The following is a 42,527-nucleotide window of genomic DNA, read 5'->3' on the forward strand; positions in this document are numbered from 1 at the left end:
TTCTATTCCAATGTATTGACGATTCATTTTGTGAGCTGTAGATGCTGTTGTTCCACTTCCTAAATGATAGTCTAAAATAATATCCTTTTCTGTTGTTGCTAACTCAATAATCCTTTTAATAAAACCTTCGGGTTTGGGATTTGAAAAAACACGGTCATTAAATAAACTTTTTAAATGCTGAGTTCCGTTAGTAGTTGTTTCCAGATCATCCCAAATTGTTTTCGCAACTTTACCACGTTCCATAGCTTCTGATAAAAACCGTTTTCTTTGAGGCCCTGCATTACCGTCAACACCAAAAACAATTCTATTATCAATTAATAATTCCTGAAATCTTGTAAAGTCATTCTTCCAACTACTACCTTCATTCGGTTTATATATAACTCCTGTATTGGGGTTTTTAATTTCATATTGCTGATTAGGTCGCCAACCTCCAACTTGAAAAGGATCAGCTTTCCAAGCTCCTCTTACATCATTATCCGGATTGGAAAAACCTTCTCCATCTTCTTGTAACCTAAAGTCCATTCGATTTTTTACATAATAATTCTTGTCTTTAAAGTAAACTAAAGTATGAGTATGCGAGTTTGATATAATTGCCGTATTTGTTACAGATTTCGTAGAGTTCCAAATTATATCAGATAAAAAATTTTCATCTCCAAATACTTCATCACAAAGAATTTTTGCATAGTGAGCTTCTCTATCATCTAAACTTATAAAAATTACTCCATTAGACTTTAGTAATAGTTTTGCAACATTTAACCGATTTTTCATAAAAGTCAACCAAGTAGAATGATTAAAACTATCATTATATTTAAAACCATCGTTACCCGTATTGTAAGGCGGATCAATATAAATCAGCTTCAATTTTCCTGCGAATTCTTTCTTTAGAGAATGCAATGCGAGAAGATTGTTTCCTTTAATAATCAGATTATCTGTAATAGTTCCTTTTTCATCCCTTTGAAATTGATCAAAACTCTTTTCACCATCTCTATCGAAATGTTTGGCATTAGTAAAAACTTTCGGATCGAGTAATTCGGTAATTTCGTCCTGCGCTAAAGTTTCATTAAAGAAAATCTCTTCTCTTTTATCTTCTTCACGGCTTTGTCCGCCTTCCAAAATACAGTCTTTAAATGGCCAGACCAAAGCTACCTCGTTGCGTTGTTTCAGATATTTGTCATCAATAGACAAACCAACTTTATTCTTAAATTGAGTATAACTGTCATTGAGATAGTTTTTCTGTTCAAGAAATTGAATGAAAAGATTTTGTTTAAATACCAAAACATCTTTTACCTTGATGAAAAATTTTTCTTTCAAATCGGAATCATCTAATAATAATTCGATTAGTTCTTCATCAAGATTTTGTGCTTTGTTGAGTACTACCCATTTTTTCACTTCTCCATTATCGGAAACGTAATTAGGCTCTTTTTTAATTTGATTTTCAAGTGTTTGATATAATTTCATGCTATTAAAGTTTAATAGCCAAATTTATTTGCAAACTGAAGATTTTCATTACGGGAAACCATAATTCAAATAAATATTGAACGGAATTTTAATAAAAAACAAAATCACCTACCTTTGCAAAATGGAATTAGAATCAATATATCAAAAACTGCAGATTCAGGATATGAATCAGATGCAGAAATCTACATACAAGACCACTGAAAACAATACTGATGTTGTTTTGCTTTCTCCTACAGGCTCAGGAAAAACACTTGCTTTTTTGTTTCCCGTTCTTCGAAACCTGAAAAAAGATGTTTCCGGAATTCAGGCTTTGATTTTGGTTCCGGCTAGAGAATTGGCGTTGCAAATTGAGCAGGTTTTCAAATCTATGGGAACGGATTTTAAAGTTTCTGTTTGTTATGGAGGTCATGATAAAAAAATTGAAGTTAATAATTTAATTGAAGCTCCGGCTGTTTTGATCGGAACTCCGGGAAGGGTTACGTATCATTTAAGAAATAACAATTTTGATCCGAAAACGATCAAAACTTTGGTTTTGGACGAATTTGATAAAGCGTTGGAACTTGGTTTTCATGAAGATATGGAATTCATTTCTAATTCTCTGAGAGGTCTTTCTCAAAGAATTTTAACTTCTGCAACAGCGATGGATGAAATTCCGGAGTTTACAGGATTGAAGAATGAAAAACTCGTTGATTTCTTGAAATTAGGTGATGCAAAACCGGATATTCAGTTGCGAAAAGTAATGACGATTTCTGAGGAAAAATTAGACACTCTGTTTAATTTGATCTGTAAAATCGGGAATAAAAGAACCTTGATTTTCTGTAATCACCGTGAGGCTGTAGACCGTATTTCCGACCTTTTGGCTGACAAAGGAATCGACAGAGAAACCTTCCATGGCGGAATGGAACAGGACGAAAGAGAACGCGCTTTACTGAAATTCAGAAACGATTCTGCGAGAATTTTAATTACAACTGACTTGGCTTCGAGAGGTTTAGACGTTCCGGAAGTTGAATCAATTGTTCATTATCAATTGCCTCATAAAGAAGATGCTTTCATTCACAGAAACGGTCGTACCGCAAGAATGAATGCTAAAGGTTTTGCTTATCTGATCATGACTGCGGAAGAAAATTTTCCATTCATTAAAAATGATACGCCTGAAGAAAGTGTTGCAGGATTTAGTACTTTTCCAGAAAAAACTCCTTTCCAAACGATTTACATAAGCGCCGGAAAAAAAGATAAAGTGAATAAAGTGGATATCGTTGGATATCTGATCAAAAAAGGACAACTTAGAAAAGAAGATATTGGCTTGATTGAAGTAAAAGATACGACTTCTTATGTTGCCGTTTCTAGAAATAAAGTTAAGACATTGTTGGATACATTGATTGCTGAAAAACTGAAAGGTAAGAAGATTAAGATTGAGGTTGCTTATTAAACACGAATTACACAAATATTTTTTCACAAATAACACCATAATTATATCAATAGGAACGGGCTTTAGCCCGTTTTTTTATGAATGATATTCAAATCTGGCTTTAGCCAAGACTTAAATAATAATGTTTTGTGTCATTTGTGAAAAAATATTTGTGTAATTCGTGTTTCAATAAATTTTAAAATTATCTAACACCCTTCACCTTTGTCGGTAAAGTATACACCGATTTTGAAGCTGTGATGAATAAAATCTCGTTATTCTTTCCTCCGAAAGTAACATTTGAAGTCCATTCTTCATCAATCGGAATTTGATAGATCTTTCTTCCATTACGATCGAAAATCGTTACACCCTTTCCTGTTAAATAAAGATTTCCGTGTTTGTCGAGTGTCATTCCGTCTGAACCCATTTCGCAGAATAATCTTTTCTCAGATAATTTTCCTTCACCTAAAATGTCGTAAACATAGGTTTTTCCGGCATCAATATCCGAAACGTAAAGCTTTTTATACTTTTCACTTCCTACAATTCCGTTGGGTTGTGTGAATGTTTCTAGTTTCGTTATTTTTCCTTCTTTATTTCTGTAATACAAACTTTTGTGTGGAATTTCCTGTTTGAAATTTACCCAATAATCTCTTTTATACAAAGGATCGGTGAAGTACATTCCGCCAAATTCGTCGTTCCATACATCGTTGGGTCCATTCAGTCTTTTTCCTTCAAAACCTTTTGATAAAATTTGTACTTTTTTATCTTTTGATATCTTCCAGATTTCACCGTTGTCATCCGAACAAGTGATCAAATTATCATCCTTATCGAAATGTGTTCCGTTGGCTCTACCCGATTTATCTAAGAAAACAATTACCTGGTTGGTCTTCCAGTCCCAATAATAGATTTTATCATTGGGTTGGTCTGTAAAATATACATTCCCCTCTTTATCCGAAGATGGGCCTTCCGTAAAACTGAATTTATCGGAAACCCTTTCCGGCTTTACACCATCATAAAACATGTTACTATAATTTACTGATTTACAATTTACTAATGCGAAAACCAAACCAATCAAGCTGATTCTAAAGATATTTTTCATTCTCCATTTTTTAACGGTTACAATTTACGATATCAACGATAAGATTCAAAGTTTATTTTCTCATTTTGATAAATTAAAAATTCTGATATTTAAAATAAATCAGAACCAGATTTTTTACTTCAAATAGACCAGTTTATATTAAATTTGTGTTGATCCATTTAATTAAAGACTAATTATGCTTCCTTACAAAAATCTTATCATTATTGACAAAAACAGTGAAGTTCCGATTTACAAACAAATCTCACTACAGTTTATTGATTTGATTCAGGAAGGAAAATTATTGCCCGGAAGCAAACTTCCAAGTACACGTTCTCTCGCGCAAGACTTGCATCTTCACAGAAAAACAATCATGGCTGTTTATGAAACATTAGTTTCGGAAGACTGGATCGACAGCCAACCGCGCAAGGGATATATCGTCTCACCCAATTTACCCGTTGTAAGGCCGAGATCATATCATAAAAAAATAAGTCCATTTTCCACAAAAGGGAAATTTGATTTTGACCGACGGGAAATTATTCACTTCACATTTAATACTGATTCTAAAAATAATATCATCATTGATGACGGCTTCCCAGATACTTCCCTACTGCCTTTCACTACGATCAATAAAGAATTCAGAAGGTCATTAGATAAAGTGATCATAAAAGATAATTCAAAATATGCTTTAGATTCTGCTGGTTTTAAAAATTCTCTGCAGACTTTCCTGAATCAAACGCGTGGAATAGATTTTAGTTTTGAAAATCTTTTCATTACAAGAGGCGGTCAAATGGCCATTTATCTCGCAGCTTCACTTATCATAAAACCCGGAGATAAAGTTGTGGTAACGGAACCAAGTTATTTTATCGCTGATGCACTTTTTGAAAAACTGGGAGCAGATATTATTCGCGTTCCTGTCGATGATCAGGGAATGCGTACTGATATTTTGGAGGATATTCTAAAAAAACAGAGTATAAAATTAATCTACGTAATTCCGCATCACCATCACCCAACTACAGTTACGATGAGTGTTGAAAGGAGAAATCATCTTTTAGAGCTTATCAATATTTACAATCCTGCGGTGATAGAAGATGATTACGATTATGATTTTCAATTTAAATATGATCCTTACCTGCCTTTAGCCAGCGGAGATCACAACGGAAATATCATCTACATCGGTTCTCTTACAAAAGTTTTGGGAACTCCTTTTCGACTCGGCTATATGATCGCCACAGAAGAGTTTTTAGCCGCCGTTTCAAAATTGAGAATTCTGATTGATCTGAAAGGAGATTTAATCATCGAACAAACCGTTGCAGCGATGATCAATAGCGGAGATCTTGCCAGACATATCCAGAAAACCAACAAAATTTATTCTCAAAGATGCGATCTTTTATGCAACTTGTTAAATGAAGAGCTTAACGATTATATTAATTATTCTAAACCTTCGGGAGGCTTGGCTTTATGGCTTAGTTTCAAACCTGAATATGAATTATCAAAAATAATCAAGCATACACATGAAAACGGTTTAAGCGTTAAAAGTAATTTCTATTGTACCGGAAAAAATGCTCATTACAATTCTTTCCGTTTTGGGTTTGCTTCTATGGAGGAAAAGAAAATTACGGATGCTGTTCATATCCTTAAAAATTCTGTGAAAAAGATGTATTAATTTTTGTTTTAAAATCAAGTTCAAATCTGGACTATTTAAATAAAATCAACTGGTCCTCAGTTCAGGTTTTTGTGATATCTAATTTTGCACTGTTCTTAATGAAGAATGGAACAAAAAGATATTTTTTAACAATAAAATTGAAAACATGAACAAAAGAATTAATCTCTTCCAAAATTTCACAGAAAATTCTAAACTGATGATCGAAATGGATAAAAATATCCTAAAATCAGGAATTCCGCCTTTGTATATTGAATTGATAAAAATCCGTGCTTCACAAATCAATGGTTGCGCTTACTGTATCGACAAACATATTGCAGATGCCCTGAAAATGGGTGAAGATCAGCGAAAAATCAATGTTTTGGGAGCTTGGCATGAAGCAAAAGACTGGTTCACCGAAGAGGAAACAATTGTCATCCGATTAACAGAAGAAGTTACGCTGATCACTCAAAACGGAATAAGCGACGAGGTTTTCGAAAAAGGAGTAGCATTATTCGGAGAAGAAAAATTTTCTAATCTAATTATGGCTGCGATAAGCATCAATTCATGGAACAGAGTCGGTGTCGGGCTGCATTTACATCCAACAAAATAATTCAAAACTTATCACAATGGAAATAAGAACCATCACAACAGAAGCAGACATTATGATCTGTAAAGATATCATTCTTGCATTCAGAAATAATTTAAAAGAGGAAAATCTCGTAGAAGAAGTTATTTATTTAATTAAAAATGAATCATTTAAGATAAAATACCTTTATGACGATAAAAACCATAAAGCAGCAGCTTTTATCGGTTATCGAAATATGCGTATGTTAAGAACAGGACCCACCATTTACATTGATGATCTTTATACAGATCCCGACTACAGAAGCCAGGGATGTGGAGCAACATTGCTTGGCAAGGTAAAGCAGGAAGCCATCGAAACAGGAATGAAATCAGTGCATTTAGACAGTGGTTTTGCACTCCATCCGGCTCATCGTTTGTACCTCAATAGCGGTTATGTATTGGCTTGCCATCATTTTGCGCAGTTGATTTCGTAAACTTTAAATATCATTCTCATATATTGCAATGCCAATTTTCTTTAAGAGCTTTTGAAGAGGTTAAAAAGGAAAATTGGCTTTTTTTATTACAATTTACTGATCGAATTCTTAATTTTTTCGGTCGCAGTCTGCAAAGCATTATTTAAAACCTCACTTCCATAAGAGGAACCGTTCAAAACAAATTCTTCAACCTCATCAATTCCTAAAATATTAAAAACAGTTTTAAGATATTCGCTCTGGAAATTCATAAAAGCAAAATTTTCACCTTTTTCATATCCTTCATTTCCGCGTACCAACAATAGATATACTTTTTTCCCTTTCAACAGACCATTGTAAGGTTTTTCTGTATCTCCTTTATTCACCGTAACTGTTTCATTTACTCTCACAATCTGGTCAACATACGCTTTCAATGAGCTCGGAATAGACCAATTGTACATCGGAGTTCCCAACACAATAATATCTGACTGTTTCAGCTCATCAACTAATGCATCGCTGATCTTTAATTCCTGAATTTCTTCTTCAGAACGAAGATCTTTTGGTTTAAAAGCAGCCGAAATCCATGTTTCAGAGATATGTGGAATATTTCCCTGACCGATTTCCCGATGGCAGATCTCATCATCAATATTCTTCTCTTTCCAAAGGTCAACAAACAATCCTGTTAAATGACGGCTCAAAGATCTTTCTTTTCTGGAACTGGCATTAATCACCAATACTTTTTTCATAAATATATTATTTAAAATTTTCAGATACAAAATTATCCTTTGGAGAAATGATTATCATGAACCAGTTAATTTTATTTAAATAGCCCAGATCAAAATGTCCGAATAATCCTATTTTGTAAGTAGATGGTATTAGTTATTAATTGACTTTATTCAGAGCTTTGCAGTAGTCTAATCAAAAGATATTTTCTTCTTTATCTGATACGTAAAATGAGAAATTAATCAAGTTTGATATGACGTTTTCAAATTAAAACAATCTAAGCGATGAGCATACAATCCGGCGATATTAAAACTTCAGATATTGAAAATGAAGCTTTTAGAAATTCGGTAGGTACGATGGATGAAACCGGAAGCCGAAAATGGGTCTTTCCAAGAAAACCAAAAGGAAAATACACCAATTACAGAAATTATGTGAGCTATTTCCTATTAGCTTTATTCTTTGGATTACCTTTTGTAAAGATCAATAACAATCCTTTTTTACTAATTAATGTTATCGACAGAAGATTTTTCATTTTTGGACAACCGTTTTATCTTCAGGATTTCTTTATTCTGGCATTAGGAGCAGTTACTTCCGTCATTTTTGTCATGTTATTTACAGTAGTTTTTGGAAGAATATTCTGCGGCTGGCTTTGTCCGCAAACCATTTTCATGGAAAGTGTTTTCAGAAAAATCGATTATTGGATTGAAGGCGACAGAAATAAACAAATGAAACTCGACAGACAGGAATGGGATGCCGAAAAAATCAGAAAAAGAGTTACGAAATGGTCAATTTTCGCTTTGATCTCAGTAATTATTTCACATTTCATGTTCATGTATATCGTGGGTTATGAAGAGGTTTTTAAAATTATGACAGAAGGTCCAATTGAACATTCTTTAAATTTTATAGGAATGATAGGCTTTGCGCTGACTTTTTATCTTGTTTTTGCTTGGCTTCGGGAACAGGTTTGTACTTTGGTTTGTCCGTACGGAAGACTTCAGGGAGTATTGATCGATAAACAAACCGTAAACGTTTATTACGATTTTAAAAGAGGAGAAAACCGTTCAAAATGGAGAAACGGAGAAGACAGAAAAACAGAAGGCAAAGGCGATTGCATCGATTGCCAACAATGTGTAGTGGTCTGTCCAACGGGAATCGACATCAGAAACGGACAGCAATTAGAATGCATCAACTGTACAGCTTGTATCGATGCCTGCGATGAGGTCATGGAAAAGGTTGGACTTCCAAAAGGATTGGTGCGGTATGCAACCGAAGCTGAAATTGAAAATCAGGAGAAATTCAAATTTACATCAAGAATGAAGGTTACGACTGCGTTTCTTGTTATACTGATCGGTTTCCTTGGATTTTTGATGTACGACCGTGGTTCTATGGAAGCTAAATTTATCAAACCTGCAGGATCAACTTTTTTCATTAAAAACGGAAAAATAACGAATACTTTTATTTATACTCTACTCAACAAAACGAATGAGAAAAAGACTTTAACGATAAAAGTTATGAATCCTAAAAATGCTGAAATAACATTCTTTGGTAATGAAAAAATCATCTTAAAAGGTGATGAAATTTTAAAAGGAAACATCAACATCACTTTTCCGGAAGAAGATATTAAATTTTCAAAACAAAACATGACCATCGGTGTATTCGATGAAAACGGAAAAATGCTGGATTCTTTTGATACTAATTTTGAAGGACCGTTTAAACTTCTTTTGTAGATAGAGAGTTGAGGGTTTTAGAGTTGGAGGGATTTAGGGAATTAGAGTTTTACAACTTGACAATTTTTTGAATTAAATAATCTTGTATTTTATTTAAACCAAAAACTATCAACCTTCAACCAAAAACAAACAACCAATTTAAGCCTTATATTTCTTAATAAATTGCGTGGGAGTCATTCCGGAGCCTTTTCGGAAGACTCTCACAAAATAAGAATATTCTTCATAACCGAGACGAAAAGCTATTTCAACCAAGCTCTCATCAAGGTACATCAGCATTCTTTTTGCTTCCAAAATTACCCTTTCGGTGATGACTTCTGTTGCTGTTTTTTGAACTACGGTTTGTGTAATTCTGTTTAAATGCTTTGGTGAAATTTCCATTACAGAAGCATAGTACGCGGTTGATTTTTGAGTTGTAAAATATTGTTCAACCAAATTCTCAAAATCCTGATAATGTTTAAAATAAGAAACACTTGTCGGCGAACTTATTTCATCAAAATTTTTAGAAAACTGCCTTGTTGTATTGATATAAATCTGAGACATAAGAGAAAGAATTAAATCATCTTTCATCATATTCTGAGCGTAATATTCCTCTCCTATTTCTTTGAATAAATTAATTATTTTCAATAAATCTTTCGATTCAAACTGAAACTTTCTTGGAAAAGTTGGCGAACTAAAAAATGGAAAACTTCTTAATTTCCTGTTCACATAATGCATGTCATAATATTCCTGCGAGCAGAAGAAAATATAGCCATCTGTATCTTCCGAAAGCTCCCAACTGTGAACCTGTCCTGGTGACAAAAAGAAAATACTTCCCTCAGAAACTTTATATTTCTGAAAATCTATTTCGTGAATTCCTTTTCCTTTGGTAAAAAGTACGGTGACATAAAAATCGTGACGGTGCGGTTTCTCAATATGTTTATGACTGGAAACCAAATGATCTTTCATTGTATTAAAATAAAAATCCGAAGCATTCTTCCCAGACTGAAAAAGATCGATATGTAAGACTGAGATAGAATTCATCTTAATTTTATTTGATATCAAAAATAAAGAAAAAATTTGCAGTTCCTAAATGACTTTATACATGATTTATACTACAAAAATGAACATTTTGTGTTACGTATTTGTAACAAGGTTTAAAAAATATTTATCTTTGAGTTTTAGGATTTGTAAAATGAAGATAAATTTATCAGATAAACTGTATTATTCTATAGGAGAAGTAGCGAAAGCTTTTGATGTAAACACTTCATTAATACGTTATTGGGAGCAAGAATTCCCTATCATTAAACCTAAAAAAAATAAAAAAGGAAACCGATATTTCACTCCTGAAGACATTAAAAATCTACAGATCATCTATCATTTGGTAAAAGAAAAAGGCTATACGCTGGACGGAGCTCGAATTGCCTTAACAACCAATTCCAAAATCTCTGAAACAGTGACAATTATTGATCGATTAGAGTTTGTAAAAGCAGAATTATTAAAGTTGAAAGAATCTTTGGCAGATAATCCGGAATAGTTTTCTTTAAAATATTTACAAAAATTCTCTTTCAGATTTAAATTGACAATCTTACTCATCAAATTACTTTACAAAAAATAGTATTTCCAGTTCAGTCATTGCTTTGTACTTAAATTTCTTATTAAGTTTACGGCAGGATGAAAAAAAACTATTACCAAAGACTGGCATTCATGGGAATGCTGTTGATTATTCTGTTCACATTTCAAAAATATACAAGTAAGGAAAAAGAAGATTTTTCTGATGTAAAATTTGTTTCTGAAAATGCTATTCCTTTGAGTTTATCTGAATTTGAACCGAATGATCTTGATAAAAAACAATGGCAAAATCTAGGCTTTACTGAAAAGCAAATTGCCACTATTTTAAATTATAAAAAGATTGTTGGAGGAAGGTTTACGTCAAAAGAGCAATTCAAAAAATGCTATGCTGTTTCGCCGGAAAAATTTGCAGAGCTGGAATCGTATATTTTACTTCCTGAAACCAATAAAGAAGCTAAATCTTCTCAATTCAAAAGCTTTGAGAAGAAAAGCATCAGTATTTCAGGGAAATTTAACCCGGATCATTATTCTGCGAGTGATTGGGTGAAAATGGGTTTCAGTGAAAGACAGGCGGAAGCTATTTTAAAGTATAAAAGTTATTTGGGAGGAAGTTTTGTCAGCAAAGAAAAGTTTAAAGAATGCTTTATCATTAATGATGAAAATTACGAAAAACTTGAACCTTATTTGATACTTCCTGCAAAAACTCCTGAAAATTTTAAAAATTTTGCTAAAAACTTTACTTCCGGAAAAACTAAAATTCAGTATCATTCTTTTGATCCTAATACTTTGAATATTGATGGTTGGAAAGCCTTTGGATTTTCTGAAAAACAAGCCAATACAATTGTTAATTATCGTGATAGAAACTTAAGAGGTAGTTTTAAAAGTTTAGAAGACATTCAAAAATGTTTTGTGATCTCAGCTGAAAAGTTTGAAGAATTAAGACCTTACATTAAGCTTAATCCATCAAGTTTAGCAAAAGTGGATGAAAAGAAATTGGAGATCAAACAAGAAAAAACAGATTTCTCAAAAACAGATCTGAATTCAATTACTTTTAAACAGCTTTTAGAGTTTGGAATGGATGAAAGAGCTGCGGGATCAATAATAGGATTTAGGAAAAAGTTGGGTGGTTTTGTGAATAAAGATCAGATTCTGACAACTTATAATATTGATAAAGATTTAACCCAAAAACTGCTTGCAATTGCTCCGTTAAATACTTCAAATGTCCCAAAATATACGTTAGTCGATGCTCCAGAAGAATGGCTTAAAAATCATCCTTATTTTAAATATTCTGCGGATAAAATTATTTTCTACAGAATTAGCGAACGTGATGAAAAGAAAATCTGGAAATTATTGAAAATAAAACCGGAATATGAGGCGAAAATGAAACTGTATTCGAAGTAGTAAATGCTTTATTCGTAAACGCTTCGACTTCGCTCAGAATAACATTTCTAATACTAACTGCATTATTTTAACAGTGAATTTTTAGCGATGTCATGCTGAGCGAAGTCGAAGTATCTTTAAATTTATAACTAGTCAATTGTTTTGCTAGAATCTTCAAGCAAATCATTTAAAGTAGAAAGTTCAGTATCCGTCAAATCTCTCCATTTTCCAACGGGAAGATCTAGTTTTATATTCATAATACGAATTCTTTTTAGCTTTTTTACTTCGTAGCCAAGATATTCGCACATTCTACGGATTTGTCTGTTTAAGCCTTGTGTAAGAACGATTCTGAAGGTCATGTCATCTATTTTTTCAACTTCACATTTTTTTGTGACTGTATCCAAAATAGGAACTCCATTTCGCATTTTATCTAAAAATTTTGGATTGGTAGGCTTGTCTACTCGTACCAAATATTCTTTTTCGTGATTGTTTCTGGCTCTCAGAATTTTATTAACAATATCACCGTCGTTGGTTAAAAGAATCAACCCTTCACTTGGTTTATCTAATCTTCCAATCGGGAAAATCCTTTTCGGATGGTTAATATATTCTATAATATTATCTATTTCGCGCTTGGTATCTGTTGTACAAACGATGCCTACAGGTTTATTGAAAGCAATGTAAATAGGCTCATCCTCAGATTCACGTATTGGTTTGCCATCAACTTCCACGATATCTTCATCAGAAACTTTAGTTCCCATTTCAGGAACCTTTCCGTTGATCGTAATTCTGCCTTCTTCCAAAAGCTTATCTGCAGCTCTTCTTGAGCAGTATCCGGCTTCCGATAAATATTTATTGATACGTGTTTTCTCCTGCATAGGTTAGTTTTTAATTATTATCAAATCTAAAATCATTATCTAAAAACTGAGTCGTTGCGTCTTCAATTTTATAGTCACCAATTTTTGTACGTCTTAATTGTGTTAAATAAGCACCAACACCCAATTCCTGCCCGATATCGTGAGCCAGACTTCGGATATAAGTTCCTTTTGAACAGCCTACTGTAAAGCTTACCAAAGGAAGATCTATTTTGATGTCTTCAATATAAAGAATTGTAGTTTTTCTGGATTTCATTTCTACTTCCTCTCCTGCTCTAGCTAAATCATACGCTCTTTTTCCATCAATTTTTATTGCTGAAAAAACAGGTGGCGTCTGATCTATTTCACCTAAAAATTTCATTACAGCTTCATTGATCTGCTCTTCTGAAATATGCGAATAATCCTGTTCAAGGATTTCAGGTTTTTCGGTGTCGTAAGATTCTGTTTGTACTCCAATTTTAATTTCAGTCCAATATTCTTTGGGAGCATCCTGTATTTCAGGGATTTTCTTGGTGAATTTTCCGCAACAAACGATAAGCAATCCAGTTGCTCTTGGATCTAATGTTCCGGCATGACCAATTTTAAATTTCTTGGGAAGATTAAACTCTCTTTTGAGTTTATATTTCATTTTATTAACGGCCTGAAAAGAAGTCCAATCCAGAGGTTTGTCTAATAAAAATACGTGTCCTGATTGCAGTTCTTCAGCTGTCATGAATGATGAATAATATATAATTGGTAATCAGTAATTTTTTAACCTGATTATTTAAAAAAGTAAAAATAAATCAATAAAGCCAATCCAACAAAAATACGGTACCATCCCCAAGGTTTGAAACCATATTTATTTAAAACTCCGATGAAAGCTTTAATAGCGATTAATGCGACAATAAATGCGACAATATTTCCAATCACGAAGATCATAATATGGTCGTTTGAAGACATGATCATCTCATATCCTTTTTGAGGATTAGGTGTTTCTTTACCCCATGTTTTAACAAAAACAGAATAAACCGTAACCGCCAACATCGTAGGAACTGCCAAAAAGAATGAGAATTCTGCAGCAGCTTTTCTCGTTAACCCCTGAGTCATTCCTCCAATAATTGAAGCAGCACTTCTACTCGTTCCAGGCATCATCGCAAGACATTGCCAGAATCCAATTGTGATTGCTTTTTTTACGGTAATTCCCTTTTCATCATCGATGGTTGGATTTTTAAACCATTTATCTGCAAACAATAAAACAACTCCACCAAGTACCAGAACTGATGAAATTGCAATCTGATTTCCAAGGATAGCTTCAATTTTATCATCAAATAAATATCCTAAAGCCAATGCAGGAACAACTGCATAAGCCAACTTAAAATAAAACTTGATATTATTGAAATCAAAGAATTTTTTCCAATATGCCACTACAACAGACAAGATCGCTCCAAACTGAATGGAAACCTGAAACATTTTTAAAAATTCATCTTCCTGCATGCCCATTAAATTGGCTGCAAAACCCATATGTGCGGTAGAAGAGATTGGCAAATATTCTGTCAGCCCTTCAATAATGGCAATAACGATTGCTTTGATTAAATCCATAGTTTATATAAAAATTTAAAGATTAAGAGATATTGAAATCTAGAATCCTCTAAATCTCGCAATTTCTTAATCTTTAAAATAAAAATTAATTATTTTCTTTTTAAAATCGCGTACACTTCAATGACGAATCCTATTACAATGAATAGAGGTGCAATTCTTATTCTTCGAATAGAAAAAATATCTTCATTCCAAGAATTAGGATCTAGCTTTCCGTCAATAGTATTGGCGTCTGGTCCCATCATTAATAAAAATCCGACAACAATAAATGCTAAACCAATAAGCATCCATTTAAAGTTTTGCTGTCCGAAATAGAACGTGTTTTCCTTAGTAGTTTCAGTTTCTTTACCGAAATCTGCAGCAGAAAATTTATTTGTTTGTTTGCCCATTTTTAAGAATAATATAAATCGTCAACGTTAGATTTCAAGAATCTCCATGTTGCGATGATTGTACTTAGAACCGTAATAAGAACTCCAACTCCCAATACAAGCACGATCAACCAAAAATACTGCTGATTATCCTGTACGAATGATGAACCGATCTGGCTCGTGAAATAATACCAAACACCACATAAAGCGGCAAGCCCGATAAAAGATCCGATAGCTCCTAAAACAACAGCTTCAATGATAAAAGGCTTTAAGATAAATCTTCTTTTTGCCCCTACCAACTGCATGGTTTTGATAATAAATCTTTTTGAAAATATTTTCAGACGGATAGAATTATTAATTAAAACTACCGCTAGAATCAAAAATAAAAGAGAAAAACCAAAAATCCATTTTAAAATTCTACTAAGGTTGTTGTATACATCTACCATTAAGGTACTGTCGTTTTTCACGTCTACAATTCCTTGAACAGATTTGATGATTTTTATAGCTTCATCAATTTTTGCAGGGTCTACATATTCAGGTTTCAGGGCAATTTCTATTGAAGAAGGGAAAATATTCTCCTCGAAAAGCGCATCGCTATCGATTCCCATACTTTTTTTAGCTTCAATTGCAGCTGCAGCTCTTGAAATGTAGGTCGCCTTTTTTACAGGTGCCAAAGTCTGTACTTTCTTTAAAGTTTCTTCTTCAAATTTTGCAATTTTTACAGAGTCTTTCGCGTCATAGTTTTCATCAAAGTAGGCATTGACAACCAATTGTTCCTTGATATAGTCGGAATATTTCTGGGCATTGATCAAAATAAGTCCCATTAATCCTAACAAAAATAACACTAAGGCAATACTTATTACGACTGTAATATTGCTCGATCGAAGTCTCTTCTTATTAAATTCATCTACAGATTTAGCCATTAATATTAAAATTTTTGGCTAAATTAGAAAAAAACTTCCGAAATTTGGGACGAAATAGAGAAAATCATTGTTAATAAAATCATAAAAAAACTTGAGTGTAAAAGCAAAAAAACATCTTGGTCAACACTTTTTGACAGATGAAAATATCGCAAGAAAAATCGTAGAAGGTCTTAGTTTTGAGAACTATAAGAATATTATGGAAATAGGCCCGGGAACGGGAGTCCTTACCAAATACCTTCTCGAAAAAGAGCAAAACCTTTATCTTGCAGAAATAGATACCGAATCTATAGAGTACCTGAAAAACACCTATCCTAAGATTACAGAAGAGATCTTTGTAGGAGATTTCCTGAAACAGGATTTCAATTTTATTAATAACGATCAAATTGCTATTATTGGAAACTTCCCTTATAATATTTCTTCACAGATCCTGTTCAAAATCATAGATCATTATGAATTGATCCCGGAAATGGTAGGAATGTTCCAAAAAGAAGTGGCAGAAAGAACAGCATCTGTGCCAAGAACGAAGGAGTACGGAATTCTATCTGTTTTGGTTCAGGCGTACTATGACGTCACTTATCTGTTTACAGTGCACGAAAACGTCTTCAATCCACCTCCAAAGGTAAAGTCGGGAGTTATTAAATTAACCCGAAACCCAAAAGAAGGATTGGCAGGAAATGAAGTTCTTTTCAAGCAAATCGTAAAGGCAGGATTTAATCAAAGGAGAAAAAAATTATCCAACTCATTAAAAGTATTGGAAATTCCTGAAGAATTGAAAACGCATGAATTTATGGATAAAAGAGCTGAAGAATTAAGCGTTAGTGACTTTATCAATTTCACCAAACTCTGGAAAGAAAACCGATAAAATTTTAAACATAAAAAAGCCTTTCAAATTAAATTGAAAGGCTTTTTTTGATATTTGCATTATCTATTTATTATTCTCTATTCTTTAGTAAGATCCAACCAGACCAGTTCATCTGAGCTTTTGATTTTGGATAATCAAAGTTGAACTTGTACCAGTAAGTAGCCGTCGGCAATCTTTTACCTGCTACCGTACCGTTCCAGATAGGATTTTGTTTTGAGAATCTGAACATCTCAACTCCGTATCTGTCGTAGATAGAACCTGTGAAGTTTTTGAACTCTCCAAGTGACGTAAGATCCAGCACATCGTTCACACCATCTTGGTTAGGCGTAATAATGTTTGAAATCTGCAATGTAAAGAACTCAAGCGCTCCCACACAATGCGTACCTACTACCCTCACCTGAATGTTATATGTCGTATTACTCTGTAATCCTGAAAATACATTCGATTGCTGCCAATTAATTCCTCCATCAATAGAATATTCTAAAACTCCCTGAATATTATTAATTGGTGGGTTTTCAGCAGTAATCGTTAACGTTCCATTTCCATAATTGATATTAGAAACGAAAGGTGAAGCTGCTCCCATCACTTTCACAGGGAAGATTTTCTTACAAATTCCGTTATCAATCTCAACTGTGTAAATTCCCCACTCGTCTACTGAAATAGTCTGCGTTGTTGCTCCCGTACTCCATAAATACTTGTAATTAGGACCTGCTCCTGCATCTAAGATCACTCTGTCTCCAAGACACATTTCTACATCTTTCAATGGAGTTACGATCTCAGGAACGACTTCCACAGTTACGGTTGCCGGCTGTAGAGATTTACATCCTTTAACTCCGATAGCATATACTGTAAATGTTGTTGTATTAAATAAGGTAACAGTCTGAGTTGGTCCTGTACCTAAGAAATTATTCCATAAGTAAGTATTACCTCCTGTAGCTGTTAAATTCACTGATTCTCCCGGACATATTTTAATTCTGGTAGATACCAAAGTTGCTTTTGGCGTAACTTCTTTTAATAATTTGAGTTCAATCATTTTACTACAGAATCCTCCGTTTGAAACAACTACATAGAGAATCTGACCGTCAGTTCCATTATAGTTTAATGGAGTTGTAATAAAATTATTGTTTTGAGCGATTGCATCTGCCTGATTTTGATAAAAACGGAATATCGCACCCGGAGTTGTACTTATTGCCGGCATGATAGTCGACAAATCGAAAGTTGTAATATCCGGAGTGGTACACAGAAGTAAAGTTGCATTCTGAGCAGTCGGCGTCGTTCCTCCATGAATTTGAATTGATGCTTTCCCCGGACAAGGATTGCCCGGAACACTTACCTCAATTGTATAGGTTCCCGGCTGAATCGCTGTAATCGTGTTTGTTGTAGCACCATTAACAGCTACTCCGTTAAAGAACCACTGATATAATAAGTTTGGATCATTCACAGAAGCTGTAATCACTTGCGGTACACCATCACAAACATTAATATCTGAAGGTAAAGTAGCTCCCGAAGGGTCTAATAGATCTACTCCAATTTTAAAAGATCCACCTTCTAAAAATACCGCTGAATCAAAAGCTGTATCTCCTGCATCTGCAATTACCATTTTAAAATGATATTGTTGTCCTGCAACTACAGTTGCTGTAGCAGTAAGAGGAACTGTTCTACCATTAAGATTTGTATCGCCAACCGGAGGGTTATATCCTGCAAAGTACTGTTCGTTTACTGCAGCACATCCGCCAAAACCTGTAATTAGTGGGTGAATATTTGTAATACTTACAGGTCCACCAGCATTCGGCAATACAGCCATGTTGACATATGGTCCTCCTGAAGTAGGTCTGATTAATAAAGCAAATGAATCTGCAAAACTACAAGGATAATCACCCGTATACTCCTCAGAAGCCATTATATAATTAAACTTAACCTGAGACGATGTAGGAACGAAATCAAATTCTAAGATTACTGCATCATTCAAAGGTTTACTTGGGTTGGTTGCTGCTACTAAGTCTGGATCACTACCTGTCCCCACAGGGTCACTAAGGCCTGCTTCAGGAGCATTTCCTGTACGATTAGCTTTTCCTGTCACCAATACAATTCCGTCTTTAAAAGGAAAGGTACTTGTTGCTTTATGGAAATACCCCCAAGCTCTGTTTGCATTAGTTGCCGGCAAATTAGGAGTTACTACAACGTTCGAAACGCTGGGTGTAATACACGAATTGGTTCCTGATGATATCAATACATCCTTTACCAATTGCTCCATCGTAAAACTCGATTCATTATACCCTGGCGCATTTACATCAATAAGATCACCAGCTTTGGCTGTAGCCGAAAGCTTTTTTACTTGAGGTTTTCTAGGTGGTGCATTTTGCGAGAATAAAGATGTCGAACTGAATAAAAAAAAGAAAAAAAACGGTAGATATCTCTTCATAATACTTTTTGTTTCAACAAATTTAATTTTTTTTTAAATATATCGTATATATATTTAACTTTTTTATTATTAAAAATAAAAACCTCCAAAATAGGAGGTTTTCAAAATTATGGTGATTTAATTGTTAATTTCTATTTTTTAATAAGATCCAGCCTGTTCTTAGTTCAAGCTTTTTACTTGCCGGATTATCCCACTGAACTCTATACCAGTAAGTAGCAGTTGGCACATTAAGATCCTTAATTGTTCCTCTCCAGATAGCATCAGATTTAGTAGCTTTAAATAATTCCTGACCGTATCTGTTGAAAACAGAAGCTGCAAAATTATTATACTGACTAATTCCTGAGAAGTCTATAACATCATTTTTACCATCCGAGTTTGGTGTAATTGCATTACTGATTAAGAATGTATAAAATTCTAATGTAGTACTACATTTCGCATCCTTCACCCTAACCATCAATTTATAATTGCTGTTATTTAAAACATTATAGAATATATTCGAATTCTGCCATGTTACTCCTCCATCAATAGAATATTCTAAAACTCCTCCTGTAGGATTGGTCGTTGTAAGCGTAAGAACATGATTTTCAAAAGTCACATTCGTAAACTGAGGCAATACTGGGTTTAACAATTGTGCAGTGAAAACTTTAGAACAAACTCCATTATTTATCGTAACTGAATAAGTTCCCACTACATCTGTAGATATCGTTTGCGTAGTAGCACCATTACTCCATAAATAAGTATAGTTAGGCCCCGCTCCCGCATCTAAAATACCCTTATCTCCAACACAGACAAATACATCTTGCAATGTAGAAACAATCGCCGGAACAACCTCAATGGTAATTGTTGCAGCAACTACTGAGCTACATCCATTTCCACCCAATGCAAATACAGAATATGTTGTAGTAACTGTAGGAGAAACAACCTGAGTATTTCCATTTCCTGTTAATCCAACCCAATTATAAGTAATACCTCCTGTAGCTGTTAAAGTAACAGATTCTCCGGCGCAAATTTTCGATTTATTAGCTGAAACCCCTGCTGTTGGAGGACCAACTATAATTGTAATCGTTGCAGGAGTTGCAGAGATACATCCGTTTGCTCCTATAGCAAAAACTGTATATACAGTCGTGTTCGTAGGCGAAACAACCTGAGTATTTCCACTACCCGGAAGAGTACCCCAATTGTAAGTAGCTCCACCCGTAGCTGTTAAAGTAACCGATTCTCCAACACAAATCTGAGCAACTGATGAGGTTAAACCTGCCACAGGAATTGTTTTATCCTCAATAACTGTAACTGTTGCTGTGTAGGTACATGTTAAGTTTCCAGGTTGGTTTACATTTGAAACCGTTAAAGTATAAGTCCCTCCTGCATTTACGGCAGGTGTTAAAGTATTAGCTCCAGAAACAATATTTCCGCCTACGGTTGTCCATGCAATAGTAGAACCTGCAGGAATCACAGATGCCCCAGCATTTATCGTAACCTGATTTGTTGTACAAGTTATTGTTTGCGGAGTCGCTATTGTTAATGTTGTTTCTGCTGTTCTTACTAATTGTAATGTCACAACATAGCTACAACCTCCATTTTTAACCAATACATAAATAGTCTGGTTTGCAGCACTTGGATATGCTGTAGGTGTAGGAATTGTATTTGCGTTTCCTGCATTAGCATCTGCCTGAAGTAAATAATAAGCAAAAGTTGCTGTCCCGGCAGACGTTATTTGTGGTTGCGCTGAGGTTAGATCATAAATGATATTTCCAGGCTGGTAACATTTTAATAATGATGCATTTTGTACAGTAATCGGTTGAGAAACCACAATCGTAATTGTCGCTGGATTTTGAGATACACAACCATTAGCACCAACAGCAGTCACTGTATAGGTTGTTGTGGTAGCAGGCGTTACAACTTGTGTATTTCCGTTACCGGGTAAACCGCCTTGCCAGTTGTATGTTGCACCTCCTGTAGCTGTTAAAGTAACAGATTCTCCGGCGCAGATCAAAACTTTAGTTGCAGTTAATCCCGTCGCAGGTGGCGCGCTGTCCCCTGTTACAGTTACTGTTGCTGTAGCTGTACAATCAAGATTTCCGGGCTGATAATTTTTTGTAATTGTTAAAGTATATGTCCCCGCATTGTTAATAACTGGTGTTAATGTATTTCCGCCAGAAACAATGTTTCCGCCTACGGTTGTCCAGTTAAATGTAGAGCCTGTAGGATATACGGATGTAGAAGCGTTTAATGTGATTTGTGAATTTGTACAAGTTAAAACTGTTGGCGGAGCAATTGTTGCCGTCATTTGAGGCGCTTTTACCAACTGTAATTCGGCCACTTTTGCACAGAAACCTGTTTTTACCTGAACATATACTGTACCTCCCGCACTTGGATAAGCTGTGGGAGTAGGAATTGTATTTGCATTTCCGGCATTAGCATCTGCTAACGTTGTATAATAGGCAAATGTAGCACCCGGCGTTGTACTGATTGATGCTTGAGCTGAGGTTAAATTAAATGTTGCATTTCCCGGCGCGTAACATGCGGTTAAAGTTGCATTCTGTACTGTTGGAGATGTACCTCCGACAATCGTGACGCTGGCTGTTCCCGGACATGAATTTCCGGGTATAAAAACCTGAACGGTATATACTCCCGGCTGAGTTGCCGTATAACTTACAGATGTAGCTCCAGGAATAGGTGTAGTTCCTAATAACCACACATAAGTAGCTCCTGGGATATTTGCAGACGCTGTAAGAACTGTTGGTGTATTATCACAAACATTAATAGATCCAGGAAGTGCTACTCCGGCAGGATCTAAAATTTTAACTCCAATATCAAAAGATCCTGCTTCCAAGAAAACTCCTGAATCAAAATTTCTATCCTGATAATCTGCCAATACCATTTTAAAATGATACGTCTGTCCCGGAATTACCGTTGCAGTAGCAGTTAACGGAACTGTACGTCCATTAAAATTGGTTTGTATCTGAGGATTATTTAAACCTCCAAAATACTGTTCATTTTTTGGTCCGCAAGGTAAGCTTGAAGGAATAATATTAGTAACACTTACAGGCGTTCCATTCGGAAGAAGTGCAAGATTAGTATAAGTAGGATCGGTTGATTTTTTTAATAATAAAGCAAAACCGTCTGAAATATTACATGTAAAATTGTCAAAATATTCTTTTGAAGCAAAGATATATCTGAATTTAACTTCGGTAGAGGTCGGAACGAAATCGAATTCTATAAAAGTAGCATCATTTAATTGTCCATTCGGTACGCCTAATGCATTGGCAAGATCAACATCTCCTCCTGTCGTTAAATGATCACTTAATGTTCCCTGAAAATCATTTCCGGCTCTTCTTGCATAACCTGTTGTAAGAACAATACCTTTTGCAAATGGAAAGTTGGTCGTGCCTTTGTTGAAATATCCCCAACTTCTGTTTATATCCCCGACTGATAAATTTGGAGAAACTACGACATTACTAACATTTGCTGTAGAACACGTGGATCCTCCTGCTATTAAAACATCTTTTACAAGCTGCTCAACACTAAAGTTTGTCTCAGGATATCCTGCAGCATTTATATCTATAAATGCCCCTGCCTTCATTGATACCGATGTAGGATTTTTCGCTTTTTCTATTCTTTTATTCTCAGAGAAAGCGGAATTACCAATAAGTATTAAAAGTAAAGCAAAAAATAAACTTCTTGTCCTCCAATTTAACATTTTATATTATTTTAAACAAAAATACTATTTTTTTTGATTGAAATTCAATTCTGAATAATTTACATTACTATGAATACAATTTTATTCATTATCAACTATAAATTTCACTTTAATAAAAAAGGCTAACGAATTGTTAGCCTTTTTTATATTTTATGTATTATTCAATATTTTTCAAGAGAATCCAGCCTGTTTTTACAGTCAATTGCTTGCTTGCAGGATCTTCAAAAGTAACCTGATACCAATAAGATGCAGTTGGTAAACGCTTACCCTGGAAGAAACCGTCCCAATATGGTCTTATTTTTTCAGCTTTGTATACTTCACGTCCGTAACGATCGAATACACTTGCTTTGAAATCTTTATAACTGCTTACTCCACGGAAATCAATTTTATCATTCAAATTATCTCCATTTGGCGTAACAACGTTTTGCATTACAAATGTGAAATATTCCAAGAAGGTCTCACAACTTGTTTTCTTCACTCTTACTCTGATAGAAATTACTGAGTTTTTAGGAACATTCGTAAACATATTAGAATCCTGCCAAGTAATTCCGTTATCCACAGAATATTCCATCTGACCATTAGTAGCTGTTGCTGTAATGATCATTGTTCCGTTATCATTGTAGTTAACATTTTTGATTTCAGGAACTGTAGCCTGAATTACTTCTGCAGTAAATATTTTAGTACAAACACCATTCGTGATCGTCGCAGTATATATTCCCGGCGTACCTACCGTAATTGTCTGTGTTGTTGCAGCATTACTCCAAATATAACTGTAATTTGGACCTACTCCTGCGTCTAAAGTAATTTTATCACCTATACAGATAATTCCTCCTTTAAGACCGGATGTAATCGCTGGTACTACTTCCACTGTTATGGTAGCAGGCTGTAGAGATTTACATCCCTGTGCTCCTATTGCATATACTGTATATGTTGTAGTCTGGCTTGGGCTCACTGTTTGTGTACCCGCTGTACCCGAAATAGTATTCCATTGGTAAGTCACACCTCCTGAAGCCGTTAAAGTAACAGATTCTCCATTACAGATTTTCACCCTTGAAGCACCAAGTACAGCTATAGGAGTAGCTTCTTTTCTTAAAGTTAATGTAACCGTTTTACTACAAAATGCCCCATTAGATACAACGACATATAAAACCTGTCCGTCTGTTCCGTTATAACTCGCCAAATTAGCAGTAGGAATATTAGTAGCGTCTTGAGCCTGTGCTCCAGCCTGAGTTGGGTAAAAACGGAATATAGCACCTTGAGTTGTACTTATTAACGTTTTAGCGGTATTTAAATCAAATGTACTGGTTGTAGGAGTTGTACAAAGTTTCAATGTTGCATTTTGTGCCACCGGAGTTGTACCTCCAACAATGGTTATCTTAGCTTCAGCCGGACATGTATTTCCCGGAACACTAACTTTAATGGTATAAATACCTGGTGCAGTTGCAACATAAGTTGAAGTTGTTGCTCCCGGTATTGCTACTGTTGTTGTACCATTATTGAAATACCACTGATAAGTAGCTCCCGTAATACCTGAAACCTGAGCCACTAAAGTCTGAGGAGCATTATCACATACATTTAGAGATGCAGGTAACACAGCTCCGGTATTATCAACAAGTTTAATACCTATATCAAAAGATCCACCTTCAATAAATACAGCAGAATCGTAACTAGAATCTCTATAATCTGACAAGACCATTTTAAAATGGTAAGCAACCCCTGGAGTAACAGTTGCTACTGCCGTCAAAGGAACTGTTCTACCATTATAATTAGTTACCACTTTAGGTGACGAGTTATAACCCGCAAAATACATTTCATTAATAGCAGGACAGCCAAAAGGAGGTGTTCCAGGTATTAAAGGATGTATATTGGTCATACTTACAGGGCCAGCTGTTCCCGGCAAAACAGCTACATTTACATAAGGGCCACCAGAAACAGGTTTGATCAATAAAGCAAATGCATCTGAATATTGGCATGGAAAAGTACCTGTATATTCTTCAGAAGCAAAAAGATAGTTAAACTTTACCTGATTAGAGTTGGGTACAAAATCAAACTCCAGCATGACATTATCGTTATAATTATCAGTAGGGTTGGTAATAGGAACTGCCGCTACTAAATCAGGATCGTTCATTCCTGCGCCGGTTACAGACGTACTAGGAGTTTGCGCTGTATTTCCTGCCTCTCTGGCACGGCCTGTAGTTAAGACAATTCCATCTTTAAAAGGGAAATTTGTAGTTCCTCTGTGGAAATATCCCCAAAACCTATCATTATTAGTTACCGGATGGTTAGGAGCTACCGTTACATTTGATACGTTTGGTACTGAACAGGTTGATCCGCCATTAATAAGAATATCCTTCACAAGTTGCTCTGCACTATACGTAGAAGGTGTATAACCCGCTGCGTTTACATCTATAAAAACTCCGGCTTTTTTATTAACCGATGTTATTACAGGTTTAGGGGCTTTCCTCTGAGAAAATACAGAAGTGGAAACTAATAACAATACCAATAAGAAAAAGTAGTTTTTCAGTCTATAATTTAACATTTTGTTGTTGTTTGTTCAAAAATACTATTTTTTTTGATTAAATCCCCATCTAGGTTGAATTATTAACAATAATAATTAAATTAATGTTAAATATTAATTCTGATTTAAATTCTATTACAAACAACGAAAAATGACTAATAAATTATTAGTCATTTTTTATAATTATGTTGAAAAAAATTAATCTTTTTTAAGCTGATCAATCATATTTTGAAGCTCTGCAATTTGGTCTTTTAATGCTTTTATTTCGTTTTTATTAGAATTTACGTGGCTTTTAAGCATAACATTCTTAGCGCGTTCGTTGTGGTCTTCATCTTCTTCATCTTCATTAATCTCCTCGATATCTTCTTGGATATCCTCAATATCTTCGTTGATCTCTTCAATGTCTTCACTAATTTCTTCGATATCTTCACTAATTTCCTCAATATCTTCCTGAATATCTTCAATATCTTCCTGGATATCTTCAATTTTTTCATGACTCTTATTCACCGACATTTGGATAAAAATAGCCAGATAAATTGCTTCAAGAGAAACTACCGTTGTTAGAATTAGAAGCATTTTATCAAATTCTACAATCTTTAATAATGGCAGTAAAAAAGAAGTGATAAAAAATATCGTATGTGCAATAAGGGACGGTATCGAGCCGATCCACCAGGTAATTCCATTGGCAATTTTTTCTAATACATCTATTTTTTCTTCGTCTTTTTTCATCGTGTTTATTTAAATTAATTCTTTCGTTACGCCTAATCCAAACAATGCAAAATCATATTTTGCAGGATCTTTTTCATCAAACTTTCTGATTATCAGATCAAGCTCTTCTACTGTTTTCCAATCGTTCTGAGTTCTTGAAATCAATCCTAATTTTCTGGAAATATTTCCGGTATGAACATCCAAAGGAATCGACAGATATTTTTGATCAATATTCTCCCAAATGCCAAAATCTACGCCACGTTTATCTTGACGAACCATCCAACGCAAAAACATGATGATTCTTTTGGTGGAGGAGTTTTTATAAGGTGAACTTACGTGTTTGTGCGTTCTGTGTTTTTCAATTCCAAGAAATTGTGTTCTGAATCTTTCAATAGAATGAGAAAAATTGGTTTCGGAATCTTTAATTAAAAATAAATCTTCTAAGCTTTTATTTTCAGTATAAATCCTATTAAATTGTTTAATAAAATAAGTAAAATCCTGACCATTAAAAGTTCTGTGAATACTTTTATCCTGAATTGATTCCAAATCCTTTTCAGAATAATTCATCACAAAATCATAAGGAGAATTCCCCATGATATCCAACATCTTTTCGGCTGATTTAATGATCGCCTTTCTGTTTCCCCAGGAAATTGTAGCCGCTAGAAAACCTGCAATTTCAATATCCTGCTTCAAAGAAAAACGATGCGGAATCTGTATCGGATCATTTTCAATAAAGTCCGGAGTATTGTATTGGTCGGCTTTTTCGTCTAAAAAGGTTTTTAGCTCTTCAAAATTAAACATCTTCATTTTAAATTTTTACACTTTCCAAAGCTTTTGGTAAAAATGAATTGGTAAAAATAGTTCTCGCTTCATCTGTGAAAACCGTTAAATCTCCATATCTGTTAGAAAAATGCCCTAAAATAAGTTTTCCAACTTCTGCTTTCTGGGCAATTGTTGCTGCTTCCAAAGCTGTCGAATGTCCCGTATAATCGGCCATTTCTTTTAAATCATGCAAAAATGTAGATTCATGATACAAAACCGTCACATTTTTAATAATAGGAATTACACTTTCAAGATATCTGGTATCACTGCAGAACGCGTAAGTAACACATGGATCGGGATCAACTGTCAGGACTTCATTTTTTAGCACATAACCGTCGCTCAAAACAAAATCTTTTCCGGCTTTTATATTATGGTAATCACATGTTTCTACTTCGTCATATTTTGCAATTTCCTTCATATTAAGATGCCTATCTTTTGGTTTTTCTTTAAAAAGATAACCGTTACAGTAAATTCTGTGATCTAAAGGAATTGTATAAACCTCTACCCTAGCGTCTTCGTAGATTTTTTCAGAATAATCTTTATCTAGTTCATGATAAACAACCTCAAATCCGCGATGTGTTTCGGTAATAGTAAAGATCGTGTCAAGCATCTTTTTAATCCCTTTCGGACCATAAACATGCAAAGGAGTATCACGCCCTAATAACCTGAAAGACGCAATAAGCCCGGGAAGACCAAAACAATGATCCCCGTGAAGATGCGAAATAAAAATATGATTGATCTTTGAAAATCTCGCTTTTGCTTTTCTCAGCTGTACCTGCGTACCCTCGCCACAATCTATCAGAAAACATCTTTCTTCCATTTCTAAAAGCTGAGATGTAGGTGATGTATTCACTGTGGGAATCGCTGAATTAAAGCCTAATATCGTTAAATAAGTACTCAAAACAATAGTTTATTATGCTGACAAATGTACAACAGAAAATCTAAACGTGAATTTTAAATTTAAGATTGAGTTTAAACACAAATCACGCAAATATTTTACACAAATTACACAAAGAATGACAAATCAATAGGAACGGGCTTTAGCCCGTTTACAATATCGTAAAATATCCATTGGCTTTAGCCAAAATTTATCTTATTTATCTGCCACTTTCAAAAAATCCAAGAATAAATCCAATGCCTGTTTACGGTGGCTGATTTTATTTTTATCTTCAGGATTCATCTCTGCGAAAGTGTAGTCATAACCTTCAGGAACGAAGATTGGGTCATATCCAAAACCTTTGAAACCTTTATTTTCTGTCAATAAATTTCCGTGCGCTCGGCCATCGAAATATTGTGCACCGTTTTCATCGTAATAACACAGAACTGTGATGAAATAGGCTTTTCTGTTTTCAACGCCTTCCATTTCACTTAGAACTTTTGAAATGTTTTTAGCAAAATCGTGATCTCCTGCATAGCGCGCTGAGAAAATTCCAGGTCTCCCGTCCAAAGATTCTACAACCAAGCCACTATCGTCTCCCAAACTTGGAATTCCTGTTTTTTCGAAGCAATATTTAGCTTTAATTAAAGCATTGGCGTTGAAAGAATCTCCGTCTTCTACAATTTCTTCGTGAATATTATAATCAGTCAGACTTTTTACGACAAATTCACTTCCTAAAATCTGCTGAATTTCTTCTTTTTTATGTTCGTTGTGGGTTGCTACCAATAATTCCATATTCAATTTCATTTTTTAAATTCTATTTTTTTGTTTAAACACGAAAGGCACGAATAATTTTCACGAATAACACGAATCTCATTTATGAAATTTGTGCTTAAAGATTAGTGTTATTTGTGTTTAGATTTAAATTTCAGAGTAATGCACTTTATATTTCTTCATAAATAAATAGTAAAATAAAGAAAAAAGTACAATTCCGATGGCTAATATGATCCATTCAGAAACTTTAAAAGCTTCTGCAAAACTTTCGTTTTTAGTGTAAGTTATTAATAATGATGAGCATAAATTATTAAAACCATGCAACAACATCGGTAACAATAAGGATTTGGTTTTATAATACACCAAACCAAGCACACATCCCAATAAAACAGCTCCTACAAACTGCCAAGGATTCGCGTGAACTATTCCAAAAATAATGGAAGAAAACAAAATAGCTTTCCAAGGTTCTACTCCTTTATTCATCAATCCTTTTTGAATAATTCCACGGAAAATAATTTCCTCGAAGATCGGAGCCATAATTACTGCTGTGATAATCATTACAACAGGATCATCCGTTAATTGATTCATTAGATCAGAGAAAAATTCGTAATATTTTCCGAAAAAAGGTCCTGTTGTTGGAATTTGAGCTGCGATAAATTCTGCAATAAACATCATCCCAATCATTAATGGAAAAATCAATAAATAGGTATAAAAATTGGTGGGCGAAAAGTTGAAATTAAGTTTCTTTTTCGTTGTTGGTCTTACAATAAAAAAATCAAAAAAAGCAATCGCCGTCAAGAATCCAATCGCATTGGAAGCCATAAAAAACCAATCTTTGTATTGCAGGTTTTCTTTAAAAGTGAACATCCAGAAAACATTGAAAAAGGAAATCAACATTGTTCCGACGAACAATCCTCCCAATAAAACAACTCCTCCGAACCATGTGAACGTAAACTTTGGATATTTGCTGTTTTCCATGTTTTTATCTAAAAATTTTGTAAAAACAAAGATAACTGATTTTATGGAATGGTAAATGTTTATTGAGATTTTGAATGATAAATATTACCTTTTTAATAGTCCGATTATTCTGTTAAGCTATTTTTATGAAGTAACTTTGCACCTTAATTTTTTTCACATGGATAGTTTAGTAAATCGGTCAGAGAATGTTAATTTATCCTTGATTAGTTACGTATCTTTTACGTTCGTAGGATATTTTATCATAGGATTGTCTCTGTCTGTTCTTCCGATTTTTATTAGTAAAAGTTTAGGGTTTAGCCTAGTCGTTGCCGGATTGGTCATCAGTTTACAATATGTTTCTACATTTTTTCTGAGGGCATATTCCGGAAAAATTATTGATGGAAAAGGTCCAAAACCCGCTGTATTATTCAGTATGTTGAGTTTTTCACTGACGGGAATCTTTTTAATTATCGCTTATTATTTCAGAGTTTCACCATTTATCAGTCTTACATTTTTAATCATTACCCGTTTGCTTACGGGCTGTGCAGAAGGAATGATCGGAGCAAGTCCTATCAACTGGGCAATTATGGCTCTTGGTGAAAAACATACTGCAAAAATTATTTCGTACAACGGTGTTGCCTGTTATGGAGCTTTGGCAATCGGAGCTTCTTTGGGAATTATCATTGAACATAAATTCAGTCTTTATGGAATTGGAATTCTTTCCATAATTCTAGGGATTGTAGGATTCTTTTTCGCAAAAACCAAAGAAAATAAGAAAAACACCAATCATCAGGATTCACAATCTTTCTGGAAAGTGTTGGGAAAAGTAGCACCTTTCGGAATTTGTCTTGCTTTGGGCGGACTTGGATTCGCGAGCATTTCAACCTTTATTACTTTATATTACAATTATTTTCACTGGAATAATGGAGCTTTATGTCTCAGTGTTTTTGGCGGACTGTTCGTTGCCGGAAGATTAGTTTTCAGTAATGTTATCAATAATTATGGCGGAATAAAAGTAGCGATAGCCTGTCTTTTAGTAGAAACCATGGGACTTTTGATCATTGCTTTTGCTACGACCTCACAAATGGCACTTGTTGGTGCCGGAGTTACCGGTTTAGGATTTTCATTAATTTTTCCTGCGCTCGGTGTTGTTGCTATTAAAAGTGTTTCGCCATCAAGTCAAGGTTCTGCGCTGGCTGGTTATGGGCTTTTCATTGATCTTTCCCTTGGTGTTGCTGGGCCATTAATTGGCGCTGTCGCCGATATTTGTGGAATGAAATATATTTTTCCTTTCAGTGCTGCTATGGTTTTTGTGGGGCTGGGATTGGCTTTTGTTCTTAAAAGAAAATCAAAACTTGATTAAGCTTAAAAACTTTCAAAAATTCAACCACAAAAGGTACAAAAGAGTAACACATTAGAACACTTAAGAAAATTTAAAACTTTGAAAATAATTAAGATCACATAAGAAGAAAATCAAAGATTTTCAAATAACTTATGTGTTCTTCTACATGTAAATGCAAAGAATTTAACTTAAAAATAAACTTAAGTGTTAAAATCTTTTGCATCTTTTGTGGTTAAAATAATAAGTTAAAATATTCAATTTGAATTAAATTTCATCAGGCTTTAAAAACAGATTTTCAAATTCCATTAAAATTCACGATTTTTGCAACTTCAAAATACGATATGTCAGACTTAATCAAAGAAATAGAAAAAAGAAAAACTTTCGGGATTATCTCTCACCCCGATGCCGGAAAAACCACTCTTACGGAGAAGTTACTACTTTTCGGGGGTGCAATTCAGGAAGCGGGCGCGGTAAAATCGAACAAAATAAAAAAAGGAGCTACCTCCGACTTTATGGAAATTGAAAGACAGAGAGGGATCTCTGTGGCAACTTCCGTATTGGCTTTTGAATATAAAGGTCACAAAATCAATATTCTTGATACACCTGGTCACAAAGATTTTGCAGAAGACACTTACAGAACGTTAACGGCCGTTGACTCTGTAATCGTTGTAATCGACGTTGCAAAAGGGGTTGAGGAACAAACTGAAAAATTGGTTCAGGTTTGTAGAATGAGAAACATTCCGATGTTGGTTTTCATTAATAAATTAGACCGTGAAGGTAAAGATGCCTTCGATCTTTTAGATGAAGTTGAGCAAAAATTAGGATTAAGAGTTGTTCCACTTTCTGTTCCAATTGGAATGGGAGCTGATTTTCAGGGAATTTACAATATCTGGGAAAACAATATTCAGTTATTCTTAGAAGAGAAAAAGCAGAGAGTTGGTGAGGCGATTAAATTTGATGACATCAATGATCCAACAATCGATGAAATTATCGGTGAAAAAGCAGCACAAAATTTACGTGAAGAACTTGATCTGATACAATCTGTTTATCCTGAATTCAGCCGTGATGAATATATGAATGGCGATCTTCAACCTGTTTTCTTTGGTTCAGCTTTAAATAATTTTGGAGTTCGTGAATTATTGGACGCTTTCATCGAAATTGCTCCAATGCCACAACCAAAAGAAAGTGATACTCGTATCGTAAAACCTGAAGAAAGTACATTTACAGGATTTGTTTTCAAGATCCACGCGAATATGGACCCGAAACACAGAGACCGTTTGGCTTTTGTGAAAATTGTTTCAGGAGTTTTTAAAAGAAACGAAAATTATTTATTAGTAAGAGAAAATAAAAAGATGAAATTTTCTTCGCCAAACGCCTTTTTTGCTGATAAAAAAGAAGTTGTGGACGAAAGTTTCCCTGGAGACATTGTTGGCCTTCATGATACAGGAAGTTTCAGAATTGGAGATACTTTGACGGGAGGTGAAAAACTGAGCTTTAAAGGAATTCCAAACTTCTCTCCGGAACATTTCAGATATATTAATAACAGTGATCCATTAAAAGCGAAGCAATTGGCTAAAGGTATCGACCAGTTAATGGACGAAGGTGTTGCCCAGCTATTTACGCTTGAAATGAACAACAGAAAGATCATTGGAACGGTTGGAGCGCTTCAATATGAAGTTATTCAATATCGTCTGGAGCATGAATATGGTGCAAAATGTACTTATGAACCACTTTCCATGCATAAAGCGTGTTGGGTTGAAGCTGATGAAAAATCAGATGAATTCAAAGAATTTGCAAGATTAAAACAAAGATTCTTGGCCAGAGATAAATACAATCAATTGGTATTCTTGGCAGATTCATCATTCACCATTCATATGACGCAGGAAAAATTCCCGAATGTGAAACTGCATTTTATTAGTGAATTTAAGCAAGATTAAATTTGATTTAAATATATAAAAACGGCTCGAAAATATTTTCGAGCCGTTTCTTTTTAATGAATATGAATGTTATTATTTATTAATGATCAATTTTTTAGAGATTTTCTGACCGTCTTTTTCAATCTGAATAATGTAAACTCCTGTTACAAGGTATGAAAGATTTACTTTCTCCATGATTTTACCTCCATTACGAGAAATTTCTTTTTTAGGGCTTACTAATTTTCCGTCCATTGCAAATACAGTGTAAGAAATATTTGTTCTGGAATCAGATTCTATGGTGAAAATTCCTTTAGAAGGGTTCGGATAAATTTTCAATCCATCTTCTTTTTCAAGTTCGTTTGTAGATAGATTAGAATTAATGGTAAAGTTGGTTGTATTTACGTTTAAAAATACATTATTAATCGCTTTAACCATAATTCTTGCGTTAGAAGAATTTCCCAATCCATTTGGAACTGCAAAAGTATAAGAACCATTATTTGGTGTACTTGCCACCAATGTATGAGGGAATGTAAGTCCACCATCCATTGAAATCAAGATGCTTACATTTGCTGTACTTACGGGTGCTGCAGTGGTATTAGCGACATTCCAGGTAACGGTCTGTTGCTGACCGGCAGTCCATGTAATTCCCGCTGTATTCTGAGAACTCACCGTGAAAGGTCCGGCTGCCGTAGAAACCGTAAGTTGAATATCATCACGACCGGTCTGTCCGCCTACAGGGTTGTTATCTCTTACCAATAACGAGAAATTAAGCGTTCTTGCCGCTGTTGGTAATTTTTCCCAAGATCTGTAATTGGTTGCTGTTAAAATAGTAGGATCATAGCCTTCAATGATCGTTGACAATCTAGGAAAATATCTTGTAGGAGAAGTCGTTGCAAACATAGATCTGAACAAAGGCCCTACTGTATTGGTAGGTCTTGGGGGCATTAAAGCAGCTCCAGCATCAATCTGTTCCCAGTTATAAGTAATCGCATTACCGTCAGGGTCAGACGCCACTCCAGTCAATGCGAATGGTGTACCGATAGGAATTGTTCTGTCTAAACCTGCATTAACTGTCGGTTCATTATTTCCGGTGGCAGTATTTACCCCACAATTTCCGGCTCCTGTTATTCTGAGATACATTTCTCTGACACTTATTGCATGGAAGTACGCATCACTGTTATTTTGCACATTTGGAGAGCAAATTCCTGCATACCCCATAATTGAACTGGCACTTCCCGGTTCGATAGACGTTGCATTATTTCTGTTACAACCATTGTTTTGAGTATGATTCGCTCCAAACTGATGTCCCATTTCGTGTGCTACATAATCAATCACAAAAGGATCTCCCACAGGAACGGCAGAACCCGTAACTCCACCTGCTTTCACAGAAGCATTACAAACCGCCGGTGTATAAGCCAATCCGTTGTCATTTCCTTGTGTAGCCTGGAAGAAAACGTGTCCGATGTCGTAATTTGTAGCACCAATCGCGTTATCAGTAACGGTTTGGTTTTCATCGATCATCTGATAAGCATCAAGCGCATCAAAAGTATCTGAATTGATGAAAAACAAAAGATCTGTATTCGCGATCAATTGTAATGTCACCGAAATATCATTTTCATAAACATCATTAAGACGGGCTACTGCTAAATTAACCGCCGCCAAAACTGCTGCCTTCTTTTGAGCATCCGTTCCCGCTCCTACTCCTGCTTGCTGAGAAATATAAGCCGTATATTCTGTAGTAGTGGAAATTGCCAGCCTGTATCTTCTTAAAAGTCCGTCAATAACCGTTTTTCCTTGAGAATTTGGATTAGTGGTTTGATGTAAAGCATTTTCATCTTCTTTAAACAAACATTCGAATCTGCTCTGAGAACTTGCATCTTTTCTGTCGTAGACCATATAAACCTTATTATCAGAAGAATATGAATCTATATAATATATTCCTTTTGTACTTCTGATCATCGCATTTAATCCAAAATATGGATCATATGTGAATCTGATTTTTGTTGTTTGATCGCCAACCTTATATCCCATATATGATTTGATATCAGAATATCGGGATTGCAGATCGGGATGCATGGTTGAAGCTTCAAAAATTTCATATGTGTCAAACGTTCCCTGATCATTAGGAAATTTTATTAAAGTTCCTTTTACAGAAGAGATTATACTTCTATCTGGAACGTTTAATAACTGTTGTTTAAGATCATCTGTATTTAAACTTAAAAGTTCATATTTAGAAACTTTCACCGATTTTTCTCTGGCATCTCTTACGTTATTGCGAGAGAGCTTACTCCACTGGTTTTGCTGGGCAAATGTTGTTCCCGATAGTACGAGAAGGCCCGCTATCAATAATAGTTTTCTTTTCATAAATTTATTTTTGATGGTTAAATTTTATTGTTTTAGGTCTATTCGAAATTTTAAGGATAACTATAGGATTTGATTGTTTTTTCTCAGCGTATTCATCGTTTTCAGTTTCTCGGTAAGTAACAATCAACACTGAACCTTGAGATTCCAATTTTTCAATTTCAATATCTCCGTATTTTATTTTTTTCAATTTAGGTTTTACTACTAAAAAGCATTCATTTTCTCCCTCCAGAATTGGAATTGGAGCAGATCTTGAGAATTTTGAATCATTTAATTTCCCATATAGGTCTTTAATTCCTTTTGTTGAATTAATAATGGTATATTCTTTCAAATTTACGGCATAATTCAGTCTTCTGACTTCGGTAAATTCTACATTTTTCAAGTTTTCTTTTTTTTGAATTGCCCCAGAAAAAATTTTACAATTCGAAAATAAAATCAATGACAGCAATATAAAACTTAAAAAAATAAAACTTTTTGTTAAATTATTCATAATACACAAATATAAAAATTATTTACATATAAAGTTCTGAAATTCAATTAATTATGTTATTATTCAATATTACTATATTTTATAAAGTCCTATATCACATATTAAGGAAAAATAATCAAATTTTCATCATTAAAGAGAAAAAAATTACATTGAAAAGAATTAGAAATCTATAAAAAGACAATTAAATCCATTCATTACTATAAAAACATGAACATTTTCTTTGTAAAACTTTTGTAAAACAAAAATAAATCACTGATTTCTATAAACTTATAAATTTACCAACACAATACACTCCATTTACAAGCGGTACAAGAACTTCACCGCTAATTTTACTTCATCAAAAAAATTAATGTTATGAAAAAGTTCATCTTACTGGTTGCTGTATCAAGCACTTTCATTATGTGTAAAAAAGGAGAAGCTGCACAATCTCAATTTGAAAAAGCGGTAAACACTGCAGACAGCGCGGCAACGGTTGCGTCTGAAACTATTAATTCTGTTAATAATTCGGCCAACGCGGTTTTAGATTCTGCTAATGTTAAAATAAAAGAATTTGAAGACACCAAGAACGGAGTAAAAGAAAAAATTGAAGCTACTTCAAAAATGGTAGATTCTTTATCTGATAAAATTACTTCCACAAAACTGGAATCAAAAATAGAAAAGAAAGATTCTTTACATAAAAAATCAGAAAAAATTGTCGTGAATGTTCCGGCTCCAAAAATAATTAAGGAAACGAAAATCATCTATAAAGACAAACCAAAAACTGAAAATTATGAACTGAATGTTCCTAAAAACAAAATGGTAAAAACTGGAACGCTTGAGCTTACCGTAAATGATGCTGAAACTGCAAAAGAAATTGTAAAAGAAGAAGTAAAGAAATATGACGGTTTTATAAGAAGTGAAAATATTTCATTAAATAACAACGAAAACAAAATAGCTTACATCAAAGTAAAGGTTCCTATCCAGAAGTTTGAATATTTAATGGATGAATTAAGCAACAACAATATCGGAAAGGTTGAAAATAAAACAATTGAAGTTTCAGGACAAGATTTTGCTCAAAACACGATGTGCGAATTAGACATCACACTTTACGGTAGTGAAGATGCTTACATCAAAGGTGAAGACACGGAATCTTTCGGTGGAAAATCTCTCGCAGCCATATCATCCGGCTGGAATGTGATCACGTCTATTTTCCTATTCATTCTTCCTTTATGGCCAATATTTTTAATTGCAGGAATTGGATATTATTTCTATAAAAAGAAAAACAAAAATCTCCCAAATAACGATTCTAACTAAATTTTTACAATCCATCTTCGCGATGGATTTTTATTTTAATAATATTTTAATGAAAATAACACGCAATACATAATACTTATTTCTATCTTTATTAAAGCAGGTTTTAGATAAACATTTTCATTCCTCGGAATGAAATGTCAAAAATATTATATTAAGTTATGTGATTCGTGAAAGTAAAAAGGCTCCCAAATTGAGAGCCTTTTACTATTATTTCATATTCACTATTTTATCTACGACATACGTTGTATTTCCTCTCCATGGCAGAGCTCCGTTGTACTCTTTGTAATGAAGATCGAAAGATTTTCCGCTGTTTAGCTCCAATTGTTTAAAAACTTCAGGATCTGAAACAGAAAACTCAAATTCATAACTCGTAATACTTCCGGTTTTACCCCTTCCAAAACCTTCCTGAATCAGTTTGCCTTCATAGGTTTTGAAAACATACCCTTTTTTAATGGCATAATTCAGATAACCGGATTTTACCCCTTCTCCGAAAACAAAGAAATATTTATACCAGATAAATACTCCTAAGAGCAGTAAAACAACGCCCAGAGTAATTAACAAAGGTTTTTTCATAGTAATATAGTGTTTTTAAAAAGTTTTATTTTGCGATACTTCTCGAAATCACAATTTTTTGGATTTCTGAAGTTCCTTCATAGATCTGAGTGATCTTCGCGTCACGCATCATTCTTTCAACATGATATTCTTTTACGTAACCATATCCACCGTGAATTTGCACTGCTTCAATAGTCGTATCCATTGCCACCTGAGAAGAGTAAAGTTTCGCCATAGCTCCAATTTCAGAAATATCTTTTCCAGCGTCTTTATCAACAGCAGCTTTGTAGCAAAGCATTCTTGCAGCCGTGATTTGAGTCGCCATATCAGCCAATTTGAAAGCAATTGCCTGGTGGTTAATAATTTCAGTTTTGAAAGCTTTTCTTGTTTTAGCATATTTAAGTGCCAATTCGTAAGCTCCTGAAGCAATTCCTAAAGCCTGAGAAGCGATACCAATTCTACCACCATTTAATACAGCCATTGCAAAATTGAATCCGAAACCGTCTTCCCCGATTCTGTTCTCTTTCGGTACTTTTACGTTATTAAAGATCAAAGAGTGAGTATCACTTCCTCTGATTCCCAATTTGTCTTCTTTTGGTCCGATTTCGAAACCTTCCCAACCTCTTTCTACGATAAACGCGTTGATACCTTTATGCTTTTTCTCAGGATCCGTTTGTGCAATTACCACATAGTAAGATGCAGTTCCACCGTTTGTGATCCAGTTTTTAATACCATTTAAAAGATAATAATCTCCCTTGTCTTCTGCAGTCGTTTTTTGAGAAGTAGCATCAGAACCTGCTTCAGGCTCAGATAAAGCAAAAGCTCCGATCACCTGACCGCTAGCCAAAGGTGTAAGATATTTTACTTTTTGTTCTTCAGACGCAAATTTTTCAAGACCTGCACAAACTAATGAATTGTTTACAGACATAACAACAGCCGCAGAAGCATCAATTTTTGCGATCTCCTCCATTGCTAAAACGTAAGAAACACTATCCATACCTGCTCCTCCGTATTTAGGGTCTACCATCATTCCTAAAAGTCCCATTTCTCCCATTTTCTTCACCTGCTCCGTAGGAAACTTCTGCTCTCTGTCTCTCTCGATAACTTCAGGTAAAAGCTCTGTTTGTGCAAAATCTCTTGCAGCCTGCTGAATCATCAGCTGTTCTTCTGATAAATTAAAGTCCATAAAAATTTAATAATTAGATGGTCGTAAATTTACACTTTTTAACCAAACCTGAAAATAGAATTGCAAATTAGACGCTAGTAATTAGAGGTTTGTCACATTATAATGATTTTAAAATTTTAAGAACCTAAAGTTTTAGTATGAATTATTCAATATTATGCCACACATTTTATTAATTTCTAACTTCTTGTTTCTAATTTCTGTAATTAAAAAAAATGCTTATATTTAGAATTCTTTACAAATTTATAGAAAATCATGACGATCAAAAGATTATTCGATATACCTCACTTTGCTTTGGAAAAATATCCTAAAGCTGATATGTTTGTGACGAAGTATCATGGCGAATGGAAAAAAACTTCTACTCAAGAGTTTATTAATGAAGGAAATAAGATATCAAGAGGACTTTTAAAACTCGGCATAAAACCCGGAGATAAAATCGCTTTGATCACCACAAACTCTCGTACAGAATGGGCAATTATGGATCTCGGACTTTCCCAGATCGGAGTTGTTTCTGTCCCTGTTTACCCAAGTATCTCCCCCGAAGATTATGAATTTATTTTCAATAATGCTGAAATAAAGTACTGTTTTGTTTCAGATAAGGATCTTTTGGGCAAGGTAATGAAGGTAAAACATAATATTCCTTCCTTACAAGGAGTTTTTACGTTTGATAATATAAGCGGTGCTGCGAATTGGAGAGAAATTTTAGATCTTGGAGAAGATGATTCTACCCAAATTGAGGTTGAAGACTTGTCTAATGCTATCAATTCTGAAGACCTTGCTACAATAATTTACACTTCCGGAACCACAGGAAGGCCAAAAGGAGTATTACTTACTCACCATAATATTGTTTCCAATGTATTGGGATCAAATCCGAGAATTCCGAAGAGAAAAAGCTTAGATTATAAGGATACAAGAGTGTTAAGCTTTTTACCGATTTGCCATATTTTTGAAAGAATGCTTTTCTATCTTTTCCAATATAATGGTTTTTCTGTTTATTTCGCCGAAAGCATTGATAAAATGGGCGAAAATGTAAAAGAAGTAAAACCTCACTACATGAGTGTTGTGCCTAGATTGGTAGAAAAAGTTTACGATAAAATCTATAATACAGGTTCTTCTGCAGGAGGATTAAAATCAAAAATATTTTTCTGGGCTTTAAATTTAATTCAAAAAAAGAAAGAAGTTTCAAGACCGTCAGGATTACAGGAAATCATTGCTGATAAGTTGGTATTTAAAAAGTGGAGAGAAGGCTTAGGAGGCGAAATTATCACTTTAGTTTCAGGTTCTGCAGCTTTGTCTACAAGATTGAATTTAATGTTCCAAAACGCAGGAATTCCTATCTTAGAAGGCTATGGCTTAACGGAAACTTCTCCCGTAATTTCAGTAAACAGTTTTGATAAAATGAAAACAGGAACTGTTGGTTTACCGTTAGACAATTTGAATGTAAAAATTCAGGAAGATGGCGAAATTACCGTAAAAGGACCTTCTATTTTTAAAGGTTATTTTAAAAATGATGAAATGACCAAAGAAGCGTTCACTGAAGATGGATATTTTAAAACAGGAGATATCGGACATATAGACAGCGACGGATTTTTACAGATAACTGACCGTAAAAAGGAAATGTTCAAAACATCCGGCGGAAAATATATTGCACCACAAACGATTGAAAATTTAGCAAAAGCTTCAAAATTCATCGAGCAAATTATGGTTGTTGGTGATGGTGAAAAAATGCCTTGTGCATTCGTTCAGCCAGATTTTGAATTTGCAAAAAACTGGGCAATGAGAAATAATTTAAATATTGGCTCCACTCCTCAGGAAATTGCAAAAAGCCCTGAATTAAAAGACAGAATAGAAAAAGAACTCGACGGAATCAACGAGCATCTTGGAAACTGGGAAAAAATCAAAAAGATTGAGTTAACACCCGAAGTTTGGAGCATTGATGCCGGACTTTTAACTCCAACTTTAAAGCTAAAAAGAAAAGCAATAAAAGAGAAATTCATTGATCTTTACAATAAAATGTATGATCATCATAACTAAAATAAAAACCGTTTCAACTGAAGCGGTTTTTTTATTGTATATTTCCTTTTAAAGTTAAAGGAAGTATTGTATCGAATTTTGAAATGTTTTTATTCGTAATTAAAAATATTTGTTTAGCAAGAAGCCCATTATCATTATACTTGTTAGGATCATATTTAGTTTTTATAAAAATAGTATCATTCTTAAAATAAAGTCCTGTTTTTACATTACTTTCAGTACAATCGCAACCATCTCTTAAACCATATACTTTTAAAGTGTCATATCTTTTATTTATATATTTAAAAGTATATTCATATAATGAAGTTTTATTTTTGCTTAAAATTCCAAAATCATGGGTTATAGTTTCTTTATTTCCATTAAATACCACTTTTTCAGAAGTTTTGTATGTAAATAAACACAAAACAACAATAATTAAAATAGCAATAATTAAATATAGATATTTTTTAGTCATCTATTTCTTCTTTTTTATATAGACCTCTAAACCAATCATTACATTAGTATAAACCCCACTTTTTTTAGAAAAATTAAACCCATTCCCCCACTTAGTCACGTCATTATTATATCTAGTATATGTCAATTTTTCAGTGTAATTTGTCAATCTAATAGCAGGCCCTACTCGATAATCATGTGTTTTTGTTGGAAGCCATTTTACAGCAACTAAAACACCCTCCATAGGAAAAGGAATATTATAATTCTCAACATTAATTTTTACTTGTCCTTTCTTCTTATTTTTAGGGCTAAAAATGATTTGCTGTCTATTTAGTTTTTCAGCAGGTTTATTAGTCAATGTATCAATTTTATAAAAATTAATCTCTAAATCTGTTAGATTTATATCAGATTCTGTTTTTTTAAGAAATAGAATAATATTACTTATTCTTCCTTTTTGATCTAAATTGTTTCTAAATTTCAAACCTAATTCAAATGAAACATTCGGATTAATAGACTTAAGCCCGTAATTGATCTCTTGCTTTAGTCCAAAAGCATATTCAACCTTTTCATAGTCTTTATCATTGATAACTACAGTCTCTATATCAGTAATCTTATTGGATAAAGTATCTTTCTTAAACTCCTGTGCATTAGCACAAACAATAAAAAAGGATAAAAAGAATCTTAAAATATTTCTCATTTTTTTTCTTTAAAAGGCTTTCTAAAAAAGAAAGCCTTAATTTTAATTCTTAAATTTTAGGCAAACCCGCTTCCACAGCCAATTAATTCAGGTTCACTATCCCATTGAATTAATCCAAATAAAATACTGTGATGAGTTGTAACGTAGTAACAACCATTATTTAGAGTAATATGCCCGCCACCATTACCTGGCTTTACTTGAGCTTTTGTGTTAGTTAAAGATGCACTTGCAAGTAATGCAAAAGCAGATAAAACAAAAAGTTTTTTCATTTTTAAATTTATTTTTTCATCATCCTACTTATTTTGCTGAAAACTTCAACAGAGAAATTCTCAACTTTCCTTTCGGAGGTAGGTTTTCGGTACTTCCTACCTTTCTGTTGCAACATATCCTTTAAAGCTTAATCTATATATGATTAAACCTTTTATTAAATATTAAATAAAAACAGCTTTGAAAAAAGTAGCTATTTGTGTTTTTTTAAGAGACGTCAAATATAAATCAATATCAAATACTAAATACATTTATTCTTACAAATGAGAGATAAATTCTAAACTTTATAACTTATTTAACTTTCTTTTAAAGATAAAAATAATTTTAAATGAAAAATTTAATTCTTCTTAGACTTGATTTAATTAATAGTGGCAGTTCTACCTGCTTTCATTATCGTGATTAAAATGTTTAAATCAACGCCTAAATCTAGCATCTAGCATCTAGCATCTAGCAAAATTACTGATCATTTAGATTTATCGATGATCAATGATTGAGTTCTTGTGGTATGTATCAAAAAAAAAGTCTCATACAAATGAATGTATGAGACTTTTAAATAAAAACTGGCGGCGACCTACTCTCCCGCTTTCGCA

36 protein-coding genes (1 of these 36 only partly in view) are annotated in these 42,527 nt (G+C 34.0%); 12 read left to right on the forward strand and 24 right to left on the reverse strand.

Annotated elements, in window-relative coordinates:
* A protein-coding gene (locus tag AC1Q7L_RS18030; RefSeq protein WP_492307047.1) for a DNA methyltransferase crosses the window boundary here: on the reverse strand, window positions 1-1,458 show its 5' portion. Its footprint begins 423 nt before the window's first position; the window shows 1,458 of its 1,881 coding nt (coding positions 1-1,458); it begins with the start codon at window positions 1,456-1,458; its stop codon lies off the left edge, out of view.
* Between the two features lie 121 nt (window positions 1,459-1,579).
* Here AC1Q7L_RS18030 and AC1Q7L_RS18035 point away from each other — a divergent pair, with 121 nt between their 5' ends.
* Window positions 1,580-2,887, forward strand: a complete 1,308-nt coding sequence (locus tag AC1Q7L_RS18035; protein ID WP_492307046.1) for a DEAD/DEAH box helicase — start codon at window positions 1,580-1,582, stop codon at window positions 2,885-2,887.
* A 181-nt stretch (window positions 2,888-3,068) separates the two neighbouring features.
* On the opposite strand, the gene AC1Q7L_RS18040 is transcribed toward AC1Q7L_RS18035, so the two are convergent.
* Window positions 3,069-3,962: an SMP-30/gluconolactonase/LRE family protein gene (locus tag AC1Q7L_RS18040; protein ID WP_492307045.1), complete on the reverse strand. Its 894-nt coding sequence runs from the start codon at window positions 3,960-3,962 to the stop codon at window positions 3,069-3,071.
* 175 nt (window positions 3,963-4,137) lie between these two features.
* Between AC1Q7L_RS18040 and AC1Q7L_RS18045 the strand changes: the two genes are divergently transcribed.
* The 3 genes from AC1Q7L_RS18045 (at window position 4,138) to AC1Q7L_RS18055 (ending at window position 6,641) form a co-directional block, all read left to right on the forward strand.
* Window positions 4,138-5,604: an aminotransferase-like domain-containing protein gene (locus AC1Q7L_RS18045; protein WP_492307044.1), complete on the forward strand. Its 1,467-nt coding sequence runs from the start codon at window positions 4,138-4,140 to the stop codon at window positions 5,602-5,604.
* A 145-nt stretch (window positions 5,605-5,749) separates the two neighbouring features.
* Entirely contained in the window at window positions 5,750-6,193 is a 444-nt protein-coding gene (locus AC1Q7L_RS18050; protein ID WP_492307043.1) for a carboxymuconolactone decarboxylase family protein, read from the forward strand.
* 16 nt (window positions 6,194-6,209) lie between these two features.
* Window positions 6,210-6,641, forward strand: a complete 432-nt coding sequence (locus tag AC1Q7L_RS18055) for a GNAT family N-acetyltransferase (RefSeq protein ID WP_492307042.1) — start codon at window positions 6,210-6,212, stop codon at window positions 6,639-6,641.
* Window positions 6,642-6,727: 86 nt separating this feature from the next.
* Here the strand turns inward: AC1Q7L_RS18055 and AC1Q7L_RS18060 are convergent, their stop codons facing one another.
* A complete protein-coding gene (locus AC1Q7L_RS18060) occupies window positions 6,728-7,363 on the reverse strand; it encodes an FMN-dependent NADH-azoreductase (RefSeq protein ID WP_492307041.1) in 636 nt (211 codons plus the stop codon).
* Window positions 7,364-7,624: 261 nt separating this feature from the next.
* Between AC1Q7L_RS18060 and ccoG the strand changes: the two genes are divergently transcribed.
* Window positions 7,625-9,067 (forward strand): cytochrome c oxidase accessory protein CcoG, encoded by a 1,443-nt coding sequence (ccoG, locus tag AC1Q7L_RS18065; RefSeq protein ID WP_492307040.1) that lies wholly within the window; start codon window positions 7,625-7,627, stop codon window positions 9,065-9,067.
* A 138-nt stretch (window positions 9,068-9,205) separates the two neighbouring features.
* On the opposite strand, the gene AC1Q7L_RS18070 is transcribed toward ccoG, so the two are convergent.
* A complete protein-coding gene (locus AC1Q7L_RS18070; protein ID WP_492307039.1) occupies window positions 9,206-10,087 on the reverse strand; it encodes an AraC family transcriptional regulator in 882 nt (293 codons plus the stop codon).
* Between the two features lie 151 nt (window positions 10,088-10,238).
* Here AC1Q7L_RS18070 and AC1Q7L_RS18075 point away from each other — a divergent pair, with 151 nt between their 5' ends.
* On the forward strand, window positions 10,239-10,580 hold the full coding sequence (locus tag AC1Q7L_RS18075) for a MerR family transcriptional regulator (protein WP_066750800.1): 342 nt from the start codon (window positions 10,239-10,241) through the stop codon (window positions 10,578-10,580).
* 137 nt (window positions 10,581-10,717) lie between these two features.
* A complete protein-coding gene (locus tag AC1Q7L_RS18080; RefSeq protein ID WP_492307038.1) occupies window positions 10,718-12,016 on the forward strand; it encodes a helix-hairpin-helix domain-containing protein in 1,299 nt (432 codons plus the stop codon).
* A 128-nt stretch (window positions 12,017-12,144) separates the two neighbouring features.
* On the opposite strand, the gene rluF is transcribed toward AC1Q7L_RS18080, so the two are convergent.
* The 5 genes from rluF to AC1Q7L_RS18105 form a co-directional block, all read right to left on the reverse strand.
* Window positions 12,145-12,870: a 23S rRNA pseudouridine(2604) synthase RluF gene (rluF, locus tag AC1Q7L_RS18085; RefSeq protein WP_492307037.1), complete on the reverse strand. Its 726-nt coding sequence runs from the start codon at window positions 12,868-12,870 to the stop codon at window positions 12,145-12,147.
* 10 nt (window positions 12,871-12,880) lie between these two features.
* The gene (gene truB / locus AC1Q7L_RS18090) at window positions 12,881-13,579 is read right to left on the reverse strand and encodes a tRNA pseudouridine(55) synthase TruB (RefSeq protein WP_410693573.1); all 699 of its coding nucleotides are present in this window, start codon (window positions 13,577-13,579) and stop codon (window positions 12,881-12,883) included.
* 47 nt (window positions 13,580-13,626) lie between these two features.
* Window positions 13,627-14,445 carry an undecaprenyl-diphosphate phosphatase gene (locus tag AC1Q7L_RS18095; RefSeq protein ID WP_492307036.1) on the reverse strand — a complete coding sequence of 273 codons (819 nt, stop codon included), beginning with the start codon at window positions 14,443-14,445 and terminating at the stop codon, window positions 13,627-13,629.
* A gap of 89 nt (window positions 14,446-14,534) precedes the next feature.
* Complete coding sequence (locus AC1Q7L_RS18100; RefSeq protein WP_492307035.1) at window positions 14,535-14,831, reverse strand: DUF3098 domain-containing protein; 297 nt, start codon at window positions 14,829-14,831, stop codon at window positions 14,535-14,537.
* A 2-nt stretch (window positions 14,832-14,833) separates the two neighbouring features.
* A complete protein-coding gene (locus AC1Q7L_RS18105; protein ID WP_410693576.1) occupies window positions 14,834-15,733 on the reverse strand; it encodes a cell division protein FtsX in 900 nt (299 codons plus the stop codon).
* 91 nt (window positions 15,734-15,824) lie between these two features.
* Here AC1Q7L_RS18105 and rsmA point away from each other — a divergent pair, with 91 nt between their 5' ends.
* Window positions 15,825-16,595 (forward strand): 16S rRNA (adenine(1518)-N(6)/adenine(1519)-N(6))-dimethyltransferase RsmA, encoded by a 771-nt coding sequence (gene rsmA / locus AC1Q7L_RS18110; RefSeq protein WP_066750819.1) that lies wholly within the window; start codon window positions 15,825-15,827, stop codon window positions 16,593-16,595.
* 70 nt (window positions 16,596-16,665) lie between these two features.
* On the opposite strand, the gene AC1Q7L_RS18115 is transcribed toward rsmA, so the two are convergent.
* From AC1Q7L_RS18115 to AC1Q7L_RS18150, 8 genes are all read right to left on the reverse strand, one after another.
* Window positions 16,666-19,017, reverse strand: coding sequence for a choice-of-anchor L domain-containing protein (locus tag AC1Q7L_RS18115; RefSeq protein WP_492307034.1), 2,352 nt, complete (start codon window positions 19,015-19,017; stop codon window positions 16,666-16,668).
* Between the two features lie 124 nt (window positions 19,018-19,141).
* Window positions 19,142-22,717 carry a choice-of-anchor L domain-containing protein gene (locus AC1Q7L_RS18120; RefSeq protein ID WP_492307033.1) on the reverse strand — a complete coding sequence of 1,192 codons (3,576 nt, stop codon included), beginning with the start codon at window positions 22,715-22,717 and terminating at the stop codon, window positions 19,142-19,144.
* Between the two features lie 157 nt (window positions 22,718-22,874).
* Window positions 22,875-25,256, reverse strand: a complete 2,382-nt coding sequence (locus tag AC1Q7L_RS18125; protein WP_492307032.1) for a choice-of-anchor L domain-containing protein — start codon at window positions 25,254-25,256, stop codon at window positions 22,875-22,877.
* Between the two features lie 177 nt (window positions 25,257-25,433).
* On the reverse strand, window positions 25,434-25,964 hold the full coding sequence (locus AC1Q7L_RS18130; RefSeq protein WP_410693581.1) for a DUF1003 domain-containing protein: 531 nt from the start codon (window positions 25,962-25,964) through the stop codon (window positions 25,434-25,436).
* A 9-nt stretch (window positions 25,965-25,973) separates the two neighbouring features.
* Complete coding sequence (locus tag AC1Q7L_RS18135) at window positions 25,974-26,744, reverse strand: TIGR02757 family protein (RefSeq protein WP_492307265.1); 771 nt, start codon at window positions 26,742-26,744, stop codon at window positions 25,974-25,976.
* A 7-nt stretch (window positions 26,745-26,751) separates the two neighbouring features.
* Window positions 26,752-27,666, reverse strand: a complete 915-nt coding sequence (locus AC1Q7L_RS18140; protein ID WP_492307031.1) for a ribonuclease Z — start codon at window positions 27,664-27,666, stop codon at window positions 26,752-26,754.
* Between the two features lie 192 nt (window positions 27,667-27,858).
* On the reverse strand, window positions 27,859-28,449 hold the full coding sequence (gene rdgB / locus AC1Q7L_RS18145) for an RdgB/HAM1 family non-canonical purine NTP pyrophosphatase (RefSeq protein ID WP_492307030.1): 591 nt from the start codon (window positions 28,447-28,449) through the stop codon (window positions 27,859-27,861).
* A 114-nt stretch (window positions 28,450-28,563) separates the two neighbouring features.
* Window positions 28,564-29,394, reverse strand: a complete 831-nt coding sequence (locus AC1Q7L_RS18150) for a CPBP family intramembrane glutamic endopeptidase (protein ID WP_492307029.1) — start codon at window positions 29,392-29,394, stop codon at window positions 28,564-28,566.
* Window positions 29,395-29,551: 157 nt separating this feature from the next.
* Here AC1Q7L_RS18150 and AC1Q7L_RS18155 point away from each other — a divergent pair, with 157 nt between their 5' ends.
* Both AC1Q7L_RS18155 and AC1Q7L_RS18160 read left to right on the forward strand, forming a co-directional pair.
* On the forward strand, window positions 29,552-30,736 hold the full coding sequence (locus tag AC1Q7L_RS18155) for an MFS transporter (protein WP_492307028.1): 1,185 nt from the start codon (window positions 29,552-29,554) through the stop codon (window positions 30,734-30,736).
* A gap of 320 nt (window positions 30,737-31,056) precedes the next feature.
* A complete protein-coding gene (locus tag AC1Q7L_RS18160; RefSeq protein WP_492307027.1) occupies window positions 31,057-32,652 on the forward strand; it encodes a peptide chain release factor 3 in 1,596 nt (531 codons plus the stop codon).
* A gap of 72 nt (window positions 32,653-32,724) precedes the next feature.
* Here the strand turns inward: AC1Q7L_RS18160 and AC1Q7L_RS18165 are convergent, their stop codons facing one another.
* Window positions 32,725-34,995: a zinc-dependent metalloprotease gene (locus AC1Q7L_RS18165; protein ID WP_492307026.1), complete on the reverse strand. Its 2,271-nt coding sequence runs from the start codon at window positions 34,993-34,995 to the stop codon at window positions 32,725-32,727.
* A 4-nt stretch (window positions 34,996-34,999) separates the two neighbouring features.
* On the reverse strand, window positions 35,000-35,374 hold the full coding sequence (locus tag AC1Q7L_RS18170; RefSeq protein WP_492307025.1) for a hypothetical protein: 375 nt from the start codon (window positions 35,372-35,374) through the stop codon (window positions 35,000-35,002).
* Window positions 35,375-35,836: 462 nt separating this feature from the next.
* On the opposite strand from AC1Q7L_RS18170, the gene AC1Q7L_RS18175 reads away from it, so the two are divergent.
* On the forward strand, window positions 35,837-36,775 hold the full coding sequence (locus AC1Q7L_RS18175) for a DUF4349 domain-containing protein (protein ID WP_492307024.1): 939 nt from the start codon (window positions 35,837-35,839) through the stop codon (window positions 36,773-36,775).
* Window positions 36,776-36,982: 207 nt separating this feature from the next.
* Here AC1Q7L_RS18175 and AC1Q7L_RS18180 read toward each other — a convergent pair whose 3' ends face one another.
* Window positions 36,983-37,348, reverse strand: a complete 366-nt coding sequence (locus AC1Q7L_RS18180) for a hypothetical protein (protein WP_410693590.1) — start codon at window positions 37,346-37,348, stop codon at window positions 36,983-36,985.
* A 25-nt stretch (window positions 37,349-37,373) separates the two neighbouring features.
* The gene (locus AC1Q7L_RS18185; protein WP_066750834.1) at window positions 37,374-38,513 is read right to left on the reverse strand and encodes an acyl-CoA dehydrogenase; all 1,140 of its coding nucleotides are present in this window, start codon (window positions 38,511-38,513) and stop codon (window positions 37,374-37,376) included.
* A 252-nt stretch (window positions 38,514-38,765) separates the two neighbouring features.
* Here AC1Q7L_RS18185 and AC1Q7L_RS18190 point away from each other — a divergent pair, with 252 nt between their 5' ends.
* A complete protein-coding gene (locus AC1Q7L_RS18190) occupies window positions 38,766-40,544 on the forward strand; it encodes an AMP-dependent synthetase/ligase (protein ID WP_410693591.1) in 1,779 nt (592 codons plus the stop codon).
* A gap of 31 nt (window positions 40,545-40,575) precedes the next feature.
* Here the strand turns inward: AC1Q7L_RS18190 and AC1Q7L_RS18195 are convergent, their stop codons facing one another.
* From AC1Q7L_RS18195 to AC1Q7L_RS18205, 3 genes are read right to left on the reverse strand one after another with little or no spacing between them, the layout of a single operon-like run.
* Window positions 40,576-40,995, reverse strand: coding sequence for a DUF1573 domain-containing protein (locus AC1Q7L_RS18195; protein WP_492307023.1), 420 nt, complete (start codon window positions 40,993-40,995; stop codon window positions 40,576-40,578).
* Complete coding sequence (locus AC1Q7L_RS18200) at window positions 40,996-41,670, reverse strand: hypothetical protein (RefSeq protein ID WP_492307022.1); 675 nt, start codon at window positions 41,668-41,670, stop codon at window positions 40,996-40,998.
* Between the two features lie 56 nt (window positions 41,671-41,726).
* A complete protein-coding gene (locus AC1Q7L_RS18205; RefSeq protein WP_492307021.1) occupies window positions 41,727-41,939 on the reverse strand; it encodes a hypothetical protein in 213 nt (70 codons plus the stop codon).
* Window positions 41,940-42,527: the final 588 nt, after the last annotated feature.

This window comes from Chryseobacterium sp. GW823-FHT05E08 (assembly GCF_058795655.1).

What these genes read in the sequence shown, in the direction of transcription:
- AC1Q7L_RS18200 (WP_492307022.1), bottom strand. Translation starts at nt 41,670, where the DNA reads ATGAGAAATATTTTAAGATTCTTTTTATCCTTTTTTATTGTTTGTGCT.
- AC1Q7L_RS18055 (WP_492307042.1), top strand. Translation starts at nt 6,210, where the DNA reads ATGGAAATAAGAACCATCACAACAGAAGCAGACATTATGATCTGTAAA.
- ccoG (WP_492307040.1), top strand. Translation starts at nt 7,625, where the DNA reads ATGAGCATACAATCCGGCGATATTAAAACTTCAGATATTGAAAATGAA.
- AC1Q7L_RS18130 (WP_410693581.1), bottom strand. Translation starts at nt 25,964, where the DNA reads ATGAAAAAAGACGAAGAAAAAATAGATGTATTAGAAAAAATTGCCAAT.
- AC1Q7L_RS18115 (WP_492307034.1), bottom strand. Translation starts at nt 19,017, where the DNA reads ATGAAGAGATATCTACCGTTTTTTTTCTTTTTTTTATTCAGTTCGACA.
- AC1Q7L_RS18195 (WP_492307023.1), bottom strand. Translation starts at nt 40,995, where the DNA reads ATGACTAAAAAATATCTATATTTAATTATTGCTATTTTAATTATTGTT.
- AC1Q7L_RS18180 (WP_410693590.1), bottom strand. Translation starts at nt 37,348, where the DNA reads ATGAAAAAACCTTTGTTAATTACTCTGGGCGTTGTTTTACTGCTCTTA.
- AC1Q7L_RS18155 (WP_492307028.1), top strand. Translation starts at nt 29,552, where the DNA reads ATGGATAGTTTAGTAAATCGGTCAGAGAATGTTAATTTATCCTTGATT.
- rdgB (WP_492307030.1), bottom strand. Translation starts at nt 28,449, where the DNA reads ATGAAATTGAATATGGAATTATTGGTAGCAACCCACAACGAACATAAA.
- AC1Q7L_RS18105 (WP_410693576.1), bottom strand. Translation starts at nt 15,733, where the DNA reads ATGGCTAAATCTGTAGATGAATTTAATAAGAAGAGACTTCGATCGAGC.
- AC1Q7L_RS18035 (WP_492307046.1), top strand. Translation starts at nt 1,580, where the DNA reads ATGGAATTAGAATCAATATATCAAAAACTGCAGATTCAGGATATGAAT.
- AC1Q7L_RS18175 (WP_492307024.1), top strand. Translation starts at nt 35,837, where the DNA reads ATGAAAAAGTTCATCTTACTGGTTGCTGTATCAAGCACTTTCATTATG.
- AC1Q7L_RS18045 (WP_492307044.1), top strand. Translation starts at nt 4,138, where the DNA reads ATGCTTCCTTACAAAAATCTTATCATTATTGACAAAAACAGTGAAGTT.
- AC1Q7L_RS18040 (WP_492307045.1), bottom strand. Translation starts at nt 3,962, where the DNA reads ATGAAAAATATCTTTAGAATCAGCTTGATTGGTTTGGTTTTCGCATTA.
- AC1Q7L_RS18120 (WP_492307033.1), bottom strand. Translation starts at nt 22,717, where the DNA reads ATGTTAAATTGGAGGACAAGAAGTTTATTTTTTGCTTTACTTTTAATA.
- AC1Q7L_RS18135 (WP_492307265.1), bottom strand. Translation starts at nt 26,744, where the DNA reads ATGTTTAATTTTGAAGAGCTAAAAACCTTTTTAGACGAAAAAGCCGAC.
- AC1Q7L_RS18205 (WP_492307021.1), bottom strand. Translation starts at nt 41,939, where the DNA reads ATGAAAAAACTTTTTGTTTTATCTGCTTTTGCATTACTTGCAAGTGCA.
- AC1Q7L_RS18185 (WP_066750834.1), bottom strand. Translation starts at nt 38,513, where the DNA reads ATGGACTTTAATTTATCAGAAGAACAGCTGATGATTCAGCAGGCTGCA.
- AC1Q7L_RS18070 (WP_492307039.1), bottom strand. Translation starts at nt 10,087, where the DNA reads ATGAATTCTATCTCAGTCTTACATATCGATCTTTTTCAGTCTGGGAAG.
- AC1Q7L_RS18125 (WP_492307032.1), bottom strand. Translation starts at nt 25,256, where the DNA reads ATGTTAAATTATAGACTGAAAAACTACTTTTTCTTATTGGTATTGTTA.
- AC1Q7L_RS18075 (WP_066750800.1), top strand. Translation starts at nt 10,239, where the DNA reads ATGAAGATAAATTTATCAGATAAACTGTATTATTCTATAGGAGAAGTA.
- truB (WP_410693573.1), bottom strand. Translation starts at nt 13,579, where the DNA reads ATGACAGCTGAAGAACTGCAATCAGGACACGTATTTTTATTAGACAAA.
- AC1Q7L_RS18160 (WP_492307027.1), top strand. Translation starts at nt 31,057, where the DNA reads ATGTCAGACTTAATCAAAGAAATAGAAAAAAGAAAAACTTTCGGGATT.
- AC1Q7L_RS18165 (WP_492307026.1), bottom strand. Translation starts at nt 34,995, where the DNA reads ATGAAAAGAAAACTATTATTGATAGCGGGCCTTCTCGTACTATCGGGA.
- AC1Q7L_RS18060 (WP_492307041.1), bottom strand. Translation starts at nt 7,363, where the DNA reads ATGAAAAAAGTATTGGTGATTAATGCCAGTTCCAGAAAAGAAAGATCT.
- AC1Q7L_RS18080 (WP_492307038.1), top strand. Translation starts at nt 10,718, where the DNA reads ATGAAAAAAAACTATTACCAAAGACTGGCATTCATGGGAATGCTGTTG.
- AC1Q7L_RS18050 (WP_492307043.1), top strand. Translation starts at nt 5,750, where the DNA reads ATGAACAAAAGAATTAATCTCTTCCAAAATTTCACAGAAAATTCTAAA.
- AC1Q7L_RS18100 (WP_492307035.1), bottom strand. Translation starts at nt 14,831, where the DNA reads ATGGGCAAACAAACAAATAAATTTTCTGCTGCAGATTTCGGTAAAGAA.
- AC1Q7L_RS18095 (WP_492307036.1), bottom strand. Translation starts at nt 14,445, where the DNA reads ATGGATTTAATCAAAGCAATCGTTATTGCCATTATTGAAGGGCTGACA.
- AC1Q7L_RS18150 (WP_492307029.1), bottom strand. Translation starts at nt 29,394, where the DNA reads ATGGAAAACAGCAAATATCCAAAGTTTACGTTCACATGGTTCGGAGGA.
- AC1Q7L_RS18190 (WP_410693591.1), top strand. Translation starts at nt 38,766, where the DNA reads ATGACGATCAAAAGATTATTCGATATACCTCACTTTGCTTTGGAAAAA.
- rluF (WP_492307037.1), bottom strand. Translation starts at nt 12,870, where the DNA reads ATGCAGGAGAAAACACGTATCAATAAATATTTATCGGAAGCCGGATAC.